Raw genomic sequence first — 56,521 nt, 5'->3', positions numbered from 1 at the left:
CCGCCGCGATGAGCGCCGCATCATGACCACTACGAGTCCGCCCACTCCACTGCTCGACCACGACCACGCGACCGAGCTCCCCGTTGAGCACCTCTGCGACCTCAGGATCGACCTCGAGGACCCCTACGTTTTCCAGACCCCTGTGGGCACCCGCCTGACCTACGTCACCAAGCACGGCGTCCTCACCGGGCCCCGGATCCGCGGCGAGCTCCTCGGCGGAGGAGGCGACTGGGTCGTCCTCGGCACCGACGGCATCAGCCGCCTCGACGTCCGCGGAACGGTACGTACGGACGACGGCGTCCTGATTCACTACGAAACCCGCGGTGTCGCCAAGCTCCCGCCCAATGGCCGCGACACCATCGCTGCGGGTGGACGGATCCCCTTCGAGACGAGTTACATCCGCACTACCCCAAGGTTCGAGACCTCCGACGAGCGCTACGCCTGGCTCACCGAACACGTGCTCATCGGCGTCAACGAATTCTCCGCCGGGCACATCGACCACCGCATCTACCGGGTCCTTTAGAGAACAGGTGTCACTTTGATCGCCACAGGGCGAGTGGCCGGGCGCGCGGATCGTGCAATCCGATGAGCGACCGGTGGTCTCCCGGCGTTCTTCGCCGCTCACCCTGGGGCGGCACGCATCACCGCTGACACCCCAGGCCCGACGCCCCTCGACCGCCGGATCGGCCGGGTGGTCATCGCGGTCGAGGGGCGTCGGGCTGGGGCGGGGCGGTGGGCTCGGCCAGGCGGCGTAGCAGACCGACGAGGTGCCGGCGTTCGGCCTCGGTGAGACGGCCGAAGATGTGCCCGCCCACCTGTTCGGCGGCCCGGCGCGCCTTCGTCAGGGTCTGCTCGCCGCGGCTCGTCAGGACGATCGAGTACGCGCGCCGGTCCTGCGGTACCCGCTCGCGGGACACCAGCTCCCCGCCCTCCAGCTCGTCGATGAGCCGGACCATGGTGGACTTGTCGATGCCGATGCGGCCGATCAGTTCCCGCTGGGTGACCGGGCCGTACAGCGGCAACGCGAGCAGCACGGCGAATCCGCGGACGTCGATGCCCAGCGGGTGCAGCACCCGGTTCAGCCGCTCCCGGCTCTGGTTGTGGGCCGCGGCCAGCAGCATGCCGAGCCCCACCTGGTCGGCGGCCGGGCCACCGTCCCCGGACAGGAGGCGTTCGAGCAGGTCGTCGAGCATGCGTCCATTCTAGTAGCACCTGATATAGTCTCACGTGAGATTATCTCGTGTGGGCGGCGCCCTACGCGATCGACAGGAGACGTTCATGCATGAGCCGACCCGACGCCGCACCCTCAAGCTGACCGCCGCGACCGGCATCGCGGCGGTCGCCGCCGCGGCCGTGCCGCTGCCGGTGCGCGGCGCCGCCGCGAGCCCGCACCGACCCCCGAACGGGCGGATCGACACCCACCACCACGCCGTGCCGCCCAGGATGCGGCAATGGGCGGTGGAGCAGGGCATCATCCCGCCCACCGGCGGCCCCTCCTGGGCCCAGTGGACCCTGCCCGACACGCTCGCGACCATGGAGGCCAACGACATCGCCGTGGGGGTGGCCTCCGCGCCCGTGCCGCCCGAGGTGTTCGCGGACCGCAAGGTCGCCGAGTCGGGTGTGCGCGTCTGCAACGAGTCCCTGGCCGAGCTGGTACGCGACAACCCCACCCGGTTCGGCTTCTTCGCCAACGTGGCCATGCTCCACCCCGACCTGGCGCTCAGGCAGGTCGCCTACGCGCTGGACGAGCTGGGCGCCGACGGGGTGCTGCTCACCACCTCGGCCGCCGGGCGCTACCTCGGCGACCAGGCGTTCGCCCCGCTGCTGGCCGAACTCGACCGCCGCGGCGCCGTCGTGTTCACCCACCCCTTCTCGCCCAAGGGGATCGTCGAGGTGCCCGGAGTGGGAGGCTGGCTCGGCGACTTCCTGCTCGACACCACCCGCACCGCGCTCAGCCTGATCGCCTCCGGGGCCCTGGACCGCTACCGCCGGCTGTCGATCATCCTGTCCCATGGGGGCGGGTTCCTGCCGTACATGGCCGGCCGCGCCGAACGCTGGGGCAGGGAGGACGGCGGGCCGGACCCGGCGAAGGTCCGGCGGGCGCTGCGACGCTTCTACTACGACACGGCGCTGCCGATGTCCCCGTACGCCACCCCGACGCTGCTCGGCGCGGCCGGCGCCGGGCGCGTGCTGTTCGGCACCGACTGGCCCGCCAACTCCGCCCGCGAGGTGACCCTCAACACCGCTGATCTCGACCGCGACCCCGGCCTGGACCGTCGCGCCCACCGGGCCATCGCCCGGGACAACGCGCTGCGCCTGCTCCCCCGCCTCGCGGGAGGACGCCGGTGACCGGGCCCCCGGACCGACGAGCGCGGACGGTGACGATGCCGTTCCCGGCCGACCCGACGATCGTCGACGAGCCGGCCGCGCCCACCATCCATGCCCGTATGCGCGAGATGGAGGGCTGACGCCGTGGGCAACCCCATGTGGCTCATCGCGCGCCGTTCGTTCACCGAGGGATGGCCGCGGCTGATAGCCACGCTGCTGGCGGCACTGGGATCGGTCGCGCTCATCGCAGGCTCGCTGCAGTTCGCGCTGCGCGCGCAGGAGGCGGTGGCGGGCAGCGACGCCAGCGTGTACTTCCGCGCGGACGTGCTCGTCCAGGGCGGGACGGTGGACCCGGACGACCCGTACGCGCTGCCCGACGGCCGGGTCCGCCTGGACCGGGTCGAGTCCCGGCCCGGGGTGGCGGCGTCCGCCGGGGACGCCGCGGTGGCGGTGACGGCCGCCCGACCCGACGGGCAGGCGATCATGGCGTCGGCCGAGGGCCGTACGCTGCTGCGCCCCTGGGTGTCCGACGCGCGGCTGAACCCCTACCGGCTGGAGGCGGGGCGCGCACCCGCCACCGACGGTGAGGTGGCGGTCGTCCGGCACATGTCGCGCGCCGGGAAGCTGCGCGTCGGCGACACGATGACGCTGACGCTGCCCCGCGAGACGCGCCGGGTGCGGATCGCCGGTGTGGTCAGCGTGCAGGGCCGCGGCGCGGTCGCCACCGGTGACCTGGTGCTGGCCCCGCGCGAGACCGTGCGGCGTGCCGCCATGCTGCCCCCGGGGACGTGGCAAAGCGTCTGGGTGAAGGCCGCCCCGAGCGTGCCCGCCGACCGGCTGCGCGGCGAGCTGGCCCGGGGGCTGGGCGGCGCGGCCACGGTGCGCACGGCGGAGTCCGTGCAGCGTGCGCAGAGCGCCGCCGCGGCGAGCGAGGGCGCTTCGGTCGCCGGGGTGGTCGGCATGCTCGCCTCCGTCGCGATCTTCGTCGGCCTGTTCGTGGTGGCCAACACGTTCGGCGCGCTGGTGCGGCAGCGGACCCGCCGGCTGGCGCTGCTCGGCGCGATCGGTGCCACACCGCGGCAGATCAAGCGGCTGATCCGGTTCGAGGCGCTGGCGATGGGCGCGGTCGCGTCTGCGGGCGGGGTGGCCGCGGGCTTCCCGCTGTCCGCGTTGATCACCTGGCTGTTCGCGCGGGACGGCTTCGACGTCTCGGCCGCCGACGCACAGTTCGGCTGGGTCGCGCTGGCCGTCCCGGCGGCGGCCGGGATCCTGGTCACCCAGTTGGCCGCGTGGCGGGCGGCGCACCGCGCCGCGGGGATCCCGCCCGTGCAGGCGTTGCGCGGCACCCTCACCGAAACCCGGGAACGTCGCTGGCCACGACTCCTCGCCGCATTCGCGATCTTCGCGGGTGCGGGGTTCTGGTGCGCGGTGGCGGTCGCGGTCCGCGTCAGCGATCCACCCGGACCGGACCGCACGTTCGGGGTCGCGCTGATGGTCCTGTTCGGTTCGATGCTGGCCGTGACCGGGCTGGCCGTCCTCACCCCGTTCTTCGCCGGGCCTTTGGGCGGACTGGTGGGTCGCCTCGGGATGCTGGTCAGCGGGGAGACCGGACGGCTGGCGCACGCCACCATCACCCGCAGCCCGCGCCGGGTCTCGTCGGCCGCCTCGTCGCTGATGCTCGGCGTTGCGCTGGTCGCCTCCGTGGCCCTGGTGACGCTGTCGGTGCACGACCGGTTCCAGGAGGCGGGACGGCAGGTCATGGCGGCCGAGCACGCGATCGCCGCCACCGCCAGGACCTCCGAGGGCGCGCCCGCTCCGCTGGCCGGGGACGTGGCCGCCCTGGCGGCAGACGTGCCGGGCGTGTCGCGGGCGGCCGCCCTCACACAGACCGAGGTCAAGCTGGTGTCACCCCCGCCGGACGCCACCGACCCGGACGAGGAGCCGGAACCGTTCTACTTCCTGGTCAGCGGTGCCGAACAGGCCGGGCTGCGCGACGTCCTGCGGCTGGGCGGCCGGCCGTCCGCGCTGCGTCCCGGGGAGATCGCGCTGTCGTCGACCGTCATGAAGGAGCGGGGGCTGCGCCGGGGGCAGGAGATCGTCGTCCGGGGCACCCGAGGCCGGGTCACGCTGACCGTGGCGGGCACCTACCACGATCCGTCCCACCTGTTCGCCGAACAGGCGCTGGTGGCGCCGGCGACGATGGAGCGGCTCGACGCCGCCGCCGCGACCCAGGTGGTTCTCGTGCGGGGCGGCTCCCTGGAGGATCTGACCCATGCCATGGCCCCAGTGCCCGGCGTGCGGGTCCTCGACCGGGACGCGTACGTGGACGCGGCATCGGACACACTCACCCGCGCACTGCGGGCGACCTACGGCTTCGTGGGCATGGCCCTGCTGCTCGCGCTGTTCGGGATGGCGACCACGGTGTCGATGAGCGTCGCCGAACGTACAAAGGAGTTCGGGCTGCTGGGCGCCGTGGGCGCCACCATGGGCCAGATCCGCTCAATCGTCCGCTGGGAGGCGGCCACCGTGGTCGCCCTCGGCACGACCCTCGGCCTCGTGATCGCCATGGGGACGCTGACGCTGCTGCACGTCACGACCGGCAGTTCGTTCCTGCGCCCGGATCCGCCGTGGTGGCTGTTCCCGATGGTGGCGGCGGGCGCGGCGGTGGCGACGCTGGCGACCTCGTCGCTGCCCGCACGCCGGGCCGCAGCCGTGCCGCTCCTCGAAGCCGTCAAAGCAGAGTGAACCCTGCGGGCAGGTCGCGGGCGAGTCCGCACGGCGGGACGCCCGGGCCGGCGCGAACTCATCGACCACAGGCCGCGTCCAAACTGGGTGACCGACCCGCGTCATCGCAGGTCACCGGCTCGATCTACGGCTGTGGCATCAAGCGCTCCCCAGTCGCTCGCTCTCCTCCGCCGGGCTTCCCAGCGGCCACACGCCCAGCAGACGGCCGCTACGAGCGCGAAGCCCGCGAGCACGTCGACGACATAGTGCTCGCCGGTGACGACGAGGACGAAACCCATGGCCGCCGGGTAGGCGAGCAGGGCGATGCGCGTTGCCCAGGCCCGTCCACGCCAGAACAGGGCGGGCACCAGCGCGGCGTGGGCGGCGTGGAGGGAGGGCATGGCCGCCACGAGGTTGACCGACGCCTGGCCGGTGTCGATCAGCCGCTCCGCCACGTCCAGTCCGAGCAGCGACCAGCCCCGGCCCGCCGTGCGCTGGACCGAGCCGATGATGTCCAGGCGCGCGGCCATCCAGGGCGGAGCCGCCGGCACCAGGATGAAGATCACGAGTGCGGTGACGGTCACTCCCGCGTACCGCCGCAACCAGAACGGCCAGCGGGCCGCCCCCCGCGTCCAGTGCCAGGCTCCGACGGCGTACGGGACGACGAAGTGCGAGACGTAGACGAGGACGATCGGGACCTCCCACCAGACGGCGGTCCACGGTGGGTGGCGGTAGAGGTGCTCCTGAAGCCAGACCGACGGCACCTCGCCGCCGAACAGCGCGGACTCGAGCCCGGCGATGGACGCGACGTGCACCGGCAGTCCGAGCGTGTCGGCCGCGCCGCTGGTGAGGCGGTAGACGAAGAGCAGACCCGCCAGGGGCAGCCAGTCGACGAACACCCGGCGTACCCTGCCGCCGCTGAGGGCGGTGACCAGAGCGAGCGTGGCGATGATCCAGGCGAGCACCTGAAGGGTGTCGAGGGGAACGCCCCGCAGGACCACCAGCCCAGCTGCGGTAGTGGTCCATACCGCGAGCGCGGCAGGCCGCGACCAACGGGCGTTCAGGACCCGGCCGGTCGCCGCCTCGTCCGCCACCCGGCATCCCTCCCCGGCGAGGTCACGCCCCTACGCGCCCCGCCTGTCGGGTGCGCACTCAATCCGGGATCAGGAACTGAGGTCGACGCTGCACTGCACGTCCACGTACGAGAGGATGCGATCCGCGGCTTTCTCGCTCTCCGCGGTCTTCTCGAACCTGCCACCGCTGTTCTCCAGCTCGACGGCCTTTTCGGTGCCTTTGATCACCGTTGCCCACTGCGACGTGATCTCCTCGGGCACGTCGATGCTCCGGACCGCCTCGAGTGCCGGCGCGACCTCGTCGTCCTCGGCGCTCTCGAAGAAGCCCCTTGAGTCGAGGTGGACGTTGACGCGGTCCATCGACGCGCAGAAGTCCTCGACGCTGGCGACGCCGCCCCCGTCCTCCGCGGCAGCGCCCCCGCCCGCACCGCCGTCGTCCCCGCAGGCCGCCAGCGGCACGCAGGCGAGGACGGCGACGGCACCGATCCGCACGAACGTGGTGGACAGTCGCCGCGGTCGTGCGTTGCCGGGTGCCGGTGCCTCGAACTGCGCATCGCTCGATTCGCCAAGGTCGCGGTCGATCAAAAGGTCCTCCTTCAGTGCGGTCGGCGGATCACACTATCCTCCCGCGTCCAGATGTCGGTGTTGTTCAACGCCGCCGCGCTCACACGCACGAGCACTTGCCCCGGACCGACGCCGGGGACCGGCCAGTCCTCCCGCAACTCCAGGGCATCCGGCCCGCCGTGCCGACGCAGCACGGCCGCGGTCATGAACTGATCGCCACCCATTCACCCGTCCTGCCCCTGAATCGACGCCCGCACCCCGCGGACCTCGACGGAAGCAGGCCGGGCCGATCGTGCGCGGCAGCTCTGGGAGCGGTACGTGCGAGGACGGGCCCGCAGGGAGCGGTGATTTGGTCCGGAATGCGGGTGCGATTCGGGCCATCCGTCGATGCCATGAGTAACACTAGGATCACATACAGCGATTTCGGGTCGAGTCACAATAAACACGGACGGAGTCCACGTGTCCCCTGCACTTACCGCATCTCCGCCCACACGGTGCTCCCGCCGCCCGCCCCGCGCACAGCACTCCCCGGTCCAGACGCCCACGGTGAACCGCAGCCGCCTCCGGGCGTCCGGCCGCTGATCACGCCGGCGGCATCCCCCGCCGTCCCCGTCCTCACGAACGACCTCTTCCGCATGCACATCCCCCGTACACATGAGAGAGGCACGATGCGCTCACGTCACCCACTCCGGATCGCGGCGGCAGCCCTCCTGGCGTTCGCCACAGCACTCCCGCTGGCCGCCACCGCCCAAGCGGCCCAGCCCACCGCGGCGGCCGGCGGTGTGCTCTACAAGAAGATCAATTCGGGTGTGAGCCCGTCCTGGTACACGCCCGAGTTCGAGCGGCGGCTCCTGGCCTCGGGCACCGACGGCGTCCGGCTCCCCGCCGATGCCACGCTGCCGGGCGGGGTCACCGCGCCCCAGGCCGCCGGGCTCGTCCAGCCCGGCATCCGGCCCGGTCAATGGCTGCTCACCCTGCTGGGCAGTGACGGCAGCGACAATCTCCTCGGCTGGTGCAGTGCCAACTTCGTCTTCAAGAAGAACTCCACCTGGGGCCTCGGCACGGCCGGGCACTGCGGCGTGGTCGGGCAGCCGGTGAGCGCCTACGTGGTGCCGCCGCCGGCCTCGGGCAAGCTTCCCGGCCTGTACGTGATCGGCAAGATCAGCCTCTCCCGCGACCATGGCATCGGCGACGATTTCGCCATGATCACCATTTCTCCGGAGTTCTCCTCCTGGATGAACCCGACGATGCCCGTCTGGGGCGGCCCCGCCGGCGTCCACACCGGCGACCAGGTGGGTGAGCCGCTCAAGCACTTCGGCCACGGGACGCTCATCGGCACCGGCGGCACGCCGCGCGTGGGCGCCGCGCTCCGCTGGGACATCGAGAACGGCGCCGGCTACTCCTGGGCCGGCGCCGCCACCCCCGGTGACTCCGGTTCCGGAGTGCTGACCCTCTCCGGGCAGGCCGCCGGCGACCTCACCCACATCGTCGCGGACGTCGAGGGCAACATGATCGGCGTTGCCGGAACCCGGATGACGAAGATCCTCCAAGTCGCCCAGGGCTGGACACTCGTCAACGGCTCCCTACTCCCCCTGTAAGTCCGAGCGCGAGCACCCCTCATTCCCTGCGTCCCGGTACCGGCCAGTCAGGCGCCGGTACCGGGACAACCGGGCGGGAAGGGGATTGGAATCCGGCTCGGGCGTACCGCCTTGGCGAGATGCCCATGACCCGCTTGAATGCCGTGTTGAACGCGGGCTCGGATTCATATCCGAGCGATCCCGCTATTCGCGCCAGCGTTTCGTTACCGTGGACGAGCTTCTCTCCCGCCAGCATCATCCTCCAGCGCGTGAGATAGGCGATCGGCGTCTCCCCGGTACGTCCGCGAAAGCGCTCGGCGAAGGTCGATCGCGACATGCCGGCCCGCGCGGCGAGTTCCTGCACTGTCCAGGGGAACGCCGGATCCGCATGTATCGCTCCGAGCGCCGCGCTCAGTTGGGGATCGGCGAGGGCTGCGAACCATCCGATGTGGCTGCGGGAGTCCTCGGACAAATACAGGCGGAGCGCTTGCACCAGCATCATGTGCGCAAGTTGTTGCGCCACGAGCGACGAGCCCGGCCGGGCCTCACGCAGTTCCTCCATCATCATCTCGATGGACCATTTCAGCCTGGCACGATCGCCCGAGGTCTCGACCCGCATGAGGGGCGGCAGTGTCCGCAGGAGCACTTCGGTGTGGCGGCTGTTCACTTCGAAGCGGCTGCCGACCATGAACACGTCGCCGCCGCCGTTGTAGGTGACGATCTCGCCACTGCGGTCAGAGTCGAGCACTTCGCTCGCCCGTTTCGGCTCGACGCCCAGGTCGCTGCCGATGGTCACGGGCCGTCCGCTGGGCAGGACGAAGCAGTCGCCCGCCCGGAGCCGCACCGGCGCGTCGATGCCCTGGATCGCCAGCCGGCACGTGCCTTGGGTGATGGCATAGCACTTGATGCGGCCGGCCAGGTCGTCGAGCGTGAGTGCCCATGCCCCGCCGGCGTCAAAGCCCCCGGTTATGTAGCTGTGAGGCTTCAGCAGGGAGAGAACCTCGGAGAGGGGATCCATGCACTCCCAAGCGTCTGGACGCCGATTTGAAGATCGCCCTGAACGACGACGCGGACAAGGCGCTGCGCGAGCAGTTCGACGAAGGGATCGACGTCGTGCTCGACTTCGTCTGGGGCGAGCCCGCCCTTCGCGTCTTGAGGGCTGCGACCGAAGGCCGCGGCTCCCGATCCGGCGAGCCGCGCCTGCGCTACGTCCAACTCGGCACCGTGGCGGGGGACGCGATCCCCGTCCGCGGCGACATGCTGCGCAGCACGGGTCTGGAGCTGATCGGAAGCGGCATCGGCAGCGTGGCCGTCAAAGAACTCCTGGCCGGTGCCGGGGAGCTCCTCACCGCCGCTCCCGGGGCCGGCTTCGAAGCGCCGTTCACGAACCTGCCGCTGCGAGCCGTGGCCGACGCCTGGAACGGTGACCCGGCCGTTCGCCACCTCCTCACACCGCAGTCGTAAGGGACATCCGGCAGGGCGGTCAGGTGATCCGGTCGATGATCAGGGGGTGGAGGGACGGGCTGCCGCCGACCGTGATCTCGTAGGCGCCGTCGAGGGACTCCAGGGCGCGGGGCAGGCGGGATTCGTCGTCGGTGTGGAGGGTGAGGAGCGGCTGGCCCGCGGTGACGGTGTCGCCCGGCTTGGCGTGGCAGATGATGCCCGCGCCGAACGAGACCGGGTCCTCCTTGCGGGCGCGTCCGGCGCCCAGGCGCCAGGCGGCGACGCCGACGCCGTAGGCGTCCAGGCTTGTCAGGACGCCGGACGACGGGGCCGTGACCGTGTGGGTCTCGCGGGCGGACGGGAGCGGCGCGCCGGGGTCACCGCCCTGGGCGGTGATCATGCGCCGCCAGACGTCCATGGCGGACCCGTCCTTGAGGGCGTCGGCCGGGTCCTTCGACAGCCCGGCCGAGGCGAGCATCTCCCGGGCCAGGGTGAGGGTCAGCTCCACCACGTCGGACGGGCCGCCGCCCGCCAGTACCTCGACCGACTCGGCCACCTCGACCGCGTTGCCGACCGCGCTGCCGAGGGGGCGGTCCATCGCGGTGAGCAGCGCGGTGGTGCGCAGGCCGTGGTCGGTGCCGATCGCCACCATCGTCTCGGCCAGTTCGCGGGCGTTCTCCACCGTTTTCATGAACGCGCCGGAACCGACCTTGACGTCCAGGACGAGCGCGCCCGTCCCCTCGGCGATCTTCTTCGACATGATCGAGGACGCGATCAGCGGGATCGACTCGACCGTCCCCGTCACGTCGCGCAGCGCGTAAAGCTTGCGGTCGGCGGGGGCCAGGCCGCTGCCCGCCGCGCAGACGACCGCCCCGGCGGAGCGCAGCACGTCCAGCATCTCCGCGTTCGTCAGGGACGCCCGCCAGCCCGGGATCGACTCCAGCTTGTCGAGCGTGCCGCCGGTGTGGCCGAGGCCGCGGCCCGACAGTTGCGGGACGGCCGCGCCGCACGCCGCCACGAGAGGCGCCAGCGGCAGGGTGATCTTGTCGCCGACGCCGCCGGTGGAGTGCTTGTCGGTGGTCGGGCGGTCCAGCGCCGACCAGTCCATCCGCTCGCCGGAGCGGATCATGGCCTCCGTCCAGCGGGCCGCCTCGGGACGGGTCATGCCGTTCAGCAGGATCGCCATCGCCAGCGCCGACATCTGCTCCTCGGCGATCGCGCCGCTCGTGTAGGCGTCGACCGCCCAGTCGATCTGGTCGGGGGTCAGCGTCCCGCCGTCGCGTTTGGCGCGGATGACATCGATGGCGTCCACGAAGTCCCTCTCAGGCTCGGTCGATCTCAAGCACGGTTGATTTCACGCACGGTCGATGAGGTCGTCGGGGCCGAACGCGTCCGGCAGGACGTCCGACATGGGCAGGATGCCCCGCGTCGTCTCCAGCAGCATCGGGGCGCCGCCGTGCTCCCAGAGGAGCTGGCGGCAGCGCCCGCACGGCATCAGCGGGTTCCCGTGCCGGTCGACGACCGACAGCGCGACCAGGCGGGGCCGGTCCGACTTGCCGGGGCCGTGCAGCGCCGACACGATGGCGCACTCCGCGCAGAGCCCGATCCCGTACGAGGCGTTCTCGACGTTGCATCCGGTGATGACGCGGCCGTCGTCCACCAGAGCGGCGGCGCCGACGGGGAACCCCGAGTACGGGCAGTACGCGCGCGTCATCGCCTCCCGCGCGGCGTCGCGCAGGGCAGGCCAGTCGATCTCCATACCGTTATCGTGCCTCACCGCGCCGGTACCGCTGCCCATTGGCGGCGGGCATGCGGAGGCGCTGGCTGGCCAGGGCCAGGACGAGCAGCGTCGTCAGGTGCGGCGTGAACGAGACCAGCTCGCCGGGGACCGCGTCGCTCAGCAGGAACCAGGCGAGCAGCCCGACGGCCGCCACCAGCGCCAGGACGGCCCCGATGTAGGCGTTGCGGACCTCGCGGCGGGCCAGGTCCGTCGCGGCCTGGGGACGCAGCCTGCCGGCGCGCAGGGCCTGCCAGACCGCGACGCCGATGAGCAGGATCGCCACGAACAGCAGCAGCGCGTGGACGGCCTGGCCGCCGCCGCGCACGTTCATCGCGTCGGTGTAGCCGAACAGCAGCGAGCCGGCGGTGAGACCGCCGGGACGCCAGTTGCCGAAGATCATGGCGGCGAGGCCGATGAAGCCCCGGCCGTTGGTCTGGCCGTCCTGGAACAGCGGGGCGGCGACGGTGACCAGGAAGGCGCCGGCGAGGCCGGAGAACCCGCCGGAGATGATCACGGCGGCGTACTTCATCCGGTACACGTTCACGCCGAGCGACTCGGCGGCGTACGGGTCCTCCCCGCAGGAGCGGATCCGCAGCCCGAACGGCGTCTTCCACAGGATCAGGAAGCTGAGCGGCACCAGCAGCAGCGCGACGAGGGTCAGCAGCGACATGTCGCTGGTCAGCCCGCGCAGGATGCCCGCGAGGTCCGACGCCAGGAACCAGTGCCGGCCCTCCAGCGACCCGAGCCAGTCGGGGCTCTGCCAGCCGCCTATCTTCCCGCCGGACAGCACCGGCGCCGTCAACGTCATGATCGGATCGACCGGCGGGGACTGCCGGGGGCCGCCGCCGAGGGCCTTCGCCTCGCCGGTGGCGAAGATCAGCCCGGCGAGGAACTGGGTGAGACCGAGCCCGAGGATGTTGATCGCGACACCGGACACGATGTGGTCGACGCCGAACGACACGGTCGCGATCGCGTGCAGCAGCCCGCCGAGGGCGCCGCCGAGGATGCCGAACAGGACGCCGATCCACGGGCCCCACTGGAATCCGGCCCACGCGCCCGTCCAGGTCCCGAGGATCATCATGCCCTCGAGACCGATGTTGATGATGCCGGACCGCTCCGACCACAGCCCGCCGAGACCGGCCAGGAAGATCGGCACGGCGAGGCGGAGCGAGGCGCTGACCGTCCCGCTGGAGGTCACCGGGTCGGCGTCGTCGATCACGCGGACCAGCGACAGCAGGACCAGCAGCCCCGAGGCGATCAGCAGGTAGTGCGGCCAGCGCAGCCTGCGTTTGCCGTTCGCGGGCTTCTTCGCGGCCACGGTCTCGGTCGCGGCGCTCATGAACGGCTCCCCGTGGACTCGCGGGCCAGGTCGTGGCCGGTGGCCAGCTCGGCGGCGACGGCCCGCTGCTGCATGCGGATCTCCCAGCGCCGGACGAGCTCGTACACGATGACGACGGTCAGCACGACCACGCCCTGCATGACCCTGACGATCTCCTTCGGGACGTCGACCGCCTGGAGCACGTCGGAGGTCTGGTCGAGGAACGCGAACAGGAGCGCGGCGAGTGCGATGCCGGCCGGATGGTTGCGGCCGAGGAGCGCGATGGTGATCCCGGTGAACCCGAGCCCCGCCGGGAAGTTCAGCGAGTACTCGTAGGACGCGCCGAGCAGCTCCGGCATGCCGATCAGCCCGGCGACCACACCGGACGCCAGCATCGTGTAGACGATCATGCGGCGGGCGTTGACGCCGCTGGCCTGCGCGGCGGACTGGGACAGCCCCGACACCTTCAGGTCGAACCCGAACCTGGTGTAGTTGATGACGACCCAGAACACGATCCCGACGACGATCGCGAGCGGCAGCAGCCCGTACATCTGGTTGGGCAGGTCGATCCCGATCGAGGACAGGAAGCCGTTCAGCGGCCCGACCCGTCCCGACTCGGGGATCTGCGGGGTCGCGATGTTGTTGCTTCCCGGCCGGAGCTCCGCGAGCCGCTGGTCGTTCAGCAGGTAGGCGATCAGGCCGGTCGCGATCGCGTTCAGCATGATCGTCGACAGGACCTCGCTGACGCCGCGGGTCACCTTCAGCACCCCGGCGATCGCGGCCCACAGCCCGCCGACCGCCATCGCCGCGACGATCACGAGCATCTGGCCGAAGGGGGCGGGCAGGGTCACCGCCCCGCCGAGCACGGCGGCCAGGAACGCGGCGAGCCGGTACTGGCCGTCCACGCCGATGTTCAGCAGCGCCATCCGGAACCCGATCGCCACCGCCACCGCGGACAGGTAGTAGCGGGTGGCGCGGTTCACGATGTCGACGATCGAGTGTTCCGTGGTGCCGTAGTCGACCATGCTCCGGATCGAGCTGATCGGGTCGGCGCCGGTGACGCGCAGCAGGATCATGGTGATGCCGAGGGAGATCAGCAGCGCCAGCGCCGGCGCGCCGATCTTCAGGCCGAGCCCGGTCGGGCCGAGGCCCCGCAGGATCGCCTTCCACGCCGGGACCGGCTCCGGTTCCCTGGACGCGGCGCCGCCGTCCGGCCCGTCCGGTCCGTCATCGGAGCCCGACTTCGCGAGGTCCGGCCCGGACGACTCCGCCTTCGGCGACCCCGACCCCGGTTTCGGTTTCGGTTTCGGCGACTCGGGGGCGGGTGTCTCGTCGCCCGGCCGGGCCGGGCCCTCCGGCTCGCCGTCGTTCGGGTCGCCGTCGTTCGGGCCGGTCATGACGCCGCCCCGGCACCGGTCATCGCGGAGCCGAGCTCCTCCGGCGTGACGGTCCGCGGATCGACCTCCGCGACGAGCCGTCCCCGCAGGATCACGTGCAGGGTGTCGGACATTCCGATGAGTTCCTCAAGGTCTGCGCTGATCAGCAGCACGGCCAGCCCGTCGGCGCGGGCCTGCCGCAGGTAGTCCCAGATGGCGGCCTGGGCGCCGACGTCGATGCCGCGGGTGGGGTGCGCGGCGATCAGCAGGTGCGGCTCGCCGGACATCTCCCGCCCGACGATGAGCTTCTGCTGGTTGCCGCCCGACAGCGCGGCGGCGGGCACCTCGATGCCCGGGGTCCGCACGTCGTACTCCCGGACGATCCGGGTGGTGTCGCGGCGGGCGCCGCGCCGGTCGACCAGCGGGCCGCGGACGTTCGGGGGCCGGGTCTGGTGGCCCAGCATGCGGTTCTCCCAGAGGCTCCCCTCCAGCACGAGCCCGTGCCGGTGCCGGTCTTCGGGGATGTAGGAGATCCCCGCCTCGCGGCGCCGCCGCGTCGTCCAGTGGGTGATGTCCTCGCCGCCGTGGACGATCGACCCGGCGTCCGTGTGCCGGATCCCCATGATCGCCTCGATCAGCTCGGTCTGCCCGTTGCCCTCGACCCCGGCCAGCCCGACGATCTCGCCGCGGCGGATGCGCAGCGACACGTCGTCCACGATGGAGCGGCCCTCGGGGGACAGCACCGTCAGCCCGCCGATCTCCAGCTGGACGTCCTCGGTGACGGTGGACTCGCGCAGCTCCGGGGTGGGCAGCTCCGACCCGACCATCAGCTCCGCCAGCCGCCGGGAGGTGACCTCGCCCGGGTCCAGCCTGGTCGCGACGGTGGTGCCGCGCCGGATCACCGAGATCGTGTCGGCGACGGTCAGCACCTCGTCGAGCTTGTGCGAGATGAACAGCACGGTCAGGCCCTCGGCGCGCAGCTCCCGCAGGTTGCCGAACAGCTCGTCGACCTCATGCGGGACGAGCACCGCGGTCGGCTCGTCCAGGATCAGCACGCGGGCGCCCCGGTAGAGCACCTTGAGGATCTCCACGCGCTGCCGCTCGCCGACGCCGAGCTTCTCGACCAGCACGTCGGGGTCGACGTGCAGCCCGTACGCCTGCGACATCTCGGTGATCTTGTCGCGGGCGGCGGCGAAGTCGATGCGGCCGCGGCGCCTGCCCTTGGCGCGGGGCTCGGCGCCGAGGATCACGTTCTCCAGCACGGTCAGGTTGTCCGCCAGCTTGAAGTGCTGGTGGACCATGCCGATGCCGCGGGCGATCGCGTCGGCCGGGTTCCGGAAGGAGACCTGCTCCCCCTCGACCTCGATGGCGCCCTCGTCCGGCCGCTGCATCCCGTAGAGGATCTTCATCAGCGTGGACTTGCCGGCGCCGTTCTCACCGCAGAGCGCATGGACCTCGCCATGCTCGATGGTGAGGTTGATGTCGCGGTTGGCCACCACTCCGGGAAACCGCTTGGTGATCGATGTCAGCCGCACGGCCGGCACCTGGTCAGGCACGAGTGCCCCTCCTCCTGCCTCGAACGTGCTGTGTGGACGCGCCGCACGGGACGTGCCGCGCACCGGGCGTCATCGGATCGGTGACGCCCGGTGCGCGATTACGGCCGGGCGGAACAGGCCGGTCACGTCACCGTGCGGAGACGCGCCCCGCCACGGTCAGGCCCGCCACGGTCAGGCCCACCACCGTCAGGCCCACCACCGTCAGGCCTTGGTCGGGACCTTGATCTCGCCACTGACGATCTTGGCCTTCAGCTCGTCCAGCTTGCCCTTGATGTCGTCGACGTGGCCGCCGGACGTGGCGTAGCCGACGCCGTTGTTGCTGAGGTCGTACGTCTTGGTGCCGGCCTTGACGCTGCCGTCGGCGACGCTCTTCACGAAGTCGTACACCGCGACGTCCACGTGCTTCTCCATCGAGGTGAGGATCTGCTCCTTCACCCCGGCGACCGCGGGCTGCTTGTACTGGTCGGAGTCGACGCCGATGGCCCACTTGCCGGCCGCGCCGACGGTCTTGATGACGCCGATGCCGGCGCCGCCCGCGGCGTGGTAGATGACGTCCGCGCCCTGGTCGAGCTGGCCCTTGGCGGCCTCGTTGCCGAGGCCGGTGTCCTGGAAGCCGTTGAAGTTCGGCGGCTGCGTCAGGTACTTCGCCGGAAGGATCTTGATGTCGGGCTTGGCGGCCTTCGCGCCCGCCTGGTAGCCGGCGAAGAACTTGTGGATCAGCGGCACGTTGACGCCGCCGATGAAGCCGATCGTGCCGCTCTCGGACTTCAGCGCCGCGGCGGCGCCGACGAGGAAGGAGCCCTGCTCCTCGGCGAAGCAGGCGCCGCTGACGTTGGCGCCCTCGACCTTGCACTGGTCGGCGTCCACGACGAGGAACTTGGTGTCCGGGAAGTCCTTGGCGACCTTGATCACCGAGGTGGTGTAGGCGAAGCCCACGCCGATGATCGGGTTGTGGCCCTGGCTGGCCATCAGGCGCAGCCGCGACTCCTTGTCGGAGTCCGGCTCATCGGGCTTGGCCGAGATCTCCTCGGTCTCGAGCTTCAGTTCCTTCTTCGCCCGGTCGAGGCCGGCGGCGGCGGAGTCGTTGAACGACTGGTCACCGCGGCCGCCGATGTCGAATGCGAGACCGACCTTGAGGGCCTTCTTGCCGCCCTCGTCGCCACCGCCGGTATCCGCCTCCTTGCCACCGCACGCGGAAGCGGCGAACGTCAGCGCCGCGCCCGTGAGGGTGACGAGTGAAATCTTCAGTCCACGGCGCAAGGTAGCGCTCCTCTCGTTCCCCACCCAGGGTCGGTGGTCGTTCCGGCCACCGAAATCGATCGGACGCTACCTCGCGAATGCGGGCAAACCTCCCGCTTGCACCGATTCGCAACAGGTCCGTTACCAACGCGTACGCATATCGCCACAGGTCAGCGCCGCATGCGGTGGCCGGGCAGGTCAGCAAGCGTACGCGACGCGTCGTGAGGGGCCCGGGGGGCGGGTGCCGCACGGGGGGCTCGAAGGGGGCGAAAAGGGGGACCGGGCCGGGGGCGCCGGAAAGTCACGGCGGGGGCTACGCCAGAGCGGCACCCTCGATCGTTTCGGGATCGCCGGGACGGCCGCCCTCCCACAGCGCGGTCAGCGCGGTCGCGCTCAGCACCCGCACGCCCACCGCGACGCACCGCTCGTCGACGTCGAAGTCGCCGCGGTGCAGGTCGTACTCGCCGGACGATCCGGGGGTGCGGACACCGAGCCGCGCCAGCGCGCCGGGGATCGACTCCAGGTACCAGCCGAAGTCCTCACCGCCGAGGCTCTGCGGGGTGGGGACCACGCCCTCCTCGTCCATGACCTGCGCGGCCGCGTCGCGGAACATCTGCACGCTCGTCGCCTCGTTCACCGTCGGCGGGACCCCCCGGACGTATTCGAGGGACGCCTCCACGTCGTAGGCGGCGGCGACCGACTGCAGCAGCGCCTTCATCATCTCCGGGGCCCGGTGCCACGCGTCGTCGTCCAGGCAGCGGACGGTGCCCTCGGCGATCCCGTCGTCGGGGATGGCGTTGGCGACCGAACCGGCCGAGACCCGCCCCCACACCAGCGACAGGCTGGAACGCGGGTCGACGCGCCGCGACAGCGCCGACGGCAGCTCGGTGACGATCTTGGCGAGCGCGTACACGAGGTCGGCGGTCAGATGCGGCCGCGCGGTGTGCCCGCCCGGCCCGGTGACCTTCACGTACACCTTGTCGCACGCCGCGGTGATCGGACCGGTGCGCAGCCCGAGCTGGCCGACCTCGATGCGGGGGTCGCAGTGCAGGGCGAACGCGCGGTCGACGCCCGCGATGCCGCCGGCCGCCATGACGTCCAGGGCGCCGCCCGGGGTCTCCTCGGCGGGCTGGAACAGCAGCCGCACCCGTCCGGGCAGCAGCCCCGCCTCCGCCTGCTGGGCGAGGAACAGGCCCGCGCCCAGCACCATCACGGTGTGCACGTCGTGGCCGCACGCGTGCGCGACGCCCGGGACCGTCGAACGGTACGGGACGCCGCTCTTCTCGTCCTCCAGGGGGAGCGCGTCGATGTCGGCCCGCAACGCGACCGTGGTGCCGTCGGCGGGGCCGATGTCGCAGAACAGGCCGGTGCCGCGCGGCAGGATCACCGGCTCCAGCCCGGCCGCGCGGAGCCGCTCGGCGATCTTCTTGGTGGTGCGGTGCTCGGCGTAGCCCAGCTCGGGGTGCATGTGCAGGTCGCGGCGGAACTCGATCAGATCGTCCTCGTGCCCGGCCAGGAACGCGTCGAGCTGCGGCTGCAGAACCGCCCCGCCGAGCACCTCGGACCCGGCGGAGGCGGCGCCCGCGGCGGGGGCACCCGGCACGATCTCACCGGTGATCGAGTCCTGCGGCGCCGCCGGCACGTCCTCGCCGACCGCCGGATCCTCCTCCACCGGCATGTTCTCGCGGGCCGGCACGATCTTGGATGCGGGCGCGGCCTCCCCCGCGGACAGGGGGTCGCGGGGCACCGCGCGATCGGTGTCCCGTTCCGCCCGGCCCCCGGGGCTCATGGCTCCCGGGGCGGCGGGTGGTTCAAGGCCGGGCATCACCCCGGGTCCTGGACGTGTCATCTGCGCCCCCTGCGCGACGGCGGAGCCGAAGGGTCTCCGCCCGGTGGTCTTTTCTGTCTTTTCCTCTGCGTCGTCCCCGGGTTCACGGACGGCGCCGGATTCGGGGCCGGATTCGGGGCCGGCGCCCCGCCCGGAGACGGCGCGCTCAGCGCCGGCGGCGCCGCGCGGCTTCCCCGGGATGGCCGGTTCCTCATCAGGTTCCGGCATGTGCGACCTCCCCCAGTGTGACGAACCTGTCCTCCGCGAGCTCGGTGATCGCCGCGTCGACGATGTTCTCGAGCGTCCCGCCCTCGGCGCGGATCGCGCGCTGGCGTTCGTACGGAGCACCGTGCTCCAGGACCTCGCCGGCCACCTTGAGCTCCTCGGCGCAGCCGAGCCGGTCCGCCACCGGCTCCAGCTCCCGGATCAGCTCGTACAGGTCGTCGCGGAGCGGCGCGGTGTTCCCAGTGTCGTCGGTGATGGCGATGGCGTCGAGCCCGTACCTGGTCGCGCGCCACTTGTTGTCGCGCACCACCCAGGCGGCCGGCCGCGGCAGGGTGTAGCCGCGGTCGAGCTGCTGTTCGAACAGCGTGACCAGGCTCTGGCAGAGCGCCGCCGCCATGCCGACCTCGCGCATGGTGGGGATGCCGTCGAACATCCTGATCTCGACGGTGCCGAAGTCGGGATGCGGGCGGATGTCCCACCAGACCTCTTTGATGCTCCTTATCGTTCCCGAACGCAGGAGCGTGTCCATGTAATCCTCGAAGGCCGCCCAGTCGTCCAACGAGTGGGGTGGACCGGCCGTCGGCAGCTGGCCGAAGACGACCGCCCTGCAGGACGCGAGGCCGGTATCGCTACCGCTCCAGAACGGGCTGGACGCGGTGAGCGCGAGGAAGTGCGGAAGATAGGACGAGAGAGCGTTGACGATCGGGATCGCCTTGGCGCCGTCGGAGATGCCGACGTGCACGTGAACGCCGAACGTCTGGATGCGCCGGGCCAGCCACTGCATCTCCTCGATGAGCTCGGCGTAGCGCCGCATGGGCGCCATCACCGCGTCCCGCCAGTCGCTGATCGGGTGGGTGCCCGTACAGGCCAGCGCGATGCCGCGTTCGGCGGCGGTGGACCGGAGGGTAGCGAGCGTCCCGGCCAGGTCGGCCTTGGCCTCGCCGACGGTGTCGCAGATGCCGGTGACGACCTCGACCGTCGATTCCATCAGCTCGTGCCGGACGCGGGGGTTGTCGCCGTCCTCGCTGAGGAACGGCAGGGCGGCGAGCACCTCGCGTGCGTCCTGCCGCAGGTGCCTGGTCTCCGCATCGACGAGTTGGATCTCCCACTCGACGCCGAGCGTCGCCCCGTTCGATGCGTTGAAGTCAATGGCCACGGCCAACCTCCGTCCACAATCCTTGCAGGTCGTTGCGTGGCACGTGGCGCAATTCAGCCAGCGGGTCCCTAAGCCTGGACAAACGCCGGTCCAGGTCACGTGTTCGCTCCATGATGGCGCCCGTGCCCGTGACCCTGCCGGGTCTCCATGCCCTTTGCGGATCAATTGACTCATGCGGAGGGTCAGTGCACACGACGGGGCCATACCTTTCGGTCATCGATCTGGTCTGCGACACCACCCGTTCGAACTAGTTAGCCCGTCCCAAAATACCGCTGATGACGGACTGTAACCGATTGGGGTCGTCCCTTACGTACCGTATTGGTCACGTCTGCACCTTGCGTCGCGTACGTCCCGTGCTTGCCGTCTTCAGGACCGGGTACCCCTTCGCCGGATACGTCGCCTAGTCTTCGGGGGAGTCATGGGCGTCGAGCGCATGCGCGCCGGGAGCGATAGGGCTTCCGCGGGAACGAGGAGCGTCGGAAGCTTGCGAGCAGAGCGACGAGGGCGGCCCGGTGCCCGCCGCACCCTGACGGTGATCACAGTGCCGCTGGCCGCGGCCTCGCTCGCCGCCGCGCCCGTCCTCGCGGCGGCCCCCGCCACGGCCGCACCGCAGACCGCCCCGCGAACCGCTCCGCAAGCCCTTCCGCAGGCGGCGCCGTCCGGCGCGCCGGAGACGGAGACGGTCGGCGGCCCGCAGCTCGCCGGCCGGGGCATCGTCGTCAACAAGGCCCCCGGCGTCCCCGGTCTGCCGAAGATCAAGGCGGCCTCGTACCTCATCGCGGACGCCGGCACCGGCGACGTCCTCGCCGCCAAAGACCCGCACGGGCACTACCTGCCCGCGAGCACGATCAAGACGCTGACCGCGCTCGCCCTCATCCCCAACCTGGACGCGAACCGGCTCGTACGGCCCTCACAGAAGGCATGCGACGTCGAGGGCACCAAGGTCGGGCTCACCCCGAAGATGCGCTACAAGGTCTCCGACCTGTTCCACGCGCTGCTGATGATGTCCGCCAACGACGCGGCGGTCGCGCTGGCCGAGGCGAACGGGGGCATGAAGAAGACGCTCGCCGACATGAACGCCGCGGCCAAGCGGATCAACGCGCACGACACCCTGGCCGGGTCGCCGAACGGGCTGGACAAGGACCTCGGCCTGAACGTCCGCACCCAGCACACCTCGGCGTACGACCTGGCGCTCATCCTGCGCGAGGGGATGAAGAACCCCGACTACCGCACCTACATGCAGACGATCGACCACAAGTTCCCGGCGCCGCCGACCAAGAAGGAGCGCAAGAAGGGCAAGAAGGTCGGCGGATACCCGATCCACACCCACAACCACATGCTGCCGGGCGAGCGGGAGGCCTACAAAGGGATGCTCGGCGGCAAGAACGGCTACACGATCGCCGCCAGGCAGACCTTCGTCGCCCAGGCGCGGCGCGGCGGGCGCACGATCGTGATCGCGCTGATGAGGGCCGACCGGCCGCCGTCCCCGTACGCGGCCGAGCTGCTGGACTGGGGCTTCGCCGCCCACGGCAAGGTCCAGCCGGTGGGCGTGCTGGTCTCCCCCGGCAACCCGAAGCAGGCCGAGAAGGACGCCGGCTCCGGCGGTGTGCTGCCGGACGCCCCGCTCGCCTCCGACGACGCGTCCCGCAGGTGGCTGCTCGTGGGCGGCGGCGGCGCCGGCGCCCTGCTGGCCATCGCGGTGCTGTTCGTGGTGCTGCGCCGCCGTCGTCGCCTCGAGTCGCCGCGCACCGGCCGGTAAAGGTTCCCTCAGCCGCTCCCGGGGCGCTGGCCTGGCCGCCCCGGCGGGCTTACGCTCGCGGTGGCGCCGGTGACCTCGCCGCCGCCGCAGGAGACGGCGGACCGGTGTCGCAGGAGGAAGCGCGCCATGTCCGACATGTACGTCTCTGCGCTCGGTGCTCCCGCGCTCGAACACCCGAACGTGACGCTGCTGAAGGACGGCTACACGGCCTTCGCCAAGGGCGACACGGCCTTCATCCGCGGGCTGCTCGCCGAGAACGTCGTCCACCGCGTCCCCGGCCGCGGGCCCCTGTGCGGCGAGTACCGCACCCCCGAAGAGGTCCTGGACTTCTACGTCCGCCTGTTCGAACTGTCCGGCGGGACGTTCCGCGCCGAGCCCTACGCGGTGATGGCCAACGACGAGTACGGCGCCGCCCTCGTCCAGACCTACGCCGAACGTCCGGGCCGGGTCCTGGACGGCCGCTCGGTGGACCTGTTCCGCATCCGGGACGGGAAGATCACCGAAATCCGGACGCTGGCCGAGGATCAGTACGCCGACGACGCCTTCTGGTCCTGAGCCGGCGTGTCCCGGGCGGGCGCGTCCTCCCGCTCGTGCTCTTCCGTCTCGGCCCGTGCGTGGAGCGTCTCGACCTCCTCGCGGTCCGCGGCGTTCTCCGGGTTGCCGGCGTCGGCGGTGAGGACGACCAGCCGGGTCGCCGTCCACGCGGCGACGAACAGCGCGAACCGCGACGCGATGTTGATCCACACCATCAGCCCGACCAGCACGGCGAACGTCCCGTACACCGGGTTCTCCGTCACCCGCGCGACCAGCAGCGTCGCGATCTGCTTGAGCGCCTCGAAGCCGACCGCGCCGAACAGCGCGCCGCGGATGATCCGCCGCCACGGCGCCCGGGTCCCCGACAGCCGGGTGAACAGCACCAGGAAGATCACGGTGTTGAACATGATCGCGCAGGCGAGGGACAGCATCCGCAGGCCGGTGCCCGCGCCCGCCACGTCCTGCAGGCCGAACCACCCGAGGACGGTGCTGGTGGCGGACGTCGTGACCGTCGAGACCGCCATGCCGCAGATCAGGACCACGCCGAGGAACGCCAGGACGGCCAGGTCCCAGAACCGCTCGACGAAGAAGTTGCCGCCGCCACTGGGCTCGTTGCCCCAGATGTCGCGGAGCGACTCGCGCAGCACCTGCACCCAGCCCTGCCCGGTGATCAGCAGGGCCGCGAGACCGATGATCCCGACGGTCGTCTTGGACTGGGCGATCTCCTCGACCCGGATCTCTGCGGCCAGGCCGGGCAGCAGCGAGTCGACCGCCCGGACGAAGTAGGCGCGTGCCTGCGCGCTGACCCCCACGAGGTAGCCGAGCAGGGAGTACCCCAGCGCCAGCAGCGGGAAGAACGACAGGAAGGCGTAGCAGGTGAGGGCCGCGGCGAGCCGGTCACCGCGCCGCTCCTGATACCGCTGGAGCGCCCGGATGTGGTGGTCGAACCATCGCCAGCGTCCGCGGGCGTCGCGCAGCAGGTCCTTCACCTGGGCGAACAGGGACTCGCTTCGCCGCTGAACCCTGTTGATCGCCTGCCGCATGCACGCAACCTACCCAGCACGGCCCACCCGATACCGCAGACGGTAACCAATCATTGAACACGGCGTTGCCCGCGCATGCCCCGCTCACCACGCTCCGCTCGCCGTGTGCCGCTCACCGTGCGCTGACGTTGTCTCCGCTCACTGTGCGCCGGGTTCGGTGTGCCGGACGGGGCCGCCCTCGCCGAAGACGAAGTCGCACTGCGGGCGCCACACCCCGTCCACGCCGTGCTCGTAGAGCGAGAAGCCCCACACGTCGAAGTCGGCGCTGTAGCCGGCGAGTTCCTTGAACGCCCGGTCCATGACGTCGTCGGGCAGGTGGTGGGCGATGGTGACGTGCGGGTGGTACGGGAACGGCAGCGGCCGGGCCAGCGGGCCCGACAGAACCCTCGCCTGGACGCGCTCACAGCCGCCGATTCCTTCGGCCAGGGCCACGAAGACGACCGGGGATACCGGCCGGAACGTTCCGCTGCCGCGCAACTTGATCGGGAACGGCCGCTCGGTGCGGGCGATCTCCTGCAGATGGTTCTCGATGCGGTCCAGCGCGGGATCGGCCACCTCGGTCGGCGGGAGCAGCGTGATGTGCGTGGGGATCGCGGCGGCGAGGGGGTCGCCGAAGGACTCGCGCTTGGCCTGCAGGTGCGCGCCGTGCGGGTCGGGGATCGGGATGGCGACGCCGATCGCGCGGGCCCCGGCCCCGCGGTCGGCGTCGCGACAGACGCCGGGACCGTCGGAGGGATCGCCCTCCGCCGCGCCGCCGCCGCTCGCGGAGGGCACCTCCCCGGAGCCCTTCGCGTCGTCGTCGTGTGGCGAGCGGTCAGTGACCACGTCCCACGAATCCCACCCGGTCGCGGACGATCTCCATCGTCCGCACGGCGACCTTGGACGCGCGCCCGGCGCCGTGGGCGAGGAGCCGGTCGAGCTGCGCCTCGTCGTCCAGGAGCTTGAGCGTGCGTTCCCTGATCGGCGTGAACGTGTCGAGGACGAGCTGCGCGAGGTCCTTCTTGAACTGCCCGTAGCCGGAGCCCTCGTACCGGCGTTCCAGGTCGGGGATGGACGTGCCGTCCAGCGCGGAGTAGATCCGCAGCAGGTTGGTGATGCCGGCCTTCTTCTCCTCGTCGTAGACGACCTCGGAGCCGGTGTCGGTGACCGCGCGCATGATCTTCTTGCGCATCGGGCCGGGCTCCTCCAGCACGTCGATGATCCCCTGTGGGGAGGAGGCGGACTTGCTCATCTTCGCGTCCGGCTCCTGCAGGTCGGTGATCTTCGCGGCGCCCGGCGGGATGTGCGCCTCGGGCGGGACGAACGTCTCGCCGAACCGGTGGTTGAACCGCTGCGCGAGGGTGCGGGTCAGCTCCAGGTGCTGCCGCTGGTCCTCGCCGACCGGAACGCGCAGCGCCCGCTCTCCTGTGGGGGGACCCCCCACACCCCCCGGAACGGCCCGTGCCACTTCGCCGGGCTCGGGCGTGTAGAGCAGGATGTCGGCGGCCTGCAGGATCGGGTAGGTGAACAGCCCGACGCTCGTCCCGCTCGTGCCCTGCTTGGACGACTTGTCCTTGAACTGGGTCATGCGTCCGGCCTCGCCGAACCCGGTGATGCAGCTCAGCACCCACGCCAGCTCGGCGTGCTCGGGGACGTGGCTCTGCACGAACACGGTGGCGCGGTCGGGGTCGAGGCCCATCGCGAGGAGCTGCGCGACGGCGACCTTCGTGCGGCGGCGCAGCACCGCCGGGTCATGCTCGATCGTGATCGCGTGCAGGTCGACCACGCAGTAGAAGGCGTCGTGGGTGTCCTGCATCGTGACCCACTGCCGGAGCGCGCCCAGATAGTTGCCGAGGTGGAACGAGTCGGCGGTGGGCTGGATGCCGGACAGCACGCGGGGGGTGACCGCGGCGGCGTCGGTGGACGCAGCGGGGCTGGGTACTGGGCTGGACGCTTCGGGCATGTGCACGGACCGATTCTCTCAGGTGTCGCCGGAGGCTCCGCCGCCGGTGGCCCGGCCCTGTGCGGGGCCGGCGGCCCGGCCCGTCGCGGGGCCGGTCACCTGGCCGTTCGCCTGGCCGGTGGCGGCGTCGCCGATGGCCGCCCGCGGGGTCGCGGACGGGGTGCCCGGCGGCGCCGTGACGGCCTGCGGCGTCGCCCGCGGCATGACGCGCACGCGGGCCACCCGCCGGCCGTCCATCCGGGCCACCGCGAGGCGGCGGCCCGCGGCCTCCACCGAGTCGCCTTCGGCGGGCACGCGGCGCAGCACCGCCATGATGTGCCCGGCGACCGTCTCGTAGGGCCCGTCGGGCAGCCGGATGCCGGTCTCGTCGGCGAAGTCGTCCAGGTTGAGCAGGCCGTCGACCTCGACCACGCCGCCGTGCAGGCGCCGTGCCTGCGCGTCCTGCACATCATATTCGTCGCGGATGTCGCCGATGAGCTCCTCCACGAGGTCCTCCAGCGTGACGATCCCGGCGACGCCGCCGTACTCGTCCATGACGATCGCCAGGTGGCAGCCCTCACGGCGCATCTCCGACAGGACGGGCAGCACCCGTTTCGTGGACGGCAGGAACTTCACGGGCCGCACCAGCTCCCCCACCGGCACGTCCCTGGACGCTCCATCTGCAGCGCCGGGGCCGCCGGGCGGGTCGGGGACGAGCAGGTCGCGGATGTGCACGAAGCCGATCACCTCGTCGTGGGAGTCGCGGCAGACGGGATACCGCGAGTGGGGGCTGCCGGCGGCGATCCGCGCGGCGGCGGTCAGCGGGAGCGCCGCGTCCAGGAACTCCACCTCCGTCCGCGGCACCAGGACCTCGCGCAGCGGCCGCTCCCCCGCCGCGAACACCTCCCCGATCAGCGCCCGTTCCTCCGCGGTGAGCTGGGTGTTCTCCGCCACCAGGGCCCGCATCCGCTCGGCGGTGAGCTCCTCCCGGAGCGCGGCCGGGTCGCCGCCCGACAGCCGTACGACGAGGTTGGTGGAGCTCGACAGCAGCCAGACCAGGGGGCGCGCGAGAGTGCGTGCGGGGCCCGCGGGCGGCCGGGACGGCGTCCGGTCCATGGGTTCAGCCTTCCCCGTTCGGCGTTCCGGATAGCCTTGGACGGACCCCGCCGTTCCAGAGTCTCTACGTGGAGGTCCGTCAGTGAAGCTGCTCGTCACCGGAGGCGCCGGCTACGTCGGCAGCGTCGTCTCCGCTCTGCTCCTGGAGGCGGGGCACGAGGTCGTCGTCCTGGACGACCTGTCCACCGGGCACGAGGACGCCGTTCCGGAGGGCGCCCGGCTGGTGCGCGGCACGCTGCGGGACACGGCGGCGGACGTCCTCGGCGGCGCCGGGTTCGACGCCGTCCTGCACTTCGCCGCCAAGTCCCTCGTCGGCGAGTCGGTGGAGAAGCCCGGCCTGTACTGGGACAAGAACCTCGGCGAGTCGCTGGCGCTGCTGGAGGCGATGCGCGTCGCGGGCGTCCCGCGGATCGTGTTCTCCTCGACGGCCGCGACGTACGGGGATCCCGACTCGCCGGGGATCCTGGAGACCGACCCGACCCGCCCCACCAACCCCTACGGCGCGTCGAAGCTGGCGATCGACACGGCGCTGGCCGAGTACGCGCGGCTGCACGGCCTCGGCGGGGTCTCGCTGCGGTACTTCAACGTGGCGGGCGCCTACGGCCGGCTCGGCGAGCGGCACACCGTGGAGACCCACCTGATCCCGAACGTGCTGAAGATCGCGCAGGGTGACGGCGAGTCCGTGCGGCTGTTCGGCGACGACTACCCGACTCCGGACGGCACCTGCGTCCGCGACTACATCCACGTGGTCGACCTCGGCCGCGCCCACCTGCTGGCGCTGGACGCCTGCGCGCCGGGCACCCACCAGATCTTCAACCTGGGCAGCGGCACCGGCAGCTCCGTCCGGGAGGTCGTGGAGGTCTGCCGCGAGGTCACCGGCCGCGAGATCCCGGCGGAGGTCGCGCCGCGCCGCGCCGGCGACCCGGCCGTGCTGGTCGCCTCGTCCGAGAAGATCCGGTCGGAGCTGGGCTGGAAGCCCGAGCGGGACCTGCGCACCATGGTCGACGACGCGTGGACGTTCCTGCGGTCCCGATGACCGGCCCCGACGCGGCCTCCGCAGCGCTCACCGCGGCTCTCGCCACGGCGTTCACCGGGGTTTTCGGGCGGGAGCCGGAGGGTGTCTGGCATGCGCCCGGCCGGGTCAACCTGATCGGCGAGCACACCGACTACAACGACGGTTTCGTGCTGCCGTTCGCGCTGTCGCTCGGTGTGTCGGTGGCTGCGGCGCGGCGCGACGACGGCGTGATCGAGGTGCGGTCGCTGCAGGCCGAATCGACCCGGGCCCAGACCCACGTCACAGCTTCTGTGGACGGCGGGCCGGTCGTTTCCGAGGGATGGCCGTCCGACCACGCGTGGGCGGCGTACCCGGTCGGCGTGGCGCGGGTGCTGCGCGAGCACGGGACGGGCGGCGCGTCCCTGCTGATCGACTCCGACCTGCCGCAGGGCGCCGGGCTGTCCTCGTCCGCCGCCCTGGAATGCGCCACCGCCCTCGCCCTCTGCGACCTGCACGGGGTCGGGATCGACCGTCCCGCGCTGGCGCGGCTGGCGCAGCGCGCCGAGAACGAGCAGGTCGGCGTGCCGTGCGGGCTGATGGACCAGTCGGCGTCCCTGCTGTGCACGCCGGGGCACGCGCTGATGCTCGACTGCCGCAGCGGCCTGTCGTCGCAGGTCCCGTTCGCGCCCGCCGGCTCCGGCCTGACCCTCCTGGTCGTCGACACGCGCGCCTCCCACGCCCTGACGGGCGGCGAGTACGGACGGCGGCGCGCCGAATGCGAGGAGGCGGCGTCGCTGCTCGGCGTCGACGCCCTGCGCGACGTCAAGGACCTCGCCGGCGCCCTCGGGACGCTGCGCGATCCGGTGCTGCGCCGCCGCGTCCAGCATGTCGTCACCGAGAACCACCGCGTCGAGGCCGCCGTCGGGCTGCTGCGCGCCGGGGCCGTCCCGGAACTGGGCGCGATGCTGAACGCGTCGCACCTGTCGCTGCGCGACCAGTTCGAGGTGTCCTGGCCCGAGGCGGACACGACGGTCGACGCGGCCCTGCGGGCGGGTGCCCGCGGCGGCCGCATGGTCGGCGGCGGGTTCGGCGGGTCCGTGATCGTCCTGGCTCCCGCCGACCGCGCGGACAGGGTGCGGGACGCCATCGCCGCCGCCTACGACGAGCGCGGCTGGACGCCCCCGGAGTTCCTCGAAGCCGTTCCCTCCGGGGGCGGCCGCCGCGTCACTCCCGCATAGCGGACGTGATCTCGTCGCGGAGACGGGCGGCCTCCTCGGCGGGGCCCGTCTCGTCCAGGGCGCTGAAGCCGTCCACGGCGGCGGACGCGTGGGACGCCGCCTCGGGCAGCCGGCCGATCTGGGCCAGCAGGCGGCCCTGGTCGTAGGACACCAGCGCGGTCTCCCAGATGCGGGCGGGCTCGTTGTCCGGCGGCAGGCTCGCCAGCGCCGCGCGGGCCGCCTCCATCGCGGGAACGGCCTGGTCGCGCTCACCGCACCACAGCAGGCACATCGCGGCGCGGCGGCGGGCGCGGACCACGCCGTACGGGTCGCCGGCCTTCTCGAACGCCTCGGCCGCCGCGGCGAACCGCGCGGCGGCCTGCGCGTCCCTGTCGAGGCCCGTCAGGACCTCACCGGCCTCGTCGAGGAAGTGCGCGACCGCGCCGTGCTCGCCGTCCTCCGCGGCGTGCTCGGCGAGGGCCGCGAACGTCGCGGCGGCGTCCTCCTCGCCCATCTCCTTCTGCGCGTGCGCGAGGATCAGGCGGCAGCGCCGCCCCGCGTCGCGGTTGCGCCGGTCTTCAGGTGCGGACGGGCCCTCAAGGGCGGGCAGCGCCTCCTCGGCGGCCTCGGCCGCCTCCAGGAACCGGCCCGTGGACAGGTAGCCGGCGGCGAGGTCCACGCGCAGGTGGACGGCCTGCTCGTGCAGTCCCTCGGCCGTCCAGCCCGCGATGGCCTCGGCGAGGTCGGCGACGGCGTCCGCCGGACGGTCGCCCGCGAGCAGCGCGAGGCCCCGCTCCGAGTGCGCCGCCGCACGCATCGGCGACCCGGCGGGCAGCGCGGCGATCACCTCGTCGAGCAGGGCGAGCGTCTCCTCGTCGGCGGCGCCCTCGTGCCTCGCCAGAACGCGGGCGAGGAGCAGCATCGGCGTGGCGGCCTCCTTTACGCCACCGGAAGCGCGAGCGGCCTCCACGGAGCGGCGGAGCGCGGCGACGCCGTCGTCGGTCTGTCCGGCCAGCAGCAACGACCGCCCCCGCACGAACCACATTTCGCCCGCCCGGTCGGGGGCGTCGTCCGGGTCGACCCGGTCGAGGGCGGCGAGGGCGTCGGCGGGGCGGTCGCCTTCCACGTGCGCGTAGGCGAGCCGCAGCAGCGAGCCGGTGGCGTCGCCGTCCTCGGTGGGATGGCTCGCGAAATGCTCGGCGGCGGCCGTCATCTCCTCCAGCCCGCGTGGATCGCCCCGCTTCGCGCGCATCGCGCCGAGACGGCCGAGCGCGCGGTGGCGGCGCGTCTCGTCGCCCAGCTCGCCGAACAGCCGGGACGTCTCCTCCCAGCACGCGATCGCGCCCTCCTCGTCGCCGTCGAGGGCCCGTTCGACGCCCCGGCCGTCCAGGCGGCGGGCGTTCTGCAGCGGCGTCGGCTCGGCCGACTCGGCGAGGACGTCGAACCGCCGCCAGGCGGCGAGCGTGACGTCCACGTCCTCGTGGGTGCGGCGCCGGTCGGCGATGTCCAGGAGCGCGTCGAGGTCGTCCACGGACGTGACGTCCTCCGGCGGCGCGGGCGACGGCGCCGGGACGGGGCGGCGGTGGTGCGCGGCCAGCGGCAGGAACTCCACGAGCGGCTCCGCCGCCAGCGTGGCGCGCACCTTGTCGCCCTGGCGGGACGTGCCGTTCCGGTCGTCGAACCGGGCCGCCAGCATCGTCGCGCGCTCGGCCAGCTCGGCGCGCAGTTCGGGCAGCGGCACGTCCGCCGCCGGGCGGCCGTCCGACGCGGGACGGCGAACCGCCGCGCCGCCGTGCCCGGCCGCCGCGACGCGGTCCAGGACCAGCGCCGACGCGGCGGCGAACTCCATCTCCGAGTGCGGGCTAGGCGCCCGGTCCAGCCACCCGAGATGCCGCTGCACGATCTCCAGGCCCCGCGCCGCGTTACCGGTGATCGCGCAGAACTGCAGGTGCTCGGCGATGTCACCGAGGTCGGCGAGCCTGCCCCGGTGCACCCGGTACGCGCGGCGATGCGCGTCCGCCGCCTGCTCAGGGCGGCCCGTGTGCAGATACACCGGCAGCATCGCGGTCAGGACCGACTGCGGCTGCTCGTTGCACGACAGCTCCGAACTCAGCACGGGCGCGGCGATCTCGAACGCCTCCTCGTGCCGCCCGACCCGGGCGAGGTGACGGACCATGCCGGTCGGGTCACAGCCCTCACAGTCAGACAGCTCGTCCCGCTGGGCGGCGCGCCACTTGAGATACCAGTTGTCGGCCGCCCCGTCACCCACATGCTGCGCCACCACGTGGCGGCGCCGGTAGACGGCCTGGAGGCTGTGGCCACCGGCGAGGTAGCGGCGCTCCATGTCGTCCAGCAGGGCGTAGGTGCGGTCGAGGGGGATCTCGGGGAACAGCGTCAGGGACGACACCACCGCCTTCATCTGCCACAGCAGCACATGCGTCTCGTCGAACCGGCCGGGGTCGCGGTCATGCTCGGCGAGTGTCCGGCTGAACGTCGCGAAGGCCTTCGCGGGCTCGCCGCCGTACTGGTAGGCGTCGGTCAGCCGGGCCCGAACCCGGAACGCCAGCACGTCGTCACCGGCCGCCTCCGCGCGGCGCAGCGCGTCCTCCACCAGGATCGTGCGGGCCTCCCCGTAGGGCAGCTCGTCCGCCTGTGTCATCAGCGCGGCGACATCGTCAATGCTCACTGGGGCGCCTCCGGGGTGTGGACGGCCCACTCCAGCAGGCCGATGAACGAACGGTTCAGGACCGCCGTGTCGGCGGGCCGCAGCGGATGGTGGCCGAGCAGCAGCGCCTGCCCGTACAGCGCCTGGACGGCCAGTTCGACCGGCCCGTCCTCACCGAGGGACGTGACGCGCCGCGCCAGCGGATTGCGGTGGTTCAGCACCAGCTGCGGGCGTTCGACGCCGCTCGTGGCGCCGACCGCGCCGAGCACGTCCGCCCACAGCTCGTCCGCCTCGTCCCGCGCCCGCGACAGCTCCTCGCGGAACTGCGCGTCACGGCTGGTCAGGTACAGGGCGGGCAGCGACGCCGGGTCGAAGTCGCGGATCACCACCTCGCAGCCGAGCCGCTCCACCGCCCGCTGCGCCGCCGCCAGGAAGGGCCGCAGCGCCAGCTCCGCCGCCGGGTCGAGGACACCGAACGTCGTGGTCAGCTCCGCCGCGTCCAGCCTGGCGAGGCGGATGTCGGGGTCGAGGTCGGGCAGCCGCTCGATGATCTCGGTGTCGTGGACGTAGCCGCCGTTGACGAGCCCGACCCCCTGCGCCCCCGCGACCGCCGACAGCCGCCGGAACTCGTCGACGCTCGCGGTGAACCGGCCGTCCGGGTGCCGCCGGCGGAACTCGGCCAGCGTCATCGGACCGGCGGACGTCTCGTACTCCAGCCGGCGGTCGACGATCCGCAGCATGTCGTCGTCGTGCAGGGCCATGGCCTTCACGCCGAGCTGGTGCAGCCGCAGGAACCCGCGCAGCCGCGCCGGGTCGGTCTCAGCGAGCCGCACGAGCCACTGCCGCAGGACGTCCCCGAGCCCCTCCCGCGTGGCGTCGAGCAACTCGTCCTCATAAAGCGCCTCGCGGCTCGCCGTGGGCCGCAGCTCGCCCGCGTCCACGACAGACCGCGCGAAGAACGCCCACTCGGGCAGCAGCCCCTCGACGCTCTCGGCCAGCAGCATCCGCTTCAGATAGACCCGATGAGCGGCACGCGCGGTAGGCGAAACCGCCTGGGGCAGGATGAACGCCACCCCGTTCAGCCCCGCCACCGGCACATCCAGATCGACAACATCGAACGGCGTGAACCCGTACAGCTCCTCGCAGTACTTCTCCAGCGCCCGCTTCCGCGCCGCCGGATCACGATGGGACGCCCGCCACGGCGGCCCGTCCCCGGTAACCGGCACGCCGTCAACGGTGAGCTCAACAGGAAGCAGCGACCCGTACGTCCGTGCGAGCTCCGCCACGACCACCGGACTCAGCAGCTCGCCCGCCCCTGGCCGCGCCCGCAGCGTGACGGTCGTGCCCGGCTCGTCCCGCTGCCCCGGCTCAACGCGGTAGCTGCCCTCGGAACGCCCCGTCCACCGGACGGCCTCGCCGCCCCGCGCGGACCGCGTCACGACCTCGATCTCGTCCGCGACCAGGAACGCCGACAGAAGCCCGATCCCGAACTGCCCCAGAAAGTCATGCCGGGCGAACCCCAACTCGTCCCGCTTGGACGACCGCCCGATGGTCGCCAGGAGCGCATGAACCTCGCCTTCGGTGAGCCCCACACCGTCATCGTGGACCCGCAGCGTCCCGCCACCGGTCTCGATGATCACCCGACCGCCGCCGCCACCCCGCGCGGTGATCGCGTCCACCGCGTTCTGCAGCAGCTCCCGCAGGTACACCCGCGGACTCGCGTACAGATGCCGGCTCAGCAGATCCACGACCCCCCGCAGATCCACCTGAAATGCCTGTTCCGCCACCAACGCCCTCCTGATCACCTCATGAGCGATCCCACACCCTAGCGACCGCCACGACCACTTCAGATCGTTTTCCGTACGCCGGCAGTTCGACTGAGCGACGCCCAGGCCGAGGCGATGGCCTACCCGTTGTCCGAGGCCCACGCCGCGATGCTCCCGCAGCGGACGCTCCGCACCACCGACGCCGGCGTCTACGCACGGCCGGACGCCGCCCTGGCCGGGCAGATCAGATACGACCCGTACTTCCAGGACAGCATCCCGGCGGTGGCCGATATCCAGTGCCCCGCCCTGTTCCTCCTGGCCACCGAGAACCTGCCCGGCCTCCCGGGCCGCGTCGGCGCACTCATGCCGGCCCTGCGCGCGGGAATCCGCCGCGACCTGCTACCCCTCACGGCCGACCGGCCACACCTGCGCGTCCTCGAACTACCCGCCAGCCACAACATGGTCGCCGAACGACCGGAAGAGATCGCCCGAGCCGTCCGGAGCCATGACCCGAGGCCGACGGCCCGGCGGGCCTGACCGGCCACTCCCGGAACCTCAGGTGCGGGCCACCCTCCGGGGGAAGATCACTGCGGTCAGCCAGACGGCGAGGACGATGAGCCCGGCACACCAGAGCAGGCCGACCCAGAGTTCGGACCCCGGCGTCCCACCGTTCAGCAGCGCGCGCGAGGTGTCGATGATCGGCGTCATCGGCTGATGCTCGGCGATGGGCCGCAGCCAGGCGGGCATGGTCTCCACGCGTGCGAAGCCGCTCGAAACATAGGGCAGGAAGAGGAGGATGAAGCCGTAGCCGTTGGCGGCCTCGGCCGATCCCGCCACCATCCCGAGCATGGCGAACACACATGTGATCACCAGGATCCACAGGGCGATGACCCCCACTGCGCCGAGGAACTCCAGGACGGTCGCGTCGGTGCGGAAGCCGACGGCGAAGCCCACAAGGAGGACCACGGCGGTGGCCAGCAGGTTGCGCACCATCGACGACGCCGTGTGTCCCAGCAGCACGGTCACGGAGGGGAACGGCATGGTGCGCAGCCGGTTCATGAATCCGGTCGTCATGTCGTTGCTGACCACGACGGAGGTGTAGGAGGCCCCGAAGCCCGCCGCGATCAGGGCGATGGCCGGCAGGACGAAGGCCAGGTACGCCTCGCGCGCCCCGGCCGCGTCGTCGCCCTGCCCGACGTTCATGGCGCCGCCGAGGACGTAGGTGAAGATCAGCATGAGCATGACGGGCAGGAGGATCGCCATCAGCACCGACTCGCCGTCGCGGAAGGAGTGCTTGAGGCTGCGGACGGTGAAGACGCGCAGGCCGACGAGGAAACCGGCGCCGCGGGCCGGAAGGTGCGGCGGCGCGGTGGTCACCGTCGTGGAGGTCATGATGTCTTCCCTCCGGTGAGCTGGAGGAAGACCTCGTCGAGGGTGGGCCGGCGGACCGTGATCTGGACATCGGGCCGTTCGGAGGCCAGGGCGGCGAGGTGCCGGGAGATCTCCAGGGCCGAGCCACGGGTGGCGAGCTTCTCGGTCACCTTGCCCTGGTCGTCGTGCAGTTGGATGGTCGAGCCGCCCACGCGTTCCTTGAGCTGCGACGCGGTGCCGGCGGCGACGATGCGCCCGCCGTTCAGGACCATGATCCGGTCGGCCAGCACGTCGGCCTCTTCGAGGTACTGGGTGGTGAGGAAGATCGAGGTGCCGTCCCCGGCCAGGGCGGTGATCTCGTTCCACAGCGTCTGGCGGCTGCGGGTGTCCAGGCCGGTGGTGGGCTCGTCGAGGAAGATCAGCCTCGGCCGCGCGATGAGGCCGGCCGCGATGTCGAGCTTGCGGCGCATGCCGCCGGAGTAGGCGCTCACCCGCTTGCCGGCCGCCGGGGTCAGCTCGAAGCGGTCGAGCAGGTCGGCGGCACGGCCGGCGGTGTCACGACGGGACAGACCGAACAGGCGCCCCATCATGTGCAGGTTCTCGATCCCGGTGAGCCGTTCGTCCACGGCGGCGTACTGCCCGGTCAGCGAGATCAGGCCCTGGATCTTCTTCCTGTCCCGGCGGACGTCCAGGCCGAGGACGCGGGCGGCGCCGGAGTCGAAGGGCGTCAACGTGGACAGGATGTTGACCAGCGTGGTCTTCCCGGCGCCGTTGGGCCCGAGGAGCGCATGGATGCCCGGCGGGAGGGTCAGGTCGAGGCCCTTCAGCACCTCGGTGTCCCCGAAGCCCTTGGTGAGCCCGTCGAGCTCGATGAGAGGATCTGCGTATCGCATACACTGATTATGTCATACACAGTTTATTTCATACGCAGTACGTCGAGGGGCGGCCGTCAGGAGCGGAGTGAGAACATCAGGAACGTGACCGACACGACCGAGACCGGCCTACCGCGACCCCTCGCGATCGCCTGGGGCATGCAGGAAGCCCCGCAGCGCGGGCCGGCCCGCGGGCTGAGTCACGCGCGGATCGTCGCCGCCGCCATCGAGATCGCCGACGCCGAAGGACTCGGCGCCGTGACCATGCAGGCGGTGGCGAAGTCGCTGGACTTCACCAGCATGTCGCTCTACCGGTACGTCTCCAGCAAGGAAGACCTCCTGCGCCTCATGCAAGACGCCGCGGTGTCCTCCACCGAGGAGATCGAACTGCCGGACGACTGGCGCGCGGCACTGAGAACCTGGGCGGGCAAGATCCGGGACGCCTACCGCGCCCATCCCTGGGTGCTCGAGATCCCGCGCGGGCAGATGGCCGTCCTGATGCCCGCCACGGTGCGCGCCGCCGACATCGGGCTCGCGGCGCTGTCGGGCCTCGGCCTCGCCGACGACGAGAAGATCGCCGCCATCCTGCTCATCTCCCAGCACGTCGCCGCCATGGTGGAACTGGAGATGTCCCTCGCCGACGAGGGCGGGGTCGCCATCACCCCGGACGGGGTGGACAAGCTGCGCGAGGCCATCACCGCCGACCGCTTCCCGCACCTCGCCCCCATCATGGCGGCCGGAGGCTACGTCACCGGCGACGAGCCGGCGACCGAACCGGGCGTGGACGCCGAATACGAGTTCGGCCTCGACATGCTCATCGCCGGCCTCGAATCCCTTGAACAACGACGTCACCCGAAATAGACGAAACCGCCCCCCGAGGGCGACACACTGTGGCTGGACGAGCCGACTCGTCTGGTGTGACGACACGAGCGAGCCCCGGACCCACACCGGTCCGGGGCTCGTTCTCGGGAGTACTAGATGAGGCCGAGTTTGCGGACGGCGTCGCGTTCCTCCGCCAGCTCGTTGACCGATGCATCGATGCGGGTGCGGGAGAAGTCGTTGATGTCCAGGCCCTGGACGATCTCCCACTTGCCGTCCTTCGCGGTGACCGGGAGGGACGAGATGAGGCCCTCGGGGACGCCGTAGGAACCGTCCGACACGACCGCCATGGACGTCCAGTCGCCGTCGGCGGTGCCGTTGACCCAGGTGTGCACGTGGTCGATGGCGGCGGACGCGGCCGACGCCGCCGACGACGCGCCGCGCGCCTCGATGATCGCGGCGCCGCGCTTGGCGACGGTCGGGATGAAGTCGTTCTCCAGCCAGGTCTGGTCGTTCACCGTCTCGGCGGCGTTCTTGCCGGCGATCTCGGCGTGGAAGATGTCGGGGTACTGGGTGGCGGAGTGGTTGCCCCAGATCGTCAGCTTGCGGATGTCGGCGACGGAGACGCCCGCCTTCTTGGAGAGCTGGGCGAGGGCGCGGTTGTGGTCGAGGCGCGTCATCGCGGTGAAGCGGTCGGCCGGGACGTCCGGCGCGTGCCGCTGGGCGATCAGCGCGTTGGTGTTGGCCGGGTTGCCGACCACCAGGACCTTGATGTCGCCGGCGGCGCCCGCGTTGATCGCCTCGCCCTGCGGCTTGAAGATGCCGCCGTTGGCCTCCAGCAGGTCGCCGCGCTCCATGCCCTTCGTCCGCGGCCGGGCCCCGACCAGCAGCGCCACGTTCGCGCCTTCGAACGCCCCGGTCGCGTCGTCGAAGATGTCGATGCCGGACAGCAGCGGGAACGCGCAGTCGTCCAGTTCCATCGCGGTGCCCTCGGCGGCCTTCACCGCCTGCGGAATCTCCAGCAGCCGCAGGCGTACGGGTACGTCCGGGCCCAGGAGGTGCCCGGACGCGATGCGGAACAGCAGCGCGTAGCCGATCTGGCCCGCGGCGCCGGTAATGGTAACGGTGACTGGGGTGCGAGTCATGCGTCCTTCTCCTGCTGTGACCTGACGGGCTCAGGCGGCCATCCTTCGAACCCGACCGCCCGAGAGTCCGCCGCCGCACGGATTCTCTCGCCGTCGAGATATTTCCGTGGCTCAGGCTATCGCGCGTCCCCCGCCCGTCTCCCGCCAGGTGCGCCACCCGGCATGGCGAACGTCCCCGAGCACGCGGAAGGCCGCCCCGGACGTGTCCGAGGCGGCCCTCATCCCCGCGTGCGGGGGGACCACGGAACTGAGACCCCGCCGACGACGCGGGAGGGATCAACCCCAGCGGGGAGCGTTCAAGCGAACACTAACCGTTGATCTTCTTCTGCAGGTTGGTGTCGAGGGCTTCGAGGAATTCCTGCGTGGTCAGGAAGGGCGTGCTGGCCCCGACGAGGAGGGCCAGGTCCTTGGTCATCTGGCCGGCTTCGACCGTCTCGATGCAGACCTTCTCCAGGGAGCGCGCGAAGTCGGTCACCTCGGGCTGGCCGTCGAGCTTGCCGCGGTGTTCGAGGCCGCGGGTCCAGGCGAAGATCGACGCGATCGGGTTGGTCGACGTCGGCTTGCCCTGCTGGTGCTGCCGGTAGTGCCGGGTCACCGTGCCGTGCGCGGCCTCGGCCTCGACGGTGCGGCCGTCGGGGGTCATGAGGACGGACGTCATGAGGCCGAGGGAGCCGAAGCCCTGCGCGAGGGTGTCGGACTGGACGTCGCCGTCGTAGTTCTTGGCGGCCCAGACGAACCCGCCCTCCCACTTCAGCGCGGCCGCGACCATGTCGTCGATGAGCCGGTGCTCGTAGCTGAGCCCCTTGGACTCGAAGTCGGCCTTGAACTCGGACTCGTAGATCTCTTGGAAGAGGTCCTTGAACCGGCCGTCGTAGGCCTTGAGGATCGTGTTCTTCGTCGACATGTACAGCGGCATCCCGCGCTCCAGCGCGTACCGCATCGTCGCCCGCGCGAAGTCGCGGATCGAGTCGTCGTAGTTGTACATGCCCATGGCGACGCCGCCGCCGGTGAACTTGGCGACCTCCATCTCGAGGGGCTCGCCGCCGTCCTCGGGGGTGTAGGTGAGCATCACCGTGCCCGGGCCGGGGACCACGAAGTCGGTGGCCTTGTACTGGTCGCCGTGCGCGTGGCGGCCGATGATGATCGGCTTGGTCCAGCCGGGGACGAGCCGGGGGATGTTGGAGCAGATGATCGGCTCACGGAACACCACGCCGCCCAGGATGTTGCGGATCGTCCCGTTCGGGGACCGCCACATCTTCTTCAGGCCGAACTCCTCGACGCGCGCCTCGTCGGGGGTGATGGTCGCGCACTTGACGCCGACGCCGTGCTCTCGGATCGCGTGGGCGGCGTCGATCGTGACCTGGTCGTCCGTGGCGTCACGGTGTTCCATTCCCAGGTCGTAGTACTTCAGGTCCACATCGAGGTAAGGCAGGATCAGCTGGTCCTTGATGAATTTCCAGATGATCCGCGTCATTTCGTCGCCGTCGAGTTCGACGACCGGGCCCGCTACTTTGATCTTGGGCATGCTGCTGCTGTCCCTTTCCTACACCTGGCCAGCGGTGAGCCCTCGCGTCCTCGGTGGGCGTGGCGGTGTCGGGCCGCCGGGACACCCCGGACGAAAGGGACTCGGTCCTTGTAAGGCTCAACTGGCAAGGCTAGCCGAGGCGCTCAGGAGGTCTAGACCTGGCCCGGGCCTTCCGGCGGTCCATGACCGGTCTCACCTGGGACGACGCGTCCGCCCGGCGGACCGGCCCGGCGTCCGGCGATGAGAAGCTTCACACCGCGCACCACCAGGGCGAGCAGGATCAGCACGCCGAAGGCGCCCGCGAGGACGAGCCCGGTCTTGTTCATCGGAGGGACGCTCAGCGACACGAACGCGACCATTTCGCCGAGGATCACGAGCGTCCAGCAGTCGATGGACCTGCTGCGGACGGCGAGCGGGCCGAGCTGGGACTCCGGCAGCAGGAGCCGCGCGAGCGCGCCGATGAGCAGCGCGGCCGCCATCAGGCCGGATCCCTTGCGGAAGTAGTTGAAGGCGCAGAGCGTGAGGCCGGCGCCGACACCGCTGAGCACGATCAGGTAGGGCAGCTGCGCGAGCCAGTGCGGCGCGGCCCCTCTTCCGCGCGGCGCCCTGCGCCGCCGCCGGTGCACCTGGGTGCTCATGGTCCGTCCTCCAGCCCCCGCCCGCCGCCATTCAAAGGACGAGCTCCGCTCGGCTCATTTCACGGTATAGGCATTCGGGTCCCGGCACGACTCGACCGGTGGACCTCTCGCCGGGGACGGTGTTCGTCCGCGGCCGCACATCGCGGTGATCATCCGCAGGTCCGGGGACGTCCGGCTTGTCGGACGAGACGGAAAAGTGGGTGGGACGAGAGGGGCCGGGGGGATGCCGGAGAGGCCCGAATCCCCTGCGCCATCGGTGCTACTCGCCAGTAGGAGGGTGTGACGGTGACGCGCCCGGGTAACCCGGCAGACAGGGGTCGCTAACTAGCTGGGAGGACTGCCGTGGAGGGGCCGTTCATGCGGATCGAGGACAGCGGGCTGGTGGTGCCGCTGCGCCCCGACGTTACGACGGTCGGGAGAGGGAGAGGAGTCGACATCCGCCTCGACGACCCGAGTGTGTCCCGATTGCACGCAGAGATCGTCCGACGCGGTCCGTACGTCTACGTGGTGGACATGGGCCTGTCCCGCAATGGGACCCGAGTCAACGGCAGGCCGATCGCCCGCCGTGTCCTGGAGGACGGTGACGTCGTCAGCTTCGGCACGGCGCGCTGCCGGATGGGGGGCATCCCCCGTGAGGAGGTCGACCCGGACGTCGAACTGCGGCGTGCCGTCGCACCCGAGCTCACCCGCCGCGAGGTCGACGTGCTGACCTCGCTCTGCCGTCCCGCACTGTCGGACGAGGCGTTCGTGGCCCCCGCCACGGCACGCGACATCGCCGGCGAACTGGTGGTGACGGAGGCGGCCGTCAAGCAGCATCTGCTGCGCCTCTACCAGAAGTTCCGGATTCCCGAGGGCGCCAACCGGCGCACGCGGCTCGCCAACGAGGTCATCGCCATGGGCCTCGTCCGGCCGCTGCCGCCGGTGCACGTCCCGCAGGGCCGCCCACCGATGGACGGGCGGGTCCCCGGGGTCCGGGGCACGGCCGAGACCCGCAGGGCGGGAGCGGGACACGGCCACGTCAACGGCCCGAACCGCGCGGCGCCGAGCGCGGCGGGACGGAGGGCGAGCTGAGGTGAACCTGCGGTCGCCCTCTCCGGCAGCGCGACATGAGGGCGATCGCTGAACCGGCCCGTACGGGGCCGCGCAAGTGACGGCGCGGCTCCGTTCGGCGCAGGAGCGGTATCCGCGCAGGCCGCCACCGGGGTGCTGGTGGCGGCCTCCGCATGTCGGGCGGCTCGCGGGTCGGGGCGGTTCGCGGGTCAGGCGAGCCGTTGCTCGGCGGCCTCCACGACATTCGCGAGCAGCATCGCGCGGGTCATCGGGCCGACACCGCCCGGGTTCGGCGCGACCCAGCCGGCGACGTCGCGGACGTCGGCGGCGACGTCCCCGGCGAGCTTGCCGTCCACACGGGACACGCCGACGTCCAGGACGGCGGCGCCGGGCTTGACCATGCCGCCGGTGATGAGGCCGGGAACCCCGGCGGCGGCCACGACGATGTCGGCCTTGCGGGTGTGCTCCGCCAGGTCGCGGGTCGCGGTGTGGCAGAGGGTGACGGTCGCGTTCTCGGTGCGGCGGGTCAGCAGGAGGCCGAGCGAACGCCCGACGGTGATGCCGCGGCCGACGACGGTGACCTCGGCGCCCTTGATCGGAACGTCGAAGCGGCGCAGCAGCTCGATGATGCCCTTCGGCGTGCACGGCAGCGGGCCGGGCTGCATGAGGACGAGCCGCCCGAGGTTCGTCGGGTGCAGGCCGTCGGCGTCCTTGGACGGGTCGATGCGTTCCAGCACGCGCTGCTCGTCCAGGCCCTTCGGCAGCGGAAGCTGGACGATGTAGCCGGTGCAGGCGGGGTCGGCGTTCAGTTCGGCGACGGCGCGCTCCACGTCGTCCTGGGCGGCGGTGGCGGGCAGGTCGCGGCGGATGCTCTCGATGCCGACCTCGGCGCAGTCACGGTGCTTCATGTTGACGTAGGAGTGGCTGCCGGGGTCGTCGCCGACGAGGACCGTGCCGAGACCGACGGTCACGCCGCGGTCGCGGAGCGCCTCGACGCGTCCCTTGAGGTTCGAGCGGATCTCGGCGGCCGTGGCCTTGCCGTCCAGAATCTGTGCCGTCATGCGTACCTCCGCGTGGTCTCGCCAGGGCCCGGGCCCGGCTCCAGAGCCCGGCCGCGATGGGGTCCCGTCCACCCAGGCGCGCGGTGTCCGGACTGTCGTTCGCTCCCCGGTGGTGATCCACCTTGACCGCGCCAGTCGCGTGAAAGACCCATGGTAACCGGCCCGCCCGCGGCCGAGTGGCACGCGGAAACCGGCGCCAGGTGGCTCTGCCGGGTGCCGTCCCCGCGCTTCCAGCGCGATCCGCACGAGTCATGGCACGCGTCACGAACGGTCCGAGCGGCGCGGCTCCCACTGAGCGCTCGGTCTCCGGGGGGTTCAGTCCTCGGAGGAGCCCTGCCGCCAGGCGATCAGGCGGTCGGTGCCGTGCCAGCCGAGCTGGGCGGCGAGGACCGCCGCGAGGAAGGCGGCGATCAGGCCGATCATCTGCCGCGACTCCATCAGCAGCGTGTCCGCCCGGTAGACCACGCTCAGCATGAGCGTCAACAGCACATCCATCGCGCCAGCCTTTCAACAATGGAACAGCCGCGCAGGGGTCAAGAAGCGGTCATGAGGCGCGGCCAGGCCGAGGCTACCCGCACGAAACCGTGAAGTCGCAGCCTCAAACCCGGTGCGGCGGTGTTCTCCGCCACACCGGGCCCACACCCGATCAGCGGCCGGTCAGTGGAAGAAGTGGCGGACACCGGTGAAATAAAGGCTGATCCCGGCCTTCTCCGCGGCGGCGATCACCTTGTCGTCGTTCACGGACCCGCCGGGTTCGACGACCGCCCGCACGCCCGCCTCGGCCAGCACCTCAAGGCCGTCCGGGAACGGGAAGAACGCGTCGGACGCGCCCACGGCGGACGCGGCGCGCTCCGCTCCGGCCCGAGCGACCGCGAGCTTGGCGGAGTCGACCCGGTTGACCTGGCCCATGCCGACGCCGACGGTGGCGCCGTCCGCGGCCAGCAGGATCGCGTTGGACTTCACCGAGCGGACGGCTCGCCACGCGAACGCCAGGTCGGCGAGCGTGCCCTCGTCCGCGGCGGCGCCGGCCTTCAGCTCCCAGGTGGACGGGTCGTCACCGCCGGCGTCCACGCGGTCGACCTCCTGCAGCAGGACTCCGCCGTCGATCCGCCGGTACTCGGCCGCGTTCGCGGGGCCCTGCGGGCAGCGCAGCAGCCGGATGTTCTTCTTGCGGGTCAGGACCTCCAGGGCGCCGTCCTCGAACGCGGGCGCGACCAGGACCTCGGTGAAGATCTCCGCGACCTGCTCGGCCATCGCGACGGTGACCGGCCGGTTCACCGCGATCACGCCGCCGAACGCCGACAGCGGGTCGCAGGCGTGCGCCCTGCGGTGCGCCTCGGCGACGTCCGCGCCGACCGCGATGCCGCACGGGTTGGCGTGCTTGATGATCGCGACGGCGGGTTCGGTGAAGTCGTGGGCGGCGCGGCGGGCGGCGTCCGCGTCCACGTAGTTGTTGTAGGACATCTCCTTGCCGTGGAGCTGCTCCGCCCCGGCCAGGCCGCCGCCGGAGGCGTCGGTGTGAGGCCGGGGGCGGGCCCCCGTCAGGGGGCTGGAAAGATACAGCGCGGCGCGCTGGTGGGGGTTCTCGCCGTAGCGGAGGACGTTCGCGCGCTCCCACGTCACGCCGATGAAGTCGGGCCACTGCGCTTCGGCGGCCGTCTCGTCCGGCGCGTAACTGCTCGCGAACCACGACGCCACCGCCACGTCGTAGGACGCGGTGTGCGCGAAGGCGCGCGCGGCTAGGCGGCGCCGCTCCTCCAGCGTGAAACCGCCGCCCTTCACGGCGTCCAGGACGGTCCCGTAGGCGGACGGGTCGACGATGACGGAGACGCTCGCGTGGTTCTTCGCGGCGGCGCGGACCATCGTCGGGCCGCCGATGTCGATCTGCTCGACGCACTCGTCCGGCTCGGCGCCCGAGTCGACCGTGTCGGCGAACGGGTACAGGTTCGCCACGACGAGGTCGAACGGCTCGACGGCCAGGTCGTCCAGCTGCTGGAGGTGGTCCGCCTTGCGGCGGTCGGCGAGCAGGCCCGCGTGCACCTTCGGGTGCAGGGTCTTGACCCGGCCGTCCAGGCATTCCGGGAACCCGGTGAGTTTCTCCACCCTCATCACCGGGACACCGGCGGAGGAGATCCGCCCCGCCGTCGACCCGGTCGAGACGATCTCCACGCCCGCCTCGTGCAGGCCCCGGGCCAGCTCCTCCAGCCCGGTCTTGTCGTACACGCTGATCAGTGCGCGCTTAATCGCCACCCGACTCACCGGCCGAGCTCCCCTCTTGATCGGACGAACCGCCGCCGAGCGAGCCGCCGCCGGACGGATCACTGTCAGACGGACCTCTGTCAGACGGATCACTACAGGTCCTGCACTTCATCGAGACCCGCCTGCCGCGCACGGTCCAGCCGTCGCGGGCCAGCCGTCCGACGACGTCGACCAGGAGCCGGCGCTCCACCCGCTTGATCCGCTCGTGCAGGGAGTCCTCGTCGTCATGCCAGCCCACGGGAACGGTCTCCTGGGCGATGACGGGTCCGGTGTCCACGCCTTCGTCGACGAAGTGAACCGTACAGCCCGTCACCTTCACCCCGTACGCCAGGGCGTCCCGTACGGCGTGCGCGCCGGGGAACGACGGCAGCAGCGCCGGGTGGGTGTTGACCGTCCGGCCACCGAACGCCGCCAGGAAACACGGCCCGAGGATCTTCATGAACCCGGCGGAGACCACCAGGTCCGGCTCGTACTTCGCGACCGCCTCGGTCAGCGCCGCGTCCCAGTCGCCCCGAGAAGGGAAATCGGGGACGCAAACGGTGAAAGTGGGCAGACCGGACCGTTCGGCGCGAGCGGTTCCGCCGGTATCGGGACGGTCCGCCCCCACGGCCACCACTTTCGCCCCGTAGGCTGGATCCGCGCACGCGTCGAGCAGCGCTTGTAGGTTGGTCCCCGCGCCGGAGACGAGGACGACGAGCCGGGCGGACACCATGACTCCCTGGTGGACGGCGGGGTTGTGCTCGGGCCACCACGAAGCCTATCGGGCCGGTTCGGCGCACCTTGAAAGCAGACCACGCGGAGAACGGACCACGCGGACATCCGCCCCAGGCCAGGAGGAACGAACGTGAGCGAGCAGCCGGGCCCTCCGGCCCAGCCCGAAGACCGCCCCGACGGGCGGCCGGCGGGGCGGCCGCCCGCGGGACCGCCCAAGTCGCGGCAGACCGGCTGGCGGGCCCTGTGGCTCGGCGGCATCGCGCTGCTGACCGCGGTCTTCTTCTACCCGCTGGGCCTCGTCCTGGGCGTCGCGGCGCTCGTCGTGGGCATCCGGGCCCGCCGGGCCGCGCGCCGCGGAGGAGACCCCGCCCCCGGCGCCGTCCCCGGCATCGTGCTCGGCTCGATCGGCCTGGTGTTCTCGGTGCTGTCGGTCTCTCTGACGATGTTCCTTTGGTCGGAGCTGAGCGGCTACCAGAACTGCCTCAGCACGTCCAACACCGGCACCGACAAGCAGGCCTGCCGGGACGAGTACTACCCCAAGATCGAGGACAAGCTCGGCCTGCCGCGGGGCAGCATGGACCAGTACGGCGACCTGCTCTAGCCGCCCTGCTCACCTTGCCCTAGTCGTCCCGCTCGAACTCTTCGCGCTCTTCGCGCAGGACGTAGATCGCGCCGCCGCGGTTCTCGGTACGCCCGGGGTCCTCGCGAGGGAGCGGGACGGACGGCTCCCCGGGCCGCGGCTCGTCCACCGGGCCAGGCGGGCCGGCCGGGTCGTCAAGGTCGGCCGGGTCGTCCATGAGGTGGCCTTCGACGACGACCGTGCCGTCGCTCGGCGGCGGGGCCGGCTTCCGCTCGGGCCGCTCTTCGGCCAGGTCCGGCAGCGGATCCGCCTTCCGGCGGGCGGGACGGCGCGGCGTGAGGACGGGATCGGCCTCCTCGAACTCCAGCGGATCGGGCGCGTACGGGGCCCTGGGCGCGGGCCGGGGCTCGCTCTGATAGTCGTCGGGGACGGGCGCGGACAAGGGCAAGGGCGCCGGAGCCCGCCGCGCACCCGCACGCCCCTTCGTGCTTTCCTTCGCGCGCTCCTTCTGCCGTTTCCTGGGACGTCTCCCGGGTTTGGACGCCGCGCGGACAGGGCGGCGCAGGATCATCGTGTTCGCCGCCCAGGCCGCGATCGCCGCGGAGATGCCGACCTCAAGCGCCGCCAGCAGCCCGACCTGCCAGGCCGAGGGACCCACGGTCGCCATCCGCCCCCCGCCGAGCGGCCCGCCCGACAGTGCGCTCAGCAGCGCCACCACGGCGCCGGTGAGCGCCCCGGACACGAAACCCCACATCGGTGCCCCCTCCGACACCGGTGCGGGCAGTGAGCGGATCGTGAGGACGCCGCCCACCGCGCCGGCGACGAACGGCGCGGCCAGCGCGAGCAACGAGATCGCGGGCGCCGGGCCGGGGTCGGGCAGCGCCGCGAGCGGCGGGAACGCCGGGACGGCGTCCAGGAACACCCCGGTCGGCGACACGCTCGTCCCGGCGCCGACGGAGAAGCCCGGCCCGACCGCGTACGCCATCCCCCAGATCACCGCGTTCGGCAGGAACGCCAGTTCCACCAGCAGCAGGAGCACACCGCCGACGACACCGGGGGCGAGAAGGTCGTACAGGTGGTCGGCGTCCGGCATGTTCACGGCGAGCGACGCGCCCACCAGCAGCGCCCCCGACGCCAGCAGCACGGCCAGCGACCCCGCCACGCCGATCACCAGCGACCGCGGTCGGTCGGGCAGCAGCCGCAGCAGCGCGCCGAGCCCGGACCGGACCCGCTCCCCCCGCGCCTGCGCCGCCACCTGCGCCGCGACGACGGCCCGCGCGGCGCCCAGCCCGCCCGCGATGACCGCGACGAGGAACCCCCCGAGGAGCGCCTGCCACGCCGACGGCCGGACCTGCGGGGACGCCGCCGCCAGCGCGAGCAGCCCGGCCAGCCCGGCGTACGGGGCGGCCAGCGCGACCGCGACGTGCACGACCGCCTTCCGTGGACGATGCGGCAGCCCGGCGGCCCGGATCATCCATCCACCGCCGCGATACAGCAGGGCCCCCGGCAGGACCAGCACACCGAGCGGCAGCAGCCCCACCCGTCCCTGCCCGTACGAGAAGCCCGCGTGATGGGAGACGAGCCAGAAGTTGACGGCCGTCCGGAACACCCCGGACAGGCCGTCGCCGAGCGCCGTCTTGGGCGCGGCGATCCACCCGATCAGCGTGACGGTGGTGAGCACGGCGAGCCCGATCCCGATGCACCACAGCGCCGCCACGAGCCCCGTCACGTACAGCGGCCTGGCCGCCGATGGCGCCGGTTGCCCGTCCTGTTTGCGCTGGTCTTGCTTGCGCTGGTCCTGTTTGCGCTGGGGCCCGTCCCGCTCCGGACGCCGCGGCGCCCGTCCCGCCGCGCCTCCCGACGCCTCGGGGACCGCACGCCGTCCAGGGCTCGCTTCGCTCACGCGCTACATGCTGGCACCACGCCCGCCCCCCAGAGGCCCCCTAGCCCGGCGTGTCGCCTTTGTCGTCCCCCTGGAGAGTCGCACGCGCCGCCGCCCCCGGAGCCACGCCGCGATTCAACGGATGTTCGTGGCCGCCGCACGCGAAAGACGCCCGGGCCGGGGCCGGCTCGGGCGTCTTTCGGCGGAACGGTGGGATCAGAGGTTCTTCATGATCTCCCGCATGAGGACGGCGGTCTCGCTGGGGGTCTTGCCGACGCGGACACCGACCTTCTCCAGGGCCTCCTTCTTCGCCTGCGCGGTACCGGCGGAACCGGACACGATCGCGCCCGCGTGACCCATGGTCTTGCCCTCGGGGGCGGTGAACCCGGCGACGTAGCCGACGACCGGCTTGGTCACGTTCTGCTCGATGTAGGCGGCGGCGCGCTCCTCCGCGTCACCGCCGATCTCGCCGATCATGACGATGGCGTCGGTGTCCGGGTCGTCCTGGAACGCCTTGAGGGCGTCGATGTGGGTCGTCCCGATGACGGGGTCGCCGCCGATGCCGACGCAGGTGGAGAAGCCGACGTCGCGCAGCTCGTACATCATCTGGTAGGTCAGCGTGCCCGACTTCGACACGAGGCCGATGCGGCCGGGCGTGGTGATGTCGGCCGGGATGATGCCCGCGTTCGACCGGCCGGGAGACGCGATGCCGGGGCAGTTCGGCCCGACGATCCGCGTCCTGCCGCCCTTCTTCTCGGCGTACGCCCAGAAGAAGGCGGTGTCGTGGACGGGGATGCCCTCGGTGATCACGACGCAGAGGGGGATCTCGGCGTCGATCGCCTCGACGACGGCGTCCTTGGTGAACTTCGGCGGGACGAACACGACCGACACGTCCGCGCCGGTCTGCTCCATCGCCTCCTTGACGGTGCCGAGGACCGGGAGGGTCGTGCCGTCGAAGTCGACGGTCTGCCCGGCCTTGCGGGCGTTCACGCCCCCGACCACACGGGCGCCGGACGCGAGCATCCGGCGGCCGTGCTTGGTGCCCTCGGAACCCGTGATCCCCTGGATGATGATCTTGCTGTTCTCAGTGAGCCAGATGGCCATCGCTCATGCACCTGCCGCGAGTTCCGCGGCACGCTTGGCCGCGTCGTCCATGGTGTCGACCTGCTGTACGCCGTTCAGCGCCGCGTCGCTCAGGATCTTGCGCCCGAGGTCGGCGTTGTTGCCGTCCAGCCGGACGACGAGGGGGCGGTTGACGGCCTCGCCGCGCTCGGCCAGCAGCTGGTAGGCCGACACGATGCCGTTTGCGACGGCGTCGCACGCCGTGATGCCGCCGAAGACGTTCACGAAGACGGACCTCACGTCGTCGTCCGACAGGACGATCTCCAGCCCGTTCGCCATCACCTCGGCGGACGCGCCACCGCCGATGTCGAGGAAGTTGGCGGGCTTCTGCCCCCCGAACTGCTCACCCGCGTAGGCGACCACGTCCAGTGTGGACATGACGAGCCCGGCGCCGTTGCCGATGATTCCGACGCTGCCGTCGAGCTTGACGTAGTTGAGGTCCTTGGCCTTCGCCGCCGCCTCCAGCGGGTCGGCGGCGCCCTTGTCCTCGAGCTGCTCGTGGTCCTGGCGGAACGCCGCGTTGTCGTCCAGCGTGACCTTGCCGTCGAGGGCCTTCACCTGGCCGTCGGCGGTGAGGATCATCGGGTTCACCTCGACGAGGGAGGCGTCCTCGTCGGTGAACACGGCCCAGAGGCGCTCGATGAGCTCTGCGGCGCCGGCGAGGGCCTCCTGCGGAAGCCGGCCCTGCTCGGCGATCTCCCTGGCCTTGGCCCGGTCCACGCCGTCCAGCGGCGAGATCGGCACCAGCGCCAGCCGGTCGTGCGGCACCTCCTCGATCTCCACGCCGCCCTCGACGGAGCAGATGGTCAGGAAGGTGCGGTTGGCGCGGTCGAGCAGGAACGAGAAGTAGTACTCCTGCGCGATCGCGCTTCCCTCCTCGATCAGGACCTTGTGGACCGTGTGGCCCTTGATGTCCATGCCGAGGATCTGGCCGGCGAGCACTTGCGCCTCGTCGGCCGAGTCGGCCAGCTTCACGCCGCCGGCCTTGCCGCGGCCCCCGGTCTTCACCTGGGCCTTGACCACGACCTTCGAGCTTCCCGCGGCGAACAGCTCCGCCGCGATGGCCCGGGCTTCCTGGGGAGTATGGGCGACCTTGCCGGTGGGCACCGGTACCCCGTACTCGGCGAAGAGTTCCTTCGCCTGATGTTCGAACAGGTCCACGAGGCGTCCTTAAACGGATCGACAGCCGAATGACCACACGAGTGGGGGTTACACGGGAGTCCGTGCGGCCGGCACTCTGCGGTCCGCTCCGTCGATGCAGCCTAGTCAACCCGCCATCATGGTGATGCCGTCGGGTCCAGATGTCCGCGAGTGTCACCAAAAATGAAGGTGTGCTCATCCTCCAGGAGGGCACGAGTGGCTCGTGAGGAGGATGAACCAATTGACTTAGTTTGATGTACTTATTTCGTCTTCGGTGGCCAGCCGAACGGAAGATGCGGTAGGGGGCGAACGTATGGCGATGGCGGAGGAACGGGACACGACCGTCGCGCCCCTCGTCCCCGCCGAACCCCTCCCCACCGAAACCCTCCCTGCCGAGCCCCTCCGCGCCGAGACCGTCCCCGCCGAGCCCTTTCCCGCCGGGATCACGTCGGCCGGAACCACCTCGACCGAGCTCCCCCCACCACCGCACAGCGCACCCCCACCACACAGTGCTCCACCCCCGCACGAGGCCCCACTCCCGCACAAGGCCCCACCCGCGCGCAGGCGGTCGAGGAGGCGCGGCGGCGCGCGGACGCTCCGGCGCGTGACCGCCCTCCTCATCGTGGCCGCGCTCATCGCGACCGGCGGCGCCACCGTTCCGGACCGCAGCGGGCCGGGTTGGGCGAGTCCCGGGCTCATCGGCGGGGGCGGCTGGCCGTTCACCGGCGTCCCGCTGTCCCCCGACCAGGCGGAGGGGGCGTCCTACCTGCCGGACAGCTCGGTCATCAGACTCGCGGACGGGCGGATACGGCTCATCCCGACCGGCGGGGAGCAGCCCGTCACCGTCGACGCGTCCGACCCCCGGGTGGACCAGGCGATCCGGTCCGACAACGCCTGGCTGTCGCAGGGCGTCGTCCCGACCGGCGGGCTGGACCCGGCCACCGGGACGGACATGGGCTACCGCAACATGGCGGCCCGCGCCCTCCTCGACCTGCGGCTCCTCACCCGCCCGAACGGGGCGTCCCTCGCGTCCTGGTACACCAAGTGGCGGTACTGCTGGCCCCGCGATTCCGCGTTCGCCGTCGCCGCGTTCACCGTGACCGGCCACCCGGCCGAGGCTCGCCGCATCCTGCGCTTCCTCTCCCGCGCCCAGACCGACAACGGCATGTGGGCCGCGCGCTACAACCCCGACGGGACGGCGGTCGCGGACGGCCGGGCACCGCAGCTCGACTCGCTCGGCTGGGTCCTGTGGGCGACCTGGTTCCACCGCGTCCACGACTCCGGGCCGCGCGACGAACTCCCCGAGCTGTGGCCGATGGTGCGGCGCGCCGCCGACCACCTGGCGCGGTCCCTGGACGCCGAGGGCCTGCCGCCCGCCTCGTCCGACTACTGGGAACGCGATCACCGCCGCGAAGAGGACCCGCGCCGCCCCACCCTCGGGGTCGTCGGCCCGGTGCTGGCCGGCCTCCGCTCCGCCGCGGACCTCGCCGAACGCCGCGGCGAGGGCGGCGACGCCGCGCGGTGGCACCGGGCGGCGCAGCGCGTCTCCGAGGCGGTGGACCGGCAGTTCGCCCCGTACGGCTACCCGCGTTCCCCCGTCCCCGGCGGCCTGATGGACACGTCGGTGACGTTCATCGCGCCGCCGTTCACGGCCGCCGACGCGGACGTGACCGCCGCGATCGCCGACGCCGCCCGCAAGACGGCACTGCCGAACGGCGGGGTCCTGCCGGGCGAACGCTGGTCCGGCAACCCCGACGTCGCCTGGACGCCGGAGACGGCGATGTTCGGCCTCAACGCGGCCGCGTCGGGCCGGACCGACGACGCGCTCAGCCGGCTGAGCTGGCTGTCCGCCCACCGCACGTCCCTGGGCGTCCTGCCGGAGAAGGTCGGCCCGACCGGCGAACCCGCCGGCCCCGCCCCCCTCGGCTGGACGGCGTCACTCGTCCTCCTCAGCCTCTCCGCGCTGGAACGCCCCCTCCCCGTCCCGCCCGCGGACTGACCGTTCAGGGCGCTCCGTCCGGCTCGGCGGTGCCCGGCGGCTCATGTGGCGATGGCCGGCCGGTACTCGGCGATCCGCCGCATCACCCGCATCTCGTTGACGAAACGGCGCTGCGCCCTTTCGTCTCTGGCCAGGTGGGCGAGCAGGACCTTGACCGCGACCTTCCGGCCGGAGGCGTCCTCGGCGAGGTGCACGTGGCCTGCTTGACCGCGTACGACTGCAGGAGCTCACGGGCCGTCGCCTCGTCCACGATCGTGCGTCCCCACGGGATGTAGTGGTCGATGTCCTTGCGGACCCGGTCCACATGCTCGGCGAACTCGGCCGCCTGCCACGGCTCCAGCGGACGTAGCTCGGCGTCGTCGGCGAGGTGGCGAGGTGGCGAGCATGGGGCCCTCCCGAATACATACCGAACGTTCGTTATGTATTTTACGGAATGCCGCCCGAGAGGTGATCACGACACCCCCGACGAAGCCGCGCGCAGGACGGCCGGTCAGGTGTCGCGGCGCTTGAGCATGTTCATGGGAAGGGTGTGCAGGACGAGCTGGCCGTCCTGGTTGAGGAGCTCCGCGCGGGTGTGGACGATGCCGCGATCGGGCTTGGAACGGGACGCGCGAGCCTCCAGGACGGTCACGCGGAGGCGGAGCGCGTCACCGGGACGCACGGGCGCGGGCCAGCGAAGCTCGTCCACGCCGGGTGAGGCGAGGCTGGCGACCCGGGACAGGAAGTGGTCGGCGAACAGCCGCATCATGATCGAGCCGGTGTGCCAGCCGCTTGCGATGATCCCCTTGAACGGCCCGGACGCCGCGGAGTCCGGGTCGATGTGGATGGGCTGCGGGTCGAAACGGCGGGCGAACTCGAGGATGTCAGCCTCGTCCAGCGTGACGTGGCCGTACTCGTAGGTCGTCCCGGCGACGTAGTCCTCGAAGTAGCGGTCGGTGATGGGGGTGGGGAAGTCATCGCCCAGGGCACGCGTGCTGATCGTCATGGGATCAGCATGGCGCAAGGCATACCGTCCCATTTCGGGTGGTGCCGTCCCTTGTCCCTGCTCTACCAGCCTCGGCCGGCGATCAAAGCTTCCACGTCCGCGTCCGTGAACCCGTATGTCAACGCCACGAACCAGAAGTCCTCGGCGATCGTTCTGGACGTGGTCCCGGTGAACCTTCTTTGGCGCCGCGCACGTGCACCGGAGTAGGGCGCGCCCCCGGTCTCGACGGCCTGGTGTCGGCGGGGTGTCGCTCTGGCCGACGAGGCCCGCGGCGCGAGGAGCTCAGCGTGGAACGTGAGTTGGCATCCGAGAGGCGGCCAGGGCAGGGCGAGGCGCGGTATCGCTCTGCCGAACGGACGGGTTCGGCGGTGGGACGGCAGAGCCGGGGACAGCAGCGGCCGAAGCACGCCGTGCCACGGCAGGAACGCCTCTGGTCGCCGAGCGCTCGTCCTTTCGTCGCGTTCGGCGTGGCGACCGCCCTGGCCGCCTGCTCCCTGTGGTGGGCCGTATCCGATGATCACGATCGGCCTCCGGGCACGCCGGTGCTCGTCCCTCCCGCGGCCGCTTCACCGAGCCTGGAGGCGCCTCCGGCGAGCCCCACATCGTCGGCCACGCGGGCGAGCCTCTCGCCGCCGCCTTCCCCGACGAGGTCGACCGCCGGCCCGTCCAGGCGTGCCGCGAAGGTGGACCTGACCAGCCCGGACGACGGCGACATTCTGTTCGACGACGATGACTTCACCGTCAAGGGCACCGTCGGCGGTCTAGGTGACGATGATCTGCGCATCTTCATCTTCGACGAGGACGACGAGACGTTCTATCTCGCCGACTACGGCCCGGAGGACGTCGGCGGGGACGGGCCGTGGGACATCCGCTCCACCGGCATCGGCATTGATTTCGGACGCGACGGCGACACCTATCTCGTCCAGGTGGTCCTCGCCGACCGGTCGTGCCGCCGGCGCCTGGACGGGCTGGAACTCGGCCACGATCACTATCCCGACTTCCGCGGCCTCCCGGACGGGTGCCGGGTCGGGGATCAGGTGCGCGTGGAGGAAGACTGATCGGTGCCCGCGGCCGGCCCGAGGTCAGAGTTTCTCGATGGTGGCGTAGCGGAGGACTAGCGTTCTGACGCCGTATTCGCCGCCGAAGTCGACGCTGGCCTTTTCGCCCCGGTCGTAGACGGAGACGACGGTGCCGAGGCCGAAGGCGTCGTGGGTGACCTTGTCACCTGGGGAGAGGGACGGGACGGGACGGTTGCCCGGGGAGCGGGTCCCGGGCCGGGATGCCATCTGGGCCATCGCCGACCCCGAGGTGGAGGACGCCTCGCGTTCCCATTCGACCAGGCTTTTCGGCACTTCTCCGAGGAAGCGGGACGGCGGGTTGACCTGCGGGGCGCCCCACGAGCTGCGCATAGTGGCGCGGGAGACGTAAAGGCGCTGGCGGGCGCGGGTGATGCCGACGTAGGCGAGGCGGCGTTCCTCTTCGAGTTCCTTGGGGTTGCTCATGGCGCGCAGGTGCGGGAAGACGCCGTCCTCCATGCCGGTGAGGAACACGACGGGGAATTCGAGGCCCTTGGCGGTGTGCAGGGTCATGAGGGTGACGACGCCGTGTTCGGTTTCCTCGGGCTGTTCGCCGGGCGGGACGGGGTTGCCCTTGGCGCCTCCGGGAATGGAGTCGGCGTCGGCGACCAGGGCGACCTGTTCGAGGAATTCGGGGAGGCGGCCTTCGGCGGGTTCGCCGTCGAGGCGCTCTTCGAATTCGCGGGCGACGGCTTCGAGTTCCTGGAGGTTCTCGACGCGGGTCTCGTCCTGCGGGTCCTTGGACGACTGGAGTTCGACGAGGTAGCCGCTGACCTTGAGGACCTCGGCGACGAGGTCGGCGGGGGTGAGGGATTCGGCGGCCACACGGAGTTCGTCCAGGAGGGCGACGAAGTCGCGGACGGCGTTGATCGAGCGGGTGGCCATGCCGGGGACGTCCTCGGGGACCCGCAGCGCCTGCCAGAACGAGATGCGCTCGCGGGACGCGTACGCCTCGACGCACGCTTCGGCGCGGTCGCCGATGCCGCGTTTGGGGACGTTCAGGATGCGGCGCAGGGAGACGGTGTCTTCGGGGTTGGCGAGGCAGCGCAGGTAGGCGAGCAGGTCGCGGATCTCTTTGCGTTCGTAGAAGCGGACGCCGCCGACGACCTTGTAGGGCAGGCCGACGCGGATGAACACTTCTTCGAAGACTCGCGACTGGGCGTTGGTGCGGTAGAAGACGGCGACGTCACCGGGACGGGCGGTGTCGTCGTCGGTGAGGCGGTCGACCTCCCGGGCGACGAACGCGGCCTCGTCGTGTTCGTTGTCGGCCACATAGCCGGTGATCTTGTTGCCTTCGCCCTGGTCGGACCAGAGTTTCTTCGGCTTGCGGTCGGCGTTGCGTTCGATGACCGCGTTGGCCGCCGACAGGATCGTCTGCGTGGAGCGGTAGTTCTGTTCCAGGAGGATCGTGGTGGCGTCCGGGTAGTCGCGTTCGAACTCCAGGATGTTGCGGATCGTCGCGCCGCGGAACGCGTAGATCGACTGGTCGGCGTCGCCGACGACGCAGAGTTCGGCCGCGCCGACGCCCTCTACAGGGGCGGTCAGTTCCCGGACGAGTTCGTACTGCGCGTGGTTGGTGTCCTGGTATTCGTCCACGAGGACGTGCCGGAACCGGCGCCGGTAGTGCTCGGCGGCCTCCGGGAAGACCTGCAGCAGGTTGACCGTCAGCATGATCAGGTCGTCGAAGTCCATGGCGCCGGCCTGCTGGAGCCGCACCTGGTACATCTCGTACGCCTCGGCGAGCGTCTGCTCCATGTGGGTGGACGCCCGGTCCTTGAACGTCTCGTAGTCGATCAGCTCGTTCTTCAGGTTGGACACCTGGGCGCTGAACGACTTCGGCGGGTAGCGCTTGGGGTCGAGGTCGAGTTCGCGGCAGACGAGTGCCATGAGCCGGTTCGCGTCGGCCTGGTCGTAGATCGAGAAGCTGGTGGGGAAGCCGAGGCGTTTGGCCTCGCGGCGCAGGATCCGGACGCAGGCGGAGTGGAACGTCATCACCCACATGGCGCGCGAGCGGTTGCCGACGAGGGCGTCGACGCGTTCCTTCATCTCGGCGGCGGCCTTGTTGGTGAACGTGATCGCCAGGATCTGGCCGGGGTGCACGTCGCGTTCGCCGAGGAGGTGGGCGACGCGGTGGGTGAGCACCCGGGTCTTGCCCGAGCCGGCGCCCGCGACGATCAGCAGGGGGCCGCCGGAGTGCACGACGGCTGCGCGCTGCTGCGGGTTGAGGCCATCGAGCAAGGGGTGAGCTTCGGTCTTCGACATCACGTGCGAGTCTACGGCGCGGCGCGGACGTTTTCGGCGCGTCCCCCGCACGGCTGCATGTGGACAGATGGGGTGTCTTTTGAACTTCCCGGGTTGACTGGATCTCCTGACCGACGGAGCGTTTCTCTCGAACAGGGCGGACATGAGACCCGACGGACCGTCCCAGGACGGCCCGTCCCACCGGAGTGCACGGCCCCGCATTGCATGCCCGCATGTCCGCCCACGAGAGCGCAGAGTCAGCAGGACTCGCGCGCTGTAAGGGGAGGGTGGCTTCGATGACGATCCACCAGCATGACATCCACGCACAGCGGGAACCCGAACCGACGGCGGCGGAGGTTCCCGCGCAGTGGCCGGGGCGGGGGCCCCAGGCCGCCGTTCAGGGGCAGGCCGCCCCGCCCGTGCCGCGTCCGGTGCCGATCCCGGCGCCGCCGAGGACCGGCCACCGGCTGTTCGTCTACAAGCAGGACCCGTCGGTCACCGAGCTGGGCGCCCGGCTGGCCTTCATCCCGACCGTGGTGCTGAACGGCCCGGCGGACGCGCGCGTCAAGATCGAGCTGCCGGGCGTGACTCCGGTCGCGCGCAACATCAGCGGCGACTTCGTGTTCAACGCCGGTACCCCGCAGTTCGACTGCGCGCACACGTTCGCCGTCGTCCGGCAGACGATGGCGATGTACGAGCGGCACAACGGCGGCGACCCGGTCCCGTTCGCGTGGAACGGCGGCGGCAACACCGACCCCATCACGGTGTTCCCGCACGCCGCCGTGGGCGCGAACGCGTTCTACAGCCGGACGGCCAAGGCGCTGAAGTTCCTGTTCTTCA

At 71.6% G+C, this 56,521-nt stretch carries 52 protein-coding genes and 1 riboswitch (2 of these 53 only partly in view); of the genes, 18 read left to right on the top strand and 34 right to left on the bottom strand.

Features of this window, described 5'->3' with window-relative positions; genetic code table 11:
* Together ACTWPP_RS15970 and ACTWPP_RS15965 are read left to right on the top strand one after the other, a co-directional pair.
* Positions 1–26 carry the final stretch of a nuclear transport factor 2 family protein gene (locus ACTWPP_RS15970; protein WP_443105013.1) on the top strand. Its footprint begins 379 nt before the window's first position, so only the last 26 of its 405 coding nucleotides appear in the window; its start codon lies beyond the left edge, outside the window; it ends in the stop codon at positions 24–26.
* Positions 23–523, top strand: a complete 501-nt coding sequence (locus ACTWPP_RS15965) for a DUF3237 domain-containing protein (RefSeq protein WP_443105012.1) — start codon at positions 23–25, stop codon at positions 521–523. Before ACTWPP_RS15970 ends, ACTWPP_RS15965 begins: the two co-directional genes overlap by 4 nt.
* Positions 524–695: 172 nt before the next feature.
* Here ACTWPP_RS15965 and ACTWPP_RS15960 read toward each other — a convergent pair whose 3' ends face one another.
* The gene (locus ACTWPP_RS15960; RefSeq protein ID WP_443105011.1) at positions 696–1,193 is read right to left on the bottom strand and encodes a MarR family winged helix-turn-helix transcriptional regulator; all 498 of its coding nucleotides are present in this window, start codon (positions 1,191–1,193) and stop codon (positions 696–698) included.
* 85 nt (positions 1,194–1,278) lie between these two features.
* On the opposite strand from ACTWPP_RS15960, the gene ACTWPP_RS15955 reads away from it, so the two are divergent.
* From ACTWPP_RS15955 to ACTWPP_RS15945, 3 genes are read left to right on the top strand one after another with little or no spacing between them, the layout of a single operon-like run.
* Complete coding sequence (locus ACTWPP_RS15955; RefSeq protein ID WP_443105010.1) at positions 1,279–2,349, top strand: amidohydrolase family protein; 1,071 nt, start codon at positions 1,279–1,281, stop codon at positions 2,347–2,349.
* Positions 2,346–2,468 carry a hypothetical protein gene (locus tag ACTWPP_RS15950; protein ID WP_443105009.1) on the top strand — a complete coding sequence of 41 codons (123 nt, stop codon included), beginning with the start codon at positions 2,346–2,348 and terminating at the stop codon, positions 2,466–2,468. The genes ACTWPP_RS15955 and ACTWPP_RS15950 overlap by 4 nt, the downstream gene beginning before the upstream one ends.
* A gap of 4 nt (positions 2,469–2,472) precedes the next feature.
* A complete protein-coding gene (locus tag ACTWPP_RS15945; RefSeq protein ID WP_443105008.1) occupies positions 2,473–5,073 on the top strand; it encodes an FtsX-like permease family protein in 2,601 nt (866 codons plus the stop codon).
* Between the two features lie 101 nt (positions 5,074–5,174).
* On the opposite strand, the gene ACTWPP_RS15940 is transcribed toward ACTWPP_RS15945, so the two are convergent.
* From ACTWPP_RS15940 to ACTWPP_RS15930, 3 genes are all read right to left on the bottom strand, one after another.
* Complete coding sequence (locus ACTWPP_RS15940; protein WP_443105007.1) at positions 5,175–6,146, bottom strand: phosphatase PAP2 family protein; 972 nt, start codon at positions 6,144–6,146, stop codon at positions 5,175–5,177.
* A gap of 69 nt (positions 6,147–6,215) precedes the next feature.
* Positions 6,216–6,710, bottom strand: a complete 495-nt coding sequence (locus ACTWPP_RS15935; RefSeq protein ID WP_443105006.1) for a hypothetical protein — start codon at positions 6,708–6,710, stop codon at positions 6,216–6,218.
* A gap of 11 nt (positions 6,711–6,721) precedes the next feature.
* Positions 6,722–6,913, bottom strand: coding sequence for a hypothetical protein (locus ACTWPP_RS15930; protein WP_443105005.1), 192 nt, complete (start codon positions 6,911–6,913; stop codon positions 6,722–6,724).
* Between the two features lie 444 nt (positions 6,914–7,357).
* Here ACTWPP_RS15930 and ACTWPP_RS15925 point away from each other — a divergent pair, with 444 nt between their 5' ends.
* Positions 7,358–8,287 (top strand): hypothetical protein, encoded by a 930-nt coding sequence (locus ACTWPP_RS15925; protein WP_443105004.1) that lies wholly within the window; start codon positions 7,358–7,360, stop codon positions 8,285–8,287.
* A 19-nt stretch (positions 8,288–8,306) separates the two neighbouring features.
* Here ACTWPP_RS15925 and ACTWPP_RS15920 read toward each other — a convergent pair whose 3' ends face one another.
* Positions 8,307–9,284: an AraC family transcriptional regulator gene (locus ACTWPP_RS15920; RefSeq protein WP_443105003.1), complete on the bottom strand. Its 978-nt coding sequence runs from the start codon at positions 9,282–9,284 to the stop codon at positions 8,307–8,309.
* A gap of 26 nt (positions 9,285–9,310) precedes the next feature.
* Between ACTWPP_RS15920 and ACTWPP_RS15915 the strand changes: the two genes are divergently transcribed.
* Entirely contained in the window at positions 9,311–9,730 is a 420-nt protein-coding gene (locus ACTWPP_RS15915) for a hypothetical protein (protein ID WP_443105002.1), read from the top strand.
* A gap of 19 nt (positions 9,731–9,749) precedes the next feature.
* On the opposite strand, the gene ACTWPP_RS15910 is transcribed toward ACTWPP_RS15915, so the two are convergent.
* From ACTWPP_RS15910 to ACTWPP_RS15875, 8 genes are all read right to left on the bottom strand, one after another.
* Positions 9,750–11,021: a thymidine phosphorylase gene (locus tag ACTWPP_RS15910; protein ID WP_443105001.1), complete on the bottom strand. Its 1,272-nt coding sequence runs from the start codon at positions 11,019–11,021 to the stop codon at positions 9,750–9,752.
* Between the two features lie 42 nt (positions 11,022–11,063).
* On the bottom strand, positions 11,064–11,468 hold the full coding sequence (locus ACTWPP_RS15905) for a cytidine deaminase (protein ID WP_443105000.1): 405 nt from the start codon (positions 11,466–11,468) through the stop codon (positions 11,064–11,066).
* A gap of 4 nt (positions 11,469–11,472) precedes the next feature.
* Positions 11,473–12,828: an ABC transporter permease gene (locus ACTWPP_RS15900; RefSeq protein ID WP_443104999.1), complete on the bottom strand. Its 1,356-nt coding sequence runs from the start codon at positions 12,826–12,828 to the stop codon at positions 11,473–11,475.
* Positions 12,825–14,204 (bottom strand): ABC transporter permease, encoded by a 1,380-nt coding sequence (locus ACTWPP_RS15895; RefSeq protein WP_443104997.1) that lies wholly within the window; start codon positions 14,202–14,204, stop codon positions 12,825–12,827. The genes ACTWPP_RS15900 and ACTWPP_RS15895 overlap by 4 nt, the downstream gene beginning before the upstream one ends.
* On the bottom strand, positions 14,201–15,739 hold the full coding sequence (locus ACTWPP_RS15890; protein ID WP_443104996.1) for an ABC transporter ATP-binding protein: 1,539 nt from the start codon (positions 15,737–15,739) through the stop codon (positions 14,201–14,203). Before ACTWPP_RS15890 ends, ACTWPP_RS15895 begins: the two co-directional genes overlap by 4 nt.
* A gap of 201 nt (positions 15,740–15,940) precedes the next feature.
* Positions 15,941–16,999, bottom strand: a complete 1,059-nt coding sequence (locus tag ACTWPP_RS15885) for a BMP family lipoprotein (protein ID WP_443104995.1) — start codon at positions 16,997–16,999, stop codon at positions 15,941–15,943.
* 292 nt (positions 17,000–17,291) lie between these two features.
* Complete coding sequence (locus ACTWPP_RS15880; RefSeq protein WP_443105122.1) at positions 17,292–18,584, bottom strand: M20 family metallopeptidase; 1,293 nt, start codon at positions 18,582–18,584, stop codon at positions 17,292–17,294.
* Between the two features lie 436 nt (positions 18,585–19,020).
* Positions 19,021–20,187: a glutamate--cysteine ligase gene (locus ACTWPP_RS15875; protein WP_443104994.1), complete on the bottom strand. Its 1,167-nt coding sequence runs from the start codon at positions 20,185–20,187 to the stop codon at positions 19,021–19,023.
* A gap of 484 nt (positions 20,188–20,671) precedes the next feature.
* Here ACTWPP_RS15875 and ACTWPP_RS15870 point away from each other — a divergent pair, with 484 nt between their 5' ends.
* Both ACTWPP_RS15870 and ACTWPP_RS15865 read left to right on the top strand, forming a co-directional pair.
* The gene (locus ACTWPP_RS15870) at positions 20,672–21,946 is read left to right on the top strand and encodes a D-alanyl-D-alanine carboxypeptidase family protein (RefSeq protein ID WP_443104993.1); all 1,275 of its coding nucleotides are present in this window, start codon (positions 20,672–20,674) and stop codon (positions 21,944–21,946) included.
* Positions 21,947–22,072: 126 nt separating this feature from the next.
* Positions 22,073–22,501 (top strand): nuclear transport factor 2 family protein, encoded by a 429-nt coding sequence (locus tag ACTWPP_RS15865; protein WP_443104992.1) that lies wholly within the window; start codon positions 22,073–22,075, stop codon positions 22,499–22,501.
* Here the strand turns inward: ACTWPP_RS15865 and ACTWPP_RS15860 are convergent.
* The 4 genes from ACTWPP_RS15860 to ACTWPP_RS15845 form a co-directional block, all read right to left on the bottom strand.
* A complete protein-coding gene (locus tag ACTWPP_RS15860; protein ID WP_443104991.1) occupies positions 22,471–23,523 on the bottom strand; it encodes a YihY/virulence factor BrkB family protein in 1,053 nt (350 codons plus the stop codon). The two genes, ACTWPP_RS15865 and ACTWPP_RS15860, sit on opposite strands and share 31 nt — an antisense overlap.
* A 138-nt stretch (positions 23,524–23,661) precedes the next feature.
* Entirely contained in the window at positions 23,662–24,348 is a 687-nt protein-coding gene (locus ACTWPP_RS15855; protein ID WP_443104990.1) for a 2'-5' RNA ligase family protein, read from the bottom strand.
* Entirely contained in the window at positions 24,338–25,465 is a 1,128-nt protein-coding gene (gene trpS, locus ACTWPP_RS15850; RefSeq protein WP_443105121.1) for a tryptophan--tRNA ligase, read from the bottom strand. The genes ACTWPP_RS15855 and trpS overlap by 11 nt, the downstream gene beginning before the upstream one ends.
* Before the next feature lie 18 nt (positions 25,466–25,483).
* Entirely contained in the window at positions 25,484–26,560 is a 1,077-nt protein-coding gene (locus ACTWPP_RS15845; protein ID WP_443104989.1) for a hemolysin family protein, read from the bottom strand.
* An 82-nt stretch (positions 26,561–26,642) separates the two neighbouring features.
* Here ACTWPP_RS15845 and galE point away from each other — a divergent pair, with 82 nt between their 5' ends.
* The gene (galE, locus tag ACTWPP_RS15840; RefSeq protein WP_443104988.1) at positions 26,643–27,596 is read left to right on the top strand and encodes a UDP-glucose 4-epimerase GalE; all 954 of its coding nucleotides are present in this window, start codon (positions 26,643–26,645) and stop codon (positions 27,594–27,596) included.
* Positions 27,593–28,792, top strand: coding sequence for a galactokinase (galK, locus tag ACTWPP_RS15835; RefSeq protein ID WP_443105120.1), 1,200 nt, complete (start codon positions 27,593–27,595; stop codon positions 28,790–28,792). Before galE ends, galK begins: the two co-directional genes overlap by 4 nt.
* Here galK and ACTWPP_RS15830 read toward each other — a convergent pair.
* A complete protein-coding gene (locus ACTWPP_RS15830; RefSeq protein WP_443104987.1) occupies positions 28,779–31,457 on the bottom strand; it encodes a hypothetical protein in 2,679 nt (892 codons plus the stop codon). The two genes, galK and ACTWPP_RS15830, sit on opposite strands and share 14 nt — an antisense overlap.
* A complete protein-coding gene (locus ACTWPP_RS15825; RefSeq protein WP_443104986.1) occupies positions 31,454–33,223 on the bottom strand; it encodes an HSP90 family protein in 1,770 nt (589 codons plus the stop codon). Before ACTWPP_RS15825 ends, ACTWPP_RS15830 begins: the two co-directional genes overlap by 4 nt.
* Before the next feature lie 114 nt (positions 33,224–33,337).
* Here ACTWPP_RS15825 and ACTWPP_RS15820 point away from each other — a divergent pair, with 114 nt between their 5' ends.
* Positions 33,338–33,739 carry a hypothetical protein gene (locus tag ACTWPP_RS15820; RefSeq protein ID WP_443104985.1) on the top strand — a complete coding sequence of 134 codons (402 nt, stop codon included), beginning with the start codon at positions 33,338–33,340 and terminating at the stop codon, positions 33,737–33,739.
* An 18-nt stretch (positions 33,740–33,757) separates the two neighbouring features.
* Here ACTWPP_RS15820 and ACTWPP_RS15815 read toward each other — a convergent pair whose 3' ends face one another.
* Positions 33,758–34,594 (bottom strand): ABC transporter permease, encoded by an 837-nt coding sequence (locus ACTWPP_RS15815; protein ID WP_443104984.1) that lies wholly within the window; start codon positions 34,592–34,594, stop codon positions 33,758–33,760.
* The gene (locus ACTWPP_RS15810) at positions 34,591–35,466 is read right to left on the bottom strand and encodes an ATP-binding cassette domain-containing protein (RefSeq protein WP_443104983.1); all 876 of its coding nucleotides are present in this window, start codon (positions 35,464–35,466) and stop codon (positions 34,591–34,593) included. The genes ACTWPP_RS15815 and ACTWPP_RS15810 overlap by 4 nt, the downstream gene beginning before the upstream one ends.
* 84 nt (positions 35,467–35,550) lie before the next feature.
* On the opposite strand from ACTWPP_RS15810, the gene ACTWPP_RS15805 reads away from it, so the two are divergent.
* Positions 35,551–36,306 carry a TetR/AcrR family transcriptional regulator gene (locus tag ACTWPP_RS15805; protein ID WP_443104982.1) on the top strand — a complete coding sequence of 252 codons (756 nt, stop codon included), beginning with the start codon at positions 35,551–35,553 and terminating at the stop codon, positions 36,304–36,306.
* Positions 36,307–36,419: 113 nt separating this feature from the next.
* On the opposite strand, the gene ACTWPP_RS15800 is transcribed toward ACTWPP_RS15805, so the two are convergent.
* From ACTWPP_RS15800 to ACTWPP_RS15790, 3 genes are all read right to left on the bottom strand, one after another.
* Positions 36,420–37,409, bottom strand: coding sequence for a malate dehydrogenase (locus ACTWPP_RS15800; RefSeq protein WP_443104981.1), 990 nt, complete (start codon positions 37,407–37,409; stop codon positions 36,420–36,422).
* 307 nt (positions 37,410–37,716) lie between these two features.
* Positions 37,717–38,934 (bottom strand): NADP-dependent isocitrate dehydrogenase, encoded by a 1,218-nt coding sequence (locus ACTWPP_RS15795; RefSeq protein ID WP_443104980.1) that lies wholly within the window; start codon positions 38,932–38,934, stop codon positions 37,717–37,719.
* A gap of 152 nt (positions 38,935–39,086) precedes the next feature.
* Positions 39,087–39,572, bottom strand: coding sequence for a DUF3017 domain-containing protein (locus ACTWPP_RS15790; RefSeq protein ID WP_443104979.1), 486 nt, complete (start codon positions 39,570–39,572; stop codon positions 39,087–39,089).
* Between the two features lie 342 nt (positions 39,573–39,914).
* Between ACTWPP_RS15790 and ACTWPP_RS15785 the strand changes: the two genes are divergently transcribed.
* Complete coding sequence (locus tag ACTWPP_RS15785) at positions 39,915–40,643, top strand: FHA domain-containing protein (RefSeq protein WP_443104978.1); 729 nt, start codon at positions 39,915–39,917, stop codon at positions 40,641–40,643.
* 188 nt (positions 40,644–40,831) lie between these two features.
* On the opposite strand, the gene ACTWPP_RS15780 is transcribed toward ACTWPP_RS15785, so the two are convergent.
* The 4 genes from ACTWPP_RS15780 to purN all read right to left on the bottom strand — a co-directional run bounded on the left by ACTWPP_RS15780 (position 40,832) and on the right by purN (position 44,654).
* On the bottom strand, positions 40,832–41,683 hold the full coding sequence (locus ACTWPP_RS15780; RefSeq protein ID WP_443104977.1) for a bifunctional methylenetetrahydrofolate dehydrogenase/methenyltetrahydrofolate cyclohydrolase: 852 nt from the start codon (positions 41,681–41,683) through the stop codon (positions 40,832–40,834).
* Positions 41,684–41,746: 63 nt separating this feature from the next.
* Positions 41,747–41,832: riboswitch (ZMP/ZTP riboswitch) on the bottom strand.
* Between the two features lie 166 nt (positions 41,833–41,998).
* Positions 41,999–42,178 (bottom strand): hypothetical protein, encoded by a 180-nt coding sequence (locus ACTWPP_RS15775; protein ID WP_443104976.1) that lies wholly within the window; start codon positions 42,176–42,178, stop codon positions 41,999–42,001.
* A 162-nt stretch (positions 42,179–42,340) separates the two neighbouring features.
* Positions 42,341–43,942 carry a bifunctional phosphoribosylaminoimidazolecarboxamide formyltransferase/IMP cyclohydrolase gene (gene purH / locus ACTWPP_RS15770; RefSeq protein ID WP_443104975.1) on the bottom strand — a complete coding sequence of 534 codons (1,602 nt, stop codon included), beginning with the start codon at positions 43,940–43,942 and terminating at the stop codon, positions 42,341–42,343.
* Entirely contained in the window at positions 43,923–44,654 is a 732-nt protein-coding gene (purN, locus tag ACTWPP_RS15765; protein WP_443104974.1) for a phosphoribosylglycinamide formyltransferase, read from the bottom strand. Before purN ends, purH begins: the two co-directional genes overlap by 20 nt.
* A gap of 132 nt (positions 44,655–44,786) precedes the next feature.
* On the opposite strand from purN, the gene ACTWPP_RS15760 reads away from it, so the two are divergent.
* A complete protein-coding gene (locus tag ACTWPP_RS15760; RefSeq protein WP_443104973.1) occupies positions 44,787–45,257 on the top strand; it encodes a hypothetical protein in 471 nt (156 codons plus the stop codon).
* 19 nt (positions 45,258–45,276) lie between these two features.
* Here ACTWPP_RS15760 and ACTWPP_RS15755 read toward each other — a convergent pair whose 3' ends face one another.
* From ACTWPP_RS15755 to sucC, 3 genes are all read right to left on the bottom strand, one after another.
* The gene (locus tag ACTWPP_RS15755) at positions 45,277–47,139 is read right to left on the bottom strand and encodes a cell division protein PerM (RefSeq protein WP_443104972.1); all 1,863 of its coding nucleotides are present in this window, start codon (positions 47,137–47,139) and stop codon (positions 45,277–45,279) included.
* 195 nt (positions 47,140–47,334) lie between these two features.
* Positions 47,335–48,222 (bottom strand): succinate--CoA ligase subunit alpha, encoded by an 888-nt coding sequence (gene sucD, locus ACTWPP_RS15750; protein ID WP_443104971.1) that lies wholly within the window; start codon positions 48,220–48,222, stop codon positions 47,335–47,337.
* A gap of 3 nt (positions 48,223–48,225) precedes the next feature.
* A complete protein-coding gene (gene sucC, locus ACTWPP_RS15745; RefSeq protein WP_443104970.1) occupies positions 48,226–49,401 on the bottom strand; it encodes an ADP-forming succinate--CoA ligase subunit beta in 1,176 nt (391 codons plus the stop codon).
* Positions 49,402–49,699: 298 nt separating this feature from the next.
* Between sucC and ACTWPP_RS15740 the strand changes: the two genes are divergently transcribed.
* On the top strand, positions 49,700–51,379 hold the full coding sequence (locus ACTWPP_RS15740) for a glycoside hydrolase family 15 protein (protein WP_443104969.1): 1,680 nt from the start codon (positions 49,700–49,702) through the stop codon (positions 51,377–51,379).
* 41 nt (positions 51,380–51,420) lie between these two features.
* Here ACTWPP_RS15740 and ACTWPP_RS15735 read toward each other — a convergent pair whose 3' ends face one another.
* Both ACTWPP_RS15735 and ACTWPP_RS15730 read right to left on the bottom strand, forming a co-directional pair.
* Entirely contained in the window at positions 51,421–51,573 is a 153-nt protein-coding gene (locus ACTWPP_RS15735; protein ID WP_443104968.1) for a hypothetical protein, read from the bottom strand.
* A gap of 296 nt (positions 51,574–51,869) precedes the next feature.
* On the bottom strand, positions 51,870–52,364 hold the full coding sequence (locus ACTWPP_RS15730; protein ID WP_443104967.1) for a MaoC family dehydratase: 495 nt from the start codon (positions 52,362–52,364) through the stop codon (positions 51,870–51,872).
* Between the two features lie 683 nt (positions 52,365–53,047).
* Between ACTWPP_RS15730 and ACTWPP_RS15725 the strand changes: the two genes are divergently transcribed.
* On the top strand, positions 53,048–53,422 hold the full coding sequence (locus tag ACTWPP_RS15725) for a hypothetical protein (protein WP_443104966.1): 375 nt from the start codon (positions 53,048–53,050) through the stop codon (positions 53,420–53,422).
* 24 nt (positions 53,423–53,446) lie between these two features.
* On the opposite strand, the gene pcrA is transcribed toward ACTWPP_RS15725, so the two are convergent.
* The gene (gene pcrA / locus ACTWPP_RS15720) at positions 53,447–55,702 is read right to left on the bottom strand and encodes a DNA helicase PcrA (RefSeq protein WP_443104965.1); all 2,256 of its coding nucleotides are present in this window, start codon (positions 55,700–55,702) and stop codon (positions 53,447–53,449) included.
* 275 nt (positions 55,703–55,977) lie between these two features.
* On the opposite strand from pcrA, the gene ACTWPP_RS15715 reads away from it, so the two are divergent.
* Positions 55,978–56,521, top strand: partial view of a hypothetical protein gene (locus ACTWPP_RS15715; RefSeq protein ID WP_443104964.1) — the beginning only. Its footprint extends 917 nt past the window's final position; only the first 544 of its 1,461 coding nucleotides appear in the window; its start codon is at positions 55,978–55,980; its stop codon lies beyond the right edge, outside the window.

It is taken from the genome of Actinomadura sp. 3N407 (assembly GCF_052245875.1).
Classification (GTDB): Bacteria; Actinomycetota; Actinomycetes; order Streptosporangiales; family Streptosporangiaceae; genus Spirillospora.
The sequence above is the reverse complement of the archived record's forward strand: the minus strand, read 5'-3'. Positions and strand labels throughout refer to the sequence as shown.

Bases quoted from the DNA above. Each gene is read 5' to 3' on its own strand.
- ACTWPP_RS15965 (WP_443105012.1), top strand. From the start codon at position 23: ATGACCACTACGAGTCCGCCCACTCCACTGCTCGACCACGACCACGCG.
- ACTWPP_RS15960 (WP_443105011.1), bottom strand. From the start codon at position 1,193: ATGCTCGACGACCTGCTCGAACGCCTCCTGTCCGGGGACGGTGGCCCG.
- ACTWPP_RS15955 (WP_443105010.1), top strand. From the start codon at position 1,279: ATGCATGAGCCGACCCGACGCCGCACCCTCAAGCTGACCGCCGCGACC.
- ACTWPP_RS15930 (WP_443105005.1), bottom strand. From the start codon at position 6,913: ATGGGTGGCGATCAGTTCATGACCGCGGCCGTGCTGCGTCGGCACGGC.
- ACTWPP_RS15925 (WP_443105004.1), top strand. From the start codon at position 7,358: ATGCGCTCACGTCACCCACTCCGGATCGCGGCGGCAGCCCTCCTGGCG.
- ACTWPP_RS15920 (WP_443105003.1), bottom strand. From the start codon at position 9,284: ATGGATCCCCTCTCCGAGGTTCTCTCCCTGCTGAAGCCTCACAGCTAC.
- ACTWPP_RS15905 (WP_443105000.1), bottom strand. From the start codon at position 11,468: ATGGAGATCGACTGGCCTGCCCTGCGCGACGCCGCGCGGGAGGCGATG.
- ACTWPP_RS15900 (WP_443104999.1), bottom strand. From the start codon at position 12,828: ATGAGCGCCGCGACCGAGACCGTGGCCGCGAAGAAGCCCGCGAACGGC.
- ACTWPP_RS15895 (WP_443104997.1), bottom strand. From the start codon at position 14,204: ATGACCGGCCCGAACGACGGCGACCCGAACGACGGCGAGCCGGAGGGC.
- ACTWPP_RS15865 (WP_443104992.1), top strand. From the start codon at position 22,073: ATGTCCGACATGTACGTCTCTGCGCTCGGTGCTCCCGCGCTCGAACAC.
- ACTWPP_RS15860 (WP_443104991.1), bottom strand. From the start codon at position 23,523: ATGCGGCAGGCGATCAACAGGGTTCAGCGGCGAAGCGAGTCCCTGTTC.
- trpS (WP_443105121.1), bottom strand. From the start codon at position 25,465: ATGCCCGAAGCGTCCAGCCCAGTACCCAGCCCCGCTGCGTCCACCGAC.
- ACTWPP_RS15845 (WP_443104989.1), bottom strand. From the start codon at position 26,560: ATGGACCGGACGCCGTCCCGGCCGCCCGCGGGCCCCGCACGCACTCTC.
- galK (WP_443105120.1), top strand. From the start codon at position 27,593: ATGACCGGCCCCGACGCGGCCTCCGCAGCGCTCACCGCGGCTCTCGCC.
- ACTWPP_RS15820 (WP_443104985.1), top strand. From the start codon at position 33,338: ATGGCCTACCCGTTGTCCGAGGCCCACGCCGCGATGCTCCCGCAGCGG.
- ACTWPP_RS15815 (WP_443104984.1), bottom strand. From the start codon at position 34,594: ATGACCTCCACGACGGTGACCACCGCGCCGCCGCACCTTCCGGCCCGC.
- ACTWPP_RS15810 (WP_443104983.1), bottom strand. From the start codon at position 35,466: ATGCGATACGCAGATCCTCTCATCGAGCTCGACGGGCTCACCAAGGGC.
- ACTWPP_RS15800 (WP_443104981.1), bottom strand. From the start codon at position 37,409: ATGACTCGCACCCCAGTCACCGTTACCATTACCGGCGCCGCGGGCCAG.
- ACTWPP_RS15795 (WP_443104980.1), bottom strand. From the start codon at position 38,934: ATGCCCAAGATCAAAGTAGCGGGCCCGGTCGTCGAACTCGACGGCGAC.
- ACTWPP_RS15790 (WP_443104979.1), bottom strand. From the start codon at position 39,572: ATGAGCACCCAGGTGCACCGGCGGCGGCGCAGGGCGCCGCGCGGAAGA.
- ACTWPP_RS15780 (WP_443104977.1), bottom strand. From the start codon at position 41,683: ATGACGGCACAGATTCTGGACGGCAAGGCCACGGCCGCCGAGATCCGC.
- ACTWPP_RS15775 (WP_443104976.1), bottom strand. From the start codon at position 42,178: ATGGATGTGCTGTTGACGCTCATGCTGAGCGTGGTCTACCGGGCGGAC.
- purN (WP_443104974.1), bottom strand. From the start codon at position 44,654: ATGGTGTCCGCCCGGCTCGTCGTCCTCGTCTCCGGCGCGGGGACCAAC.
- sucD (WP_443104971.1), bottom strand. From the start codon at position 48,222: ATGGCCATCTGGCTCACTGAGAACAGCAAGATCATCATCCAGGGGATC.
- ACTWPP_RS15740 (WP_443104969.1), top strand. From the start codon at position 49,700: ATGGCGGAGGAACGGGACACGACCGTCGCGCCCCTCGTCCCCGCCGAA.
- ACTWPP_RS15730 (WP_443104967.1), bottom strand. From the start codon at position 52,364: ATGACGATCAGCACGCGTGCCCTGGGCGATGACTTCCCCACCCCCATC.
- pcrA (WP_443104965.1), bottom strand. From the start codon at position 55,702: ATGTCGAAGACCGAAGCTCACCCCTTGCTCGATGGCCTCAACCCGCAG.